Below are 57671 nucleotides of genomic sequence, written 5' to 3' on the forward strand. Positions count from 1 at the left end.
GGCCATCCACGACGGCGCCGCGATCTCCGCGCTGCCGCTCGAGGGCCTGGAGCACTTCTCGCTCGACGGCGTCGAGTACGAGGCCTTCAACACCTCCGGCGGCCTGGGCACGCTGTGCGAGACCTGGGAGAACAAGGTCCGCAACCTGGACTACAAGACCGTCCGCTATCCGGGTCACCGCGACCTGATGATGTTCCTGCTCGACGACCTGGCGCTGAAGAACGACCAGGAGAAGCTCAAGGACATCATGCGCAAGAGCATGCCCGCCACGATGCAGGACGTGGTCCTGGTGTTCGTGACGGTCTCGGGCATGAAGAACGGCGTGCTGATGCAGGAGGTCTTCGCCCGCAAGATCTTCGCCGAGCGCGATGGCGAGCAGCCGCTGTCGGCCATCCAGATCACCACCGCCGCCGGCATCTGCGCCGCGGTCGACCTGTTCCGCGAAGGCAAGCTGCCGCAGTCCGGATTCATCCGCCAGGAAGAGGTCGCGCTGCCGGACTTCCTCGCCAACCGCTTCGGCAAGGCCTATCAGCAGTCGCGCCAGGTCGAATCGATCGGCTGAAGGAGAATCCCGCGATGACTACCACCACCGACCTGCTGGCCGCCCTGGGCGTGCCGAGCGCCGCCTTCACCGGCGGCTCCATGACCGTCCGCAGCCCGATCGACGGCGCGGTGATCGGCGCGGTCCACGAGGCCAAGGCCGCCGACATGACCGCCGCGATCGCCAAGGCGCAGCAGGCCTTCCTGGCCTGGCGCACCGTGCCGGCGCCCAAGCGCGGCGAGCTGGTCCGCCTGTTCGGCGAGGAACTGCGCGCCAACAAGGCCGCGCTGGCGCGCCTGGTGTCGCTGGAAGCCGGCAAGGTGACCAGCGAGGGCGAAGGCGAAGTGCAGGAGATGATCGACATCTGCGACTTCGCCGTCGGCCTGTCGCGCCAGCTGCATGGCCTGACCATCGCCAGCGAGCGCCCCGGCCACCGCATGATGGAGCAGTACCTGCCGCTGGGCGTGGTGGGCATCATCTCGGCCTTCAACTTCCCGGTCGCGGTGTGGGCGTGGAACTCGGCGCTGGCGCTGGTCTGCGGCGACACCTGCGTGTGGAAGCCCAGCGAGAAGACCCCGCTGACGGCGCTCGCGACGCAGGCCCTGTTCGAGCAGGCCGTCGCCCGCTATCAGGGCGCGCCGGCGCATCTGTCGCAGGTCCTCATCGGCGGCGCGGCGGTCGGCGAGGCGCTGGTCGACGACACGCGCGTCGCGCTGGTCTCGGCCACCGGCTCGACCCGCATGGGCCGCGCGGTCGGTCCGCGTGTCGCGGCGCGCTTCGGCCGCTGCCTGCTCGAGCTGGGCGGCAACAACGCGATCATCGTGACCCCGAGCGCCGACCTGGACCTGGCCGTGCGCGGCATCCTGTTCGGCGCCTACGGCACCGCCGGCCAGCGCTGCACGACGACGCGCCGCGTCATCGCGCACGAGTCCATCCATGACGAGCTCGTCACCCGCCTGGACCGCGCCCGCGCGCAGCTCAAGATCGGCAGCCCGGTCGAGCCCGGCAACCTGATCGGCCCGCTGATCGACCAGGGCGCCTTCGACGCGATGCAGGCGGCGCTGAAGGCCGCGCGCGAGCAGGGCGGCGAAGTCAGCGGTGGCGAGCGCGCGCTGGCGTCGCAGTATCCGGAGGCGTTCTATGCGGTGCCGGCGCTGGTCCGCATGCCGGCGCAGACGGACATCGTCAAGCACGAGACCTTCGCGCCCATCCTGTACACGCTGAAGTACAAGACGCTGGACGAAGCGATCGCGCTGCAGAACGACGTGCCGCAGGGCCTGTCCTCGGCGATCTTCACCAACGACATCCGCGAGGCCGAGACCTTCGTCAGCGCCAGCGGCTCCGATTGCGGCATCGCCAACGTGAACATCGGCACCTCGGGCGCGGAGATCGGCGGCGCCTTCGGCGGCGAGAAGGAGACCGGCGGCGGGCGCGAGTCCGGCTCGGACGCGTGGAAGGCCTACATGCGCCGCACCACCAACACCGTCAACTACTCGCGCGAGCTGCCGCTGGCGCAGGGCGTGAAGTTCGATGTCTGAGCGCGCGGGAGAACTGAAGGCGCAGAACGCGCTGAGCCTGCGCGTGGCCGAGGCCGCCGGCAGCGGCGTCTTCGCGCTGCTGCGCGGTGCGCTGGGCCTGGACGCGGCGCAGGCCGCGTTCGAGCGGCTGCATGTCGTGCCCGGTCTGTTGAAGGCGGCAGGGGAGCGCGTCTCCCGCGCGGAGCTGGCGCAGGCGCTGAACATGGCGCTGTTCCTCGACGTCACGCAGCGCGTGCCGATGGCGGCGGCCTATGTCGCCGACCTGCAGCGCGAAGGCCTGCAACTGGTGTTCGACCATGGCGCGCTGCGCACGGTGGCGTGGCCGAGCGGCGCGCTGCCGCCCGGCGAGGCCGCCATCACGCGCGTGCTGCGTCCGCTGGGCTTCACGATGGCGGCGACCTATCCGCTGCCGCGGCTGAAGATGACCGGTCGCGCCTGGCGCCATGCCGACTTCCCCGAGGACATCGCGCAGTTCTTCGTGTCCGAGCTGCATCCGGAGCGCTTCTCCGGCAGCTTCCAGGGCGCGGTGACGCGCGTGCTGTCGACCTCCCGGGATCCCTTGACGCCGGCCGACCTGGCGGTGCTGGAGCAACTGGCGCGTGACGGCGACCTGCCGATGGCGGCGGCGGGCGCGCTGCTGCCCCGGCTGGTGGGCTGCTTCGCGCGCCAGCATGGGCTGTTCGAGGCGGACGACTATCAGGCGCTGCTGGCCGAGTCCGCCGAGATGGCCTGGATCGCGACCGAGGGCAACGCGTTCAACCACGCGACCGATCGCGTGGCCGACATCGACGCCGTCGTCGCGGCGCAGCGCGCGCTGGAGCGACCGGTGAAGGACACGATCGAGACCTCCGCGACCGGGCGCGTGCGCCAGACCGCGTTCAAGGCGGCGCGGGTGATGCGCGAGTTCCTCGACCGCGGCCAGCGCGTGATGCTGGAGGTGCCGGGCAGCTTCCATGAATTCATCCAGCGCGCGCCGCTGGACGAGTCCGGTGCGCTGGACCTGGCCTTCGACGCGGGCAACGCGACCGGCATCTTCAAGATGACGGCCAGCGCGGCAACCGACGCGGACACCGCGGGCGAGGCGGCTTCGTGCTGAGCGGAACGTCGGACTTGCCGCAAGCCGCCGGTGCCTGCGGCCAACTGACGGGCTTCCTCGCGGAAGCCCGCGCCGTTTGCGGCGAGGCCTTCGTGCAGGACGGCGCGGCGATCGAGCCGCGCTACCTGCAGCCAGCGCGTTATGCGGCGGGGCAGGCGGCGGCGCTGGTGCGCCCGGGCCGCCGGGACGAGGCGGCGCGTGTGCTCGCGCTGGCGGCGGCCTGCGGGCTGCGGGTGGTGGTGCAGGGCGCGCATACCGGCCTGGTCCGCGCGGGCACGCCGGATGACGCGCAGGGCGAGGTGCTGCTCAGCACCGAGCGGCTGCGCGAGGTCTTCGAGCTCGACCTGCTGGACCGCACGCTGCGGGTGTCGTCGGGGTATCGGCTGTCGGAGATCAACGAGCGCCTGGAGCCGCACGGGTTGTGGTTCCCGGTGGACCTCAGCGCCGATCCCTCGATCGGCGGCATGGTCGCGCACAACACCGGCGGCACGCGCATGCTGCGCTACGGCGACGTGCGCGCGAACACGCTCGCGCTGGAGGTGGTGCTGGCGGAGCCGGCGGGGCAGGTCGTGCGCTTCGGACAGGGCCTGCAGAAGGACAACTCGGCGCTCGCGATGGGGCAGCTGTTCATCGGGTCCTCGGGCAGCCTGGGGCTGGTGAGCGAGGTCACGATCAAGCTGTCGCCGCTGCCGCGTCAGCGTGCGGTGGCGCTGGTGGCCCCGTCATCGCTCGACGAGGTGTTCCCGCTGTACGCCGAGGTCATGCAGCGCTGGGGCGGGCTGGTATCGGCCTTCGAAGGCATCAGCCGCGCGGCGCTCGAGGCCGGCCTGCACGACCAGGACGTGGCACGCTGGTTCGACGGGCAGTTGCCGGACTACGCGATGCTGATCGAGCTCAGCAGCGAATTGCCGGCCGAGCAACTCGCGCTGGGCGGGTTGCTGCAGGGCTGGCTCGAGCAGGAGTTCGAGACCGGGCGGGTGCGCGATGCCGTGCTCGACGCCGACGAGGCGATCTGGGGCCTGCGTCATCGCATCAGCGAAGGGCTGCGCGCGCAGGGCAAGGTGATCGGCCTGGATCTCTCGCTGCCGCGGCGGCACTTCATGCGCTTTCGCGCGCGCGGGGCGGAGTGGCTGGCGCAGCGCTTCCCGCAGCTGCGCCTGGCGGACTTCGGCCACCTGGGCGACGGCGGCATGCACTTCAACATGGTGTGGCCGGTGGACGCTGGCGAGTGGACCGCTGAACAGGAACTGGCCCTGCGCGATGGGCTGTACGCGCTGGTGGCGGAGTTGGGGGGCTCGATCAGCGCGGAGCACGGGGTGGGGCCGCAGCTGCAGGCGGCGTACCGGGCGCATTGGATGCGGGTGGAACCCGGCGTGCTGGATTGGGCGCGGCGCGTACAGATGTTGTGGGATCCGCACGCTCGAATGGGAAAAGTGGATTGGGGCGGCTGAACTGCTTGTCAGTTTCCAAAACCGTGCTACAGTCCAATTCTTCGCTACAACGCAGTTGACGCGAAGACAAATCCTGAAAGCCCAGGTGGCGGAATTGGTAGACGCACTAGTTTCAGGTACTAGCGGGTAACTCCGTGGAGGTTCGAGTCCTCTCCTGGGCACCAAATCTAAAAAGCCGGCCATGAGCCGGCTTTTCTCATTCTTCCGCCCAGGAAGTGATGTCCAGTGGACATCACGGGAGGACTCGAATGGTTTGGACCGTTGGTCCAAACCGGGGTCGCGCGAAGCGTGACCGAGTCCTCTCCGCGATCAGCGCTGCTCGCGCCTGAATGCGGCCCCCCAGAATCGCGGGCAGTCCCTTCCCGCTGCGCCCCCTCCGATATGGCACAGTCAGGCGAGTTTTCCCCACCGCCATGCCGCCACCGAAACCCGCCACCATCATCGACGTCGCTCGCGAAGCTGGCGTTTCCATCAAGACGGTTTCCCGGGTGCTGAACCAGGAGCCGGGTGTCCACTCCGAAACCCGCGAGGCGGTGCTCAAGGTCGTGGCCGACCTCAAGTACCGTCCCAAGCAATCCGCCCGCAGCCTGGCGGGCGGGCGCTCCTTCCTGATCGGCCTGCTGTACTACGACCCCTCGGCGGCCTTCGTTGGCGGTGTTCAGCAGGGCGCGACGCTGCGCTGCCGCGAGGCTGGCTACCACCTCGTGGTCGAATCCCTCCACAACGACGCGCCCGACCTGGCGATGCAGGTCGACCGCATGGTGTCGGCGCTGCGGCCGGACGGGATGATCCTGACCCCGCCGCTGTGCGACAACCCGCAGGTGCTGTCCGCGCTGCGCGAGAGCCACACGCCATGCGTGCTGATCTCGCCCGCGGCTGACGAGCCCGACCATCCCAGCGTCCGCATGGACGACGTGCATGCGGCCGAGGAGATCACCAACCTGCTGATCAGCCTCGGCCACACGCGGATCGCGATCATCAAGGGTGCGAAGGACCAGGTCGCGTCCAAGCGCCGCTACCAGGGCTACCTGGCGGCGCTGAAGGCGCACCGGATCGCGCTGGACAAGGACCTGGTGGTGCAGGGCGACTTCACCTTCGACGCGGGCGTTGAAGCCGCCTACCAGCTGCTGAGCCGGCGCCAACGCCCGACGGCCGTGTTCGCGAGCAACGACGACATGGCGCTGGGCGTGCTGGCCGCGGCGCAGCGGCTGGGCCTGTCGGTGCCGGGCGACCTCTCGATCGCGGGCTTCGACGACACGCCGGCGGCGGCGCGCGTCTGGCCGCCGCTGACCACGGTGCGCCAGCCGATGGACGACATGGCGCGCGCCGCGGTCGACCTGCTGATCGGCGCGCCGCGCGACGCCGATGCCGCGACGCCCGCCAAGCTCAAGCACCACGTGCTGCCGCACGAGTTGGTCGTGCGCGATTCCACCGCCGTGCTGGGCGCCAAGGCGGCGCCGCGCGCGAAGAAGTCCGGCTGAGCGCCCGGAGGACCCGCCGCCCGATCAGGCGGCTCGCTGATCCGCGCGCGCGAGGATCTGCTCGATCAAGGTCCGATGCGGCGGCAGGTCCCGGAGCGCATGCGCCCCCAGCTGCGCGATCGCCGCGAATTCCCGCCGCGCTTCCTCGCCGCGATGGAGCGGCGCCATCCACGCGCCGGGCTCGGTCTTGAATTCCATGCCGTAGAGCACGTACTGCCAGCTCGCGGGCAGGTACATCTCGACGTCGGTGATGAAGTCCAGCCGCTGCGGCGGCCGGCAGCGCCACATCGCCAGCTTTTCCTTCAGCGAATCGGTGAATGACGCCGGATCCGCGTTGTCGCGCCAGAACGCGGTATCGGTGCGCTGCGTCAGGCCGTAATGCAGCTTGATGAAGTCGACGATGCGCTCATAACGCGCCTTCATGAACGCGTTGAAGTGGCGCGCGACCGGCGCGGTGTCGCCGTTGAACGGGAACAGCTGGCCGATCAGGTAGGCGGCGGTCTCGATCAGCCCGATGCCGGACGATTCCAGCGGCTCCAGGAAGCCGCCCGCCAGGCCCACCGCGACGCAGTTCTTCACCCAGTGCGTCTCGCGATAACCGATGTCCAGCGTGAGCCGCCGCGGCGTCAGTCCGTCGGACGCCGGGCCGATGTAGCGGCGCAGCACCCGCTCGGCATCGGCGTCGTCGCAATGGCGGCTGCTGTAGACATGCCCGATGCCGCGGCGCTCCTGCAGGCCGATGTCCCAGATCCAGCCGCTCTCCTGCGCGCTCGCGATCGTGTACGAGGCGATCGGCGCCTCGGGCCGCGCGTACGGCACCTGCATCGCCAGCGCACGGTCGACGAAGAGCACGTCGCGCATCGAGCGGAACGGCGAGCCCAGCGCCTCGCCGATGAGCCGGGCGCGGAAGCCGCTGCAATCGATGTAGAGCCCGGCCGTCAGCGTGCCGGCCTCGCGGGTGTGCACCGCGGCGATCGCCCCCTGTTCATCGAGGTCGACGCGATCCACCGTCGCGATCACGCGTCGCACGCCCAGGGCCTGGCCGTGCGTGGCGAGCAAGGTCGCGAAGCGGCCCGCGTCGAAGTGATACGCATGGTTCAGCGGCCCGAGGTAGTCGCCGTCGGCGGCCCGCTTCGGTCCATGCCGCGCGTCGGCGACGGCCTTCTGCAGCGTGACCGCCTCGGCGAACGCGCGCGTCGACCCGGCCTCGCCGGCGAGCCAGTACGGCAGCAGCTCCGGCGCGCCGGGACGCTGGCTGGGCTGGCTGAACGGATGGAAGTAGTGATCGGCGCCGGGCGTGCCGGGCGGCCGCACCCAGTGGTCGAAGCGGATGCCCTGCTTGTAGGTGGCCGAGCAGGCCTGGAGGAACTCCGCCTCGCCGATGCCGATCGCCGACAGCGTCCCGCGGATCGACGGGAAGGTCCCCTCGCCGACGCCGATGATGCCGATGTCGCTGGACTCGACCAGCGTGATGCGCACCCCGCCTTGCGAGGTGCCCAACTGCCGCGCGAGGAAGGCGGCGGTCAGCCAGCCGGCCGTGCCGCCGCCGACGATGAGGATGTCCTGGATCGGGGTCATGAAGGTCTCCGGGTCGTTGTGGTGTGTGGACGACAACCCCGTATCCATGGGGGTCCTGGGCGTCACGGGTCTTCGTAGGCGGACTACGGGTAAATGATAGGGTCCAAGATGACAACGATGTCAATCCACCCGTTGACAGCGTTGTCATCGCCCTCCTACGATGTATCGAAACTACAAGAACAACCCCGGATCAGAGCTTCACCTCGAGAGTCCACAGGAGACAACAACATGACCGACCGCCTCATCCGCCGGCCGCGCCTTGGCCTGGCTTCGCCCATTCAGATCGCCGTGCTGGCCCTGCTCGCCAGCGCCGCGCACGCCCAGTCCGCCGAGGCGCCCGCGCCGCAGGCCGAGACCTCTTCCACCGCTTCCACCGCCGCGACCGCTTCCGCCGACGGCAAGGACAGCAAGGCGCTGCCGCAGGTCGTGGTGACCGCGACCAAGCGCTCGACCTCGCTGCAGAAGACCCCGATTGCAGTGACAGCGATCAGCGCCTCGACGATCGAGGACAACCACGTCAAGAGCATGCTCGACGTGTTCAACCTCGTGCCCAGCATGCAGGGCACCGGGCAGGGCGACCACGGCATCGTCAGCATCACGCTGCGCGGCATCGGCAACGACTCGGCCAAGACCGAGTACGCCGACCCCGAAGTGGCGCTGTTCGTCGACGGCGTCTTCGCGCCGCGCCCCGAAGGCGCCGCCACGATGCTGTTCGACCTCGACGGCATCGAGGTCCTGCGCGGTCCGCAGGGCACGCTGTGGGGCCGCAACTCCACCGTCGGCACCATCAACATGAAGACGGCCAAGCCGGTGCTGAAGGACAGCTCCGGCTACCTGGAGGTCGGCACCGGCAGCTACAACCGCCTGGGCGCGAAGGGCGCCGTCAACATCCCGCTGAGCGACACGCTCGCGGCGCGCGTGGCCTTCATCCACGAGCAGCACGACGGCTACGTCGACTACCAGAAGCCCACGCAGTACACGCTGGCGCAGCAGCAGGCGGCCTACAACGCGGGCAACACGGCCGGCAACTTCCCGGCCTTCCAGCCGATCAACTACAACCTGTTCGTCACCGGCGGCCCGAAGTACAACGCCCAGGACCAGACCGCCGCGCGCCTGAGCTTCCTCTGGCAGCCGGTCAAGACCTTCCGCTGGGACCTGTCGCTGGAGCAGTTCGCCGACCGCGGCACGCCGGCGATGAGCCTGATGCAGACGCCGCGCGCCGGCGAGAAGCTGTGGTCCGCGCTGATCGACACCGCGCCCTCGCTCAAGCGGGACTCCACCTCGATCCGCAGCCGCATGGAATACGACATGGGCGGCATGGCGCTGGCCTACGTCGCGGGCTACACCAGCTTCAAGGGCTCGGGCACCTACGACCAGGACTTCGGCGTGAACATGCCGACCAGCTTCACCACCGGCGCGACGCACCAGGAAGACAACACTGTCTGGACGCGCTACCGCAGCCAGAGCCATGAACTGACGCTGCAGAGCACGCAGAAGCAGACCATCGACTGGGTGCTGGGCCTGTACTACGCGGCCGAGGACAACGGCATCCGCTTCGACATCCCGATCATGAACGGCACCCAGCAGGGCACCGTCAGCTGGCAGGGCTCGTTCATCCAGCCCAAGGAGACCGTCGATTCCAAGGCCGCCTTCGGCCAGGCGACCTGGAACCTGACCGATGCGCTGCACCTCACCGGCGGCCTGCGCTACACCCATGACGACCGCAAGAACATCGGCGGCCGCGGCTGGTTCTGGGCCGGCAACGCCGCCGCGCCGCAGATCCCGCTGAACCCGACGATCGACCCGACCGATCCGGCCAACGGCTACAGCGCCGGCAACATCAACGATGCCCACTACAAGGGCAGCAAGACCACCTGGCTGGCGCGCGCGACCTACGACCTGAGCAAGGACGCGATGGCCTACGCCAGCGTGTCGACCGGCTACAAGTCCGGCGGCACCGGCGACGGCGGCCTGCCCTACGGGCCGGAGACGCTGACCAACTACGAGGTCGGCTACAAGACCTCGCTGCTGGACGGTCGCATGACCTTCAACATCAGCGCGTACCACATGAAGTTCAAGGACTTCCAGTTCAGCGCGCCGGTGATCGTCAACGGCAACCGCCAGTTCGCCTACTCCAACGCCGAGGGCGCCAAGGTCTCCGGCCTGGAGATCGAGACCGCCTGGATGATCACCAACGACGACAAGCTGCAGCTGTCCGCGTCGTACACCAAGACCAAGCTGGGCCAGCTGGTGGCGGCGTCCAACGACTACCAGCTGCCGGTCTGCACCGAGCCGAACCTGACCGGCAACTGCCTGAACGTCACCGGCAACGAGCTGCCGCATGCGCCCAAGGTGGCGATCCAGCTGATGTACGAGCATGTGTTCCCGCTCGCCAATGGCGATCAGGTCGCGCCGCGCATCAGCTACCACTACCAATCGGCGAACTGGCTGTCGGTCTTCAACCTCGGCGACGGCGATCGCCAGAAGGCCTACTCGACCGCCGACATCGCGGTGCGCTACTCGTCGAAGAAGAACTGGTACGTCGACGCCTTCGTGCGCAACGTCTCGGACGAGAAGATCAAGACCAGCGCCGGCAGCTCGGGCAGCTTCGCCAATCCGATCTGGACCGCGCAGTACGCCGCGCCGCGCACCTTCGGCCTGAACGCGGGCTACAACTTCTGAGCCCTCGGGCCCAGTCGTTTCCGTCCGCCGCGCCGTCCGCCGCACCGAGTCTCCCGCGCAGGTCCCGTCGATGGTCACTCCCGATGCCACCGACGATCGCGCGAGGGCCGAGGGACCGGCGGGCGCGCTGACCCGGCGCTCGGCGGCCGGTGCGCTGCTGGCCGCCGGGCTGTCCGCCGCCATGCCGGCGGCGGCGCAGACCCCCGNTGCTGCGCGTCGCCACCTTTCCCGACCTCGACCGGGCCGCGATCGCCGCGGCGCCGCGTTGGCGCGCGCGCCATCCGGAGGTCGAGCTCAAGCTGCTGTCGATGCAGTACGCCGACCACCACCTGTCGATGACGACGGCGCTGGCAACCGGCTCCGGCCTGCCCGACGTGATGGCGATCGACTTGCGCTACATCGGCAAGTTCGCCGGCTCGGGTGGCTTCGTCGATCTCAACCAGGCGCCTTACCTGGCGGCGTCGCATGCCGATGACTACGTCCGCTTCGCGATGGCCCAGGGCGCCGGCCCTGGCGGCACGCAGGTGGCCATCCCGGCCGACATCGGCCCCGGTACGCTGATCTACCGCAAGGACCTGCTCGACCGCGCCGGCGTCAGCGAGGCCGAGATCACCCGCGACTGGTCCGCCTACCTGTCCGCTGGCGAGCGCCTGCGCAAGGCCACCGGCGCCTACCTGATGGCCGATGCCGCGGACCTGCGCGACATCGCGCTGCGCCAGGGCCTGCGCGATGGCGAGGGCCTGTACTTCGACGCCGACGGCCGCGTGCTGGTCGAGTCGGCGCGCTTCCGCCAGGCCTTCGAGCTCGGCCGCGCCGCGCGCCGCGCCGGCCTGGATGCCCGCGCGATCGCCTGGACCAACGACTGGGCGGCGGGCTTCAAGCAGGGCCGCATCGCCACCCAGATGATCGGCGCCTGGCTCGTCGGCCAGTTGCGCAACTGGATCGCGCCCGCGACCTCGGGCCTGTGGCGCTCGGCGCCGCTGCCCGGCGGCGTGCGCGCGGCCTACGGCGGCTCTTTCTATGCGATCCCGAAGAAGGCGGCCAACAAGGCCGCCGCCTGGGACTTCATCCGGCTGATGACGGCCGATGCCGAGGTGCAGCGCGAGAGCCTGAAGGCGCTCGACAGCTTCCCGGCGATGCGGGCGGTGCTGGACGACCCGGTGATGGACGAGCCGATCGCGTTCCTTGGCGGGCAGCGTGCGCGCCAGCTGTGGCGCGAGACCGCGGTGCGCATTCCCGCGATCCCGGTCAACCGCTTCGACGCGCTCGCGACGACGGTGATCCGCGACGAGTTCGAACGCGTCATCGCCCGCGGCAAGGCCATTCCCGAGGCGCTGGCCGACGCGCGCCGCCTGATCGAGCGCCGCGCGCGCCGCCGCTGAGGAGCCGCACCATGTCCGCGCCACCACGCGATTCCCGCCCGCGCCGCCTGCCGGCGCTGCGCTCGCGCCGGATCGCGCCCTACCTGTTCATCGCGCCGTTCTTCGCGCTGTTCCTGGTGTTCGGCCTGTTCCCGCTGCTGTTCTCGATCTACCTGTCGCTGCAGCAGTGGAACCCCGCGGAGGGCCTGCACACGATGCACTGGGTCGGACTCGAGAACTACGGCTATGCGCTCACCGACCCGTGGTTCTGGGATGCGCTCTACAACACCGCCTGGTTCGCGCTGGTGTCGGGGCTGCCGCAGCACCTGGTGGCGGTGCCGCTGGCCTTCTTCATCCACCGCCGCTTCAAGCGCGGCCGCGACCTGGTCGTCGGCGCCTATTTCGTCCCGTACATCACCTCCAGCGTCGCGATCGCGCTGATCTTCACGACGCTGTATTCGAAGGACTACGGCCTGATCAACGCGGCGCTGGCGGAGCTGACGCGCATCCCGTTCATCGGCAGCCCGCTGGCCTCGTTGACCGCGCTGCGGGAGGGCGGCATCGACTGGCTCGGCGACGCCGACGTCACCCGCCCCGCCGTCGCCTTCGTCGTGTTCTGGCGCTACCTGGGCTGGAACCTGGTGCTCTACCTGTCGGCGCTGCAGGTCATCGACAAGGACCTCTACGAGGCCGCGACGCTGGATGGCGCGAGCGAGTGGCAGCAGTTCCGCCATGTCACGCTGCCGCTGCTCAAGCCGATGATGTTCTTCGCGGTGACGCTGACGATCATCGGCAACCTGCAGCTGTTCGAGGAGCCCTTCATCCTCGTGGACGGCGAGAAGGGCGTGGCCTCGTCGGTGATGACGACGGCGATCTTCATGTACCGCACCGCCTTCTCCGACGGCGACTTCGGCACCGCCTCGGCGATGTCCTGGCTGATGTTCGTGCTGATCGCCGCGCTGACCTGGCTCAACGCGAAGCTGTTCGGCCGCGACCCGGGAGGCCGCCATGGCGCGCGCTGACGGCCTGCCGATGCGGCCCGCCCCGAGCCGCGACGGCCGCGCGACGCGCGCGCGCCGCCCCGCGGGCCGGCCCTGGCTCGCCTGGGGCCTGGTGATCGTGGGCGCGCTGGTGCTGGTCTCGCCGCTGTACTTCACCTTCGTCGTCGCGACGCAGGACCGCGCGGCCATCTTCGACACGCCGCCGCCGCTGTGGTTCGGCGACGCGGCAGGGTCCAACCTGCGGCTGCTGCAGGAGCGGCTGCCGTTCTGGCGCAACCTGGGCATGAGCCTGTACGTCGCGTCGATGACGACGGCGCTGAACCTGCTGCTGTGCTCGCTGGCCGGCTACGCCTTCGCGATCTACGAGTTCCGCTTCAAGCGCGCGCTCTTCGCGATCGTGCTGGGCTCGATGATGCTGCCGGCCTTCCTGCACATGATCCCGAGCTTCATGGTCATGGACGCGCTGGGCTGGATCGATGAGCCGCGCGCGCTCTACGTGCCGGCGGCCGCCAGCGCGCTGGGCATCTTCCTGATGCGGCAGTACATCGGCTCGGCCATCCCGCCGGACCTGATCGACGCCGCGCGCATCGACGGCTGCGGCGAGTTCCGCATCTTCTGGTCCATCGTGCTGCCGCTGCTCAAGCCCGCGCTGGGCACGCTGGGCCTGATCACCTTCATCGCGAGCTGGAACAACTTCGTCGCGCCGCTGGTCGTGATGCGCTCGGCCGAGCACTACACGCTGCCGCTGGCGCTGCGCTCGATGCAGGCCCCCAACAACACCGAATGGGGTGCGCTCATGATGGGCAGCGCCATCGCGATGCTGCCGCTGCTGGTGGCCTACCTCTTCAGCGCCCGGCGGCTGGTCGCCGGGCTGACCTCCGGCGCCGTGCGCGGCTGACCGGCCTCGCCGCCAGTGACCCCCTCGCCATGACCACCGCCCCGACACCCACCGGACCCGCGACGCCCCCGGCGCTCCCGCCGTCCAGGGACCCTCGCGGCGACCCTCCCTCCACGATTCCCACGACCACGACGCTGAACACCATGAACGCGAACGACGCCACCCCCGCCGCCGACACCGCCACCTTCCGCTCCCTGATCCAGTCGCTGCCCGCGGACTTCCAGTGGGGTTCCGCGACCAGCGCCGCGCAGATCGAGGGCGCCGGCCGCGAGGACGGCAAGGGCGAGTCCATCTGGGACCGCTTCTGCGCCCAGCCGGGCCGCATCAAGGACGGCTCCAACATCGACGTCGCCTGCGACCATTACCGCCGCTATCCGGAGGACGTGAAGCTGATGCGATGGCTAGGCCTGGACGCCTACCGCTTCTCGTTCTCCTGGCCGCGGGTGCAGCCGCTGGGCCGCGGCGGCTGGAACGAGGCCGGCTTCGATTTCTACGACCGCCTGATCGACGAACTGCTCCAGGCCGGCATCAAGCCCAACGCGACCCTTTACCACTGGGACCTGCCGCAGGCGCTGGACGACTCGATCGGCGGGTTGCTGTCGCGCGAGGTGGTGCCGCTGTTCGCCGACTACGCCGGCGAGATCGCGCGCCGCTTCGGCGACCGGCTGGCGACGATCGCCACGCTGAACGAGCCGTGGTGCTCGGCGACGCTGGGCTACGAGACCGCGCAGTTCGCGCCCGGCCACACGAACCGCGCCGAGGCCTACCAGGTCTCGCACCACCTGCTGATGATGCATGGCGCCGCGATGCAGGCCATGCGCGCGGTGGGCTCGAAGGCGCAGCTGGGCATCGTGCTCAACCACACGCCGTCCTTCCCGGCCGACCCGCTCAGCGAGGCGGACCGCCGCGCCGCGCGCATCGACGACGGCACCAACGTGCGCTGGTACATGGACCCGGTGTTCCGCGGCCAGTACCCGGCCGACATCGTCGAGTACCTCGGCGCCGACGCGCCCCGCGTGCAGGACGGCGACCTGGCGCTGATCCAGCAGCCGCTGGACTTCCTGGGCATCAACTTCTACACCCGCAGCGTGCTCAACGGCCGCCAGCAGTTCGTGACGCCGCCCGGGGAACTGGGCTTCACCGACATGGGCTGGGAGATCTATCCGCAGGCGCTGACCCAGCACCTGCTGCGCATCACCCGCGAGTACACGCCGCCGCCGCTGGTCATCACCGAGAACGGCATGGCCAATGCCGACAGCATCGTCGACGGCCGCGTGCCCGACGCGGCGCGCATCGCCTACCTGCGTGGCCACCTCGAGGCGCTGGCCCAGGCGGTGGCGCTGGGCGCGGACGTGCGGGGCTACTTCTACTGGAGCCTGCTCGACAACTTCGAATGGAACTCGGGCTACCAGAAGCGCTTCGGCCTGTTCCACGTCGACTACGCGACCCAGCAGCGCCTGGCCAAGGACAGCGCCCACTGGTACCGCGACGCGATCGCCGCCTTCAAGGCCGGGCGTTGAGCGCCAGGGACTGAACATCGGACGCGGCGTCACCGCCCGGCCCGAGGCCGGGACGGACTGTGGCAGCATCCGAGGCTTTCGCGCACGGGGCGGGCACGGCTCCTGCCGCGTCGCGGAACGGAGGCATCGGTGAAGGAGCAGAAGGCATGAGTCAGGGCGGAACGGCGCCAATGCGGTTGCTGGCGGACGTGGGCGCGACGCATGTGCGCTTTGCCAGCCAGGGCGGTGCGGCGGAGCCGCTGCAACACGTCGCGCGCTACGTGTGCCGCGACTTCGACACGCTCGCGGACGCGATCTTCTATCACCTGCATCGCGAGGGCCTGCCCCGTCCGCGCAGCTGCGCGATCGGCATCGCCACCGCGGTCACCGGCGACCATGTCCGCATGACCAACCACCACTGGAGCTTCTCCACGCGGGCGCTGCAATCGGCGCTGGGCGCGGAGCGGGTCCTGGTGATCAACGACTTCACCGCGCTGGCGCTGGCGCTGCCGGTGCTGGGACCGCAGTCGATGCGCAAGGTCGGCGGCGGCGAGCCGGTGGCCGGCGCGGCCAAGGGACTGGTCGGGCCCGGGACGGGGCTGGGGGTGTCGGGGCTGCTGCGGTCCGACGACGGCAACACGCAGGTCGCGGTCGGCGGGGAGGGCGGGCACGCCACGCTGTCGTCCTACGAGCCCGAGGAGCGGGCCGTGCTCGACCTGCTGCACCGGCGTTTCGGGCACGTGTCGGCGGAGCGGGCGGTGTCGGGGCCCGGCCTGGAAAACCTCTACATGGCGCTGGCCGAGTTGCGCGGGCTCAAGCTCGCTCCCGGCGAAGGCCGCGCCGCGCCGGCGATCACGGCGGCGGCGCTGGCGGGCGAGCCCTTCAGCAGCGAGGTCGTCACCATGTTCTGCGCGCTGCTGGGCGACATCGCGGGGCATGTCGCGCTCACGCTGGGCGCGCGCGGCGGGCTCTACATCGGCGGCGGCATCGTGCCGCGACTGGGCGAGTGGTTCGACCGCAGCCCGTTCAGGGCGCGCTTCGAGTCCTGCGGCAGGCTGACGTCCTATTTGCGGGCGATCCCGACCTACGTCGTGCAGGAGGCGGATCAGGCGCCGTTGCTCGGGGCCAGTCGGGCGTTGGATCGGGATGTGCTGACGCACTGAGGTCAGCTGGCGCAGAGACCGCCTACCTGCGCCGACCAGCGCGTTGGCCGCCAGGGCGCAGGATTCCCGCGGCAAGCGCCGGAACCCCGCGCCCTGCCGTCCCCGATCACCGGCTCACTGCGCTGGGGCGGTGGCGGGCGGGGGGCTGGGCTCTGAAATGAAAAAAGCGGCCGGGATGGCCGCTCTGTGGGGAGGTCCGGATTACCAGATCCGGATGCGGTCCTCGCTGGGCTTGAACATCTTGTCGCCCGGCTTGGTCTTGAAGGCCTCGTGGAAGCCGTCGTGGTTGACGGCGGCGCCGTTGGCCCGGAACTCCGGCGGCGAGTGCGGGTCGATGGTCAGCAGCTGCAGCTTGCGCTCTTCGCGCGCCTTCTCTCGCCAGGCCTGCGACCAGCCCATGAAGAAGCGCTGCTCGCCGGTGTAGCCGTCGATGACCGGCGCCGGCTTGCCGCCCAGTGAGCGCAGGTAGGCCTTGTAGGCGATCTGCAGGCCCGAGAGGTCGGCGATGTTCTCGCCCAGCGTCAGCTTGCCGTTCAGGTGCTTGCCCGGGATCGGCTCGTAACCCTCGTACTGCGCGACCAGCTTGGCGCCGATGGCGTCGAAGGCCTTGCGGTCGTCGTCGGTCCACCAGTTGCGCAGCTTGCCGTCGCCATCGAACTGGCTGCCCTGGTCGTCGAAGCCGTGGCTGATCTCATGCCCGATGACCGCGCCGATCGCGCCATAGTTCACCGCGTCGTCGGCCTTCGTGTTGTAGAAGGGCGGCTGCAGGATGGCGGCGGGGAAGACGATCTCGTTGAGCGTCGGGTTGTAGTAGGCGTTGACCGTCTGCGGCGTCATCAGCCACTCGCGGCGATCGACCGGCTTGCTGGCCTTGGCGGCCTGGCGCTTCCACTCGAAGGTGGCCGCGCGCAGGTTGTTGCCCACCGGGTCGCCAGCCTTGACCTCCAGCGCGCCGTAGTCGCGCCAGACATCGGGGTAGCCGATCTTGACCATGTACTTGGACAGCTTGTCCTGGGCTTGCGCCTTGGTGGCGGGCGTCATCCAGCTGAGCTTGTCGATGGACTCCTTGTAGGAGGCCAGCAGGTTGTTGACCAGCTGCAGCATCCGGGCCTTGTCGGCGGCCGGGAAGTAGCGCTTGACGTAGACCTCGCCGACCGCCTCGCCGAGCGCGCCGTTGACGTTGCCCACCGCTTGCTGCCAGCGCGGCAGCGGGCTCTTCGCGCCGGTCAGTGCCGCGCCGTGGAACTGGAAGTGGGCGTCGCGGTAGACCTTGGGCAGCGTGGACGCATTGGCGTCGATGGCGCGGAAGCTGAGGTAGAGCTTGAGGTCCTCCAGCGGCGCCTCGCCCAGGAGCTTGGCCGCGCCGGTGAGGTAGCTCGGCTGCGACGCGGACAGCTTGTCCAGGCCCGGCAGGGAGGCCGCGGTGAAGAAGGCGTTCCAGTCGAAGCCCGGCGCCTTCTGCGCCAGCTCGGCCGGCGTCATCGGGTTGTAGGTCTTCTGCGGATCGCGCAGCGAGACCTTGTCCCACTGCACCTCGGCCAGCCGCTCCTCGAGCGCCAGCACCCGCTGCGCGCTGCCGGCCGGATCGGCGATGCCGGCGGCCTTGGCCAGCGTCTGCAGGTAGTCGACGTAGGCGGCGCGGGCCTTGGCCAGGCGCTCGTCGTCCTTCTTGAGGTAGTAGTCGCGGTCGGGCAGGCCCAGGCCGCCCTGCCAGGTCTGCAGGCGGTTGATGGTGGGGTCCTGGTAGTCGGCCTCGATGCCCAGCGGCACCGGGGTGTCGAGGACACCGGTCTGCGCGCCCAGCCAGGTCGCGAGCTGCGTGCGCGTCTGGATCGCGGCGATGCTGTCCAGCAGCGGCTTGATCGGGGCCAGGCCAGCCTTGTCGATCGCCGCGGTGTTCATGTAGGCGGCGTAGTAGTCGCCGATCTTCTGCTCGACGCTGCCGCCCTGGGCCTTCTTCTTCGACAGGTCCTCGATGATGGCGCGGGCACGCTTGTCGGAGAGGTCCGCCAGCAGGTGGAAGGCGCCGTAGGAGGCCTTGTCCGCGGGGATCTCGGTGGTCGACAGCCAATGGCCGTTGGCGGCGCGGAACAGGTCGTCCTGGGGACGCACGGTCTTGTCGTAGCCCTTCAGGTCGAGGCCCGATTGCGGCTGCGCCGCCATCGCGAGGCCGCCCAGCTGCATCAGCAGGGCGAGGGTGGTGAGGCGGAGGACGTTCTTCATCGCAAGCAGATCTGGAGTGCGGGCCGGGCCCGTCGGAGCCGGAAGCCTATGCCACAAGGCAGACCCGTGACAAAAGCCATGAGGCCGCTTGTGGCGGCCGTCGCACCGGGGCTTTCCAGCTTGCCGGCAGGCCCTTCAAGTGGCTGGACAACGCCTGTCGGCACCGGTCGCCGCCCGCGTCTTCACGCCCTCTTGAGGCGAGGGGCGCGCGGCCGGCGCGGGAGCGCGCGTGCTCAGGGTCAGCGCCGTGATCACCAGCGCCGCGCCGATCCACTCCTGCGCCGCCGGATGCTGGCCGAGCGCGACGCTCATCAGCAGCGCCGACACCGGCACGCCATTGAGGAACAGCGTGCCGCGCGACGCGCCGAGTTGCCGCACGCCGAAGTTGAAGGCCACGACCGCGGCGACAGTGGGCACCGCGGCGATGTAGAGCAGGTGCGGCGCGACCGGCGTCAGGTCCTGCCAGGTGGGCGCGTTGACCCAGCCACCGGCCGTCATGGCGACGGCGAAGAGCAGTTGCCACGGCAGCGCCGCGATCGCGGTCAGGCCGGTGTATTCGAGCGGGCTCAGCGTGGGGAGCCGGGCCGCGCCGCGGGTGTAGAGCACCCAGCCGATCGTGCCCAGCAGCGTCAGCGCGTCGCCCAGCAGCATGTGGGGCGGACCATCGCCGCGGCCGAGCACGCCCGACACCATCACCACGCCGCCCAGCGCCAGCACCGCCGCGCCGGCCACGCCCAGTCCGGGCCGGTGGCCGTCCAGCAGCCAGCGCAGCAGGATCGTCGTCATCGGCATCGTGGCCATCAGCACCGCGCCGTGCGAGGGCAGGGACAGCTTCAGGCCCTCCAGCACCAGCACGCCGAAGAAGCCGTAGCCCAGCACGCCGTGGCCGGTGAGCGTGACCCAGTGCGTCCTCAGCTTGTCCCAGGGGCGCTGGCCGAAGCGCATCATCAGCAGCGTCATGCCGACGCCGGCCAGCAGGTAGCGGACCGCGGTGAACCAGACCGGGTCCAACCGTCCCAGCACCGGCTTGCCGACGAGGAACAGGCTGCCCCAGGAAATCGCCGCGAACAGCATCGCGACGGTGGCGGCAATGGGAGGGGAAGTGGGCGTCATGGCGACCGGCCTTCTTGGCAACTGCGATGGGAGGGCAGTCTGGGCGCCGCCCCGCGCGCGGTCCATGCGCTTGTTTGGAACAGGCGTTTGAAGAATCCGAACGCCGCCGGCCCGGCGGCTGGTCACAATCCCGCCCCATGGAGCTGTACCAGCTGAAGAGCTTTCTGGCCGTCGTGGCCGAACGGAACCTGACCCGCGCCGCGGAGAAGGTGTTCACCAGCGTGCCCGCCGTCAGCGCGCAGATCAAGGCGCTGGAGGAGGAGCTGGGCGTGCAGCTGTTCGAGCGCAGCTCGCGCGGCATGACGCTCACGGCCGCGGGCGAGAAGCTGGCCGAGGAAGCGCGCCGCACGCTCGACGCGGCGCAGCGCCTGCGCCAGGCCGCCGCGCAGATCCGCGGCGAGGTGCAGGGGCGGCTGCGCATGGGCACGGTCACCGACCCGCTGGCGCTGCGCCTGGGCGAGGTGCTGGTGAAGCTGGCGGAGCGCCATCCTGGCATTGGGCTGCAGCTGATGCAGCGCCTGTCGCTGCACAGCGTGCAGGCGCTGCGCCGCGGCGAGGTCGACTGCGCTTACGTGCTCTACGACGGCGAGGCGGCCGATGGGCTGGTGGTCGAGCGCCTGCGCCGGATGGAGCTGGCCGTGGCGGTGCCGCGCCGCTTCGCCGACCGGGAGTGGCCGGTGTCGCGGGAGGCGCTGCTGTCGCTGCCCTGGATCGGCACGCCGCCCGACTGCGGCCTGCGTCCGGCCGCCGAGCGGCTGTTCCAGAGCGCCGGCCGCGAGCCGCCGCACAGCCTGATGGCGGAGACCGAGGCGGCCGTGCGCGGCATGGTCGCCAGCGGCCTGGGCGCCGCAGTGCTACGCAAGGACCAGGCGCAGGCGGCGGTCGACGCCGGGGAGCTGCGCATCTGGCCGCATTGGCAGGACGAGACCTGGCTGTGCTGGCTCCAGCAGGAACAGGCCGAGGACCACGCGCTGCAGGCGCTGCGCGAGCTGGTGCACGAGGTCTGGCAGGACTGATACCGCCGTGGCGCTCGACGCGTCGCCATCCTTCTGAGGCCCACCGGGGCGCTCCCGCCCATGCCAAGCCACGGCTCGGCTCGGCTCGGCTCGGCTCGGCTCGGCTCGGCTCGGCTCGGCTCGGCTGGTCCGGGTCCGGGTCCGGGTGGACGTAAGGGATTTTTCGACCGACCGGTCGGGCTGCGATACTCCGCCGATCACAAGGAGACTCGCACGTGGAAACCCTGCAGATGGCGACCGATGCGCGCGGCGTGACGCGCGTGACGATGAACCGGCCCGAGGTGTTCAACGCCTTCGACGAGGCCATGATCGCGGACCTCGATGCCGCTTTCGACCGCCTGGGCCGGGACCCCGCCGTGCGGATCGTCGTGCTCGAAGGCACCGGCAAGGCCTTCAGCGCCGGCGCCGACCTCCAGTGGATGAAGCGCGCGTCGGAGGCGACGCAGGACTGGAATGTCGAGGACGCGCGCCGCTTCGCCGCCATGCTGGACCGCATCGCGCGCTGCCCCAAGCCGACGATCGCCAAGGTCCACGGCGTGGCGCTGGGCGGCGGCGTGGGCCTGACCCTCGCCTGCGACATCGCCGTCGCCGCGGCGGGCGCGCAGTTCGCGGTCAGCGAGGCGCGCTTCGGGATCTTGCCGTCGGTCATCGGCCCCTACGTGGTCAATGCCGTGGGCCCGCGGGAGGCGCGCCGGCTCGCGCTCACCGCCAGCCGCATTCCCGCCGCCGAGGCGCTGCGCATCGGCCTGCTGCACGAGGTCGTGGAGAGCGATGCCGCCGGCGGGCTCGACGCGGCCGTCGAGCGCTGGGTCGCGGAGCTGTTGATGAACGGCCCGCAGGCGCAGGCCGAGATCAAGGCGCTGTTCGCGCAACTCGACGTGGGGCCGGTGGACGGCGAGGTGCGTGAACTCACCGCGCAGACCATCGCCCGCGTGCGCATGGGGGCCGAAGCCAAGGAAGGTTTCGCGGCTTTCCTGGGCAAGCGCCCCGCGGCCTGGGTGCCCAAGACCGACGCGGCGTCCTGAAGGCGAGGCCGCGCCGCGCACAAGATTCGAAGCAGATGATGGAGACAGCAATGACGGCATCGACGGGAACCTGGCGCATCGCGAGCGCCGACGCGGCGCAGGCACCGGTGGCGGTGATCGGCGCCGGCGTGATGGGCGCGGGCATCGCGCAGGTGGCGGCGCAGGCCGGCCATCCGGTCCGGCTCATGGACCTGCGCGAAGGCGCCGCCGCGGCGGCGATCGCGCAGATCGGCAAGGCGCTCGACGGCCTGGTGACGAAGGGCCGCCTGGAACGGGACGCGCGCGACGCGGTGCTGGCACGCCTGTCGCCGGCGGCCTCGACCGCGGATCTGGCGGGCGCCGCGCTCGTCATCGAGGTGATCGTCGAGAAGCTCGAACCGAAGCAGGCGCTGCTGCGCGAGCTCGACGCGCTGCTCCCGCCCGATGCGCTGATCGCGTCCAACACCTCGTCGATCAGCATCACCGCGCTGGCCAACGGCATGGCGAATCCGCGCCGGCTCGTCGGCATGCACTTCTTCAACCCGGTGCCGCTGATGAAGCTGGTCGAGGTGGTCTGGGGCGCGGAGACGGACGCCTCCGCCGCGCAGGCGATCGAGGCGCTGTCACGCCGCTGGGGCAAGACGCCGGTGCATGCGAAGTCGACGCCCGGCTTCATCGTCAACCGCATCGCGCGCCCGTATTACGCCGAGACGCTGCAGCTGCTGCAGGAACAGGCCGGCAGTCCGGCCCAGCTCGACCGCGCGCTGCGCGGCGCCGGCTTCCGCATGGGGCCTTGCGAGCTGATGGACTTGATCGGCCACGACACCAACTACCTGGTCACGCAGTCGGTCTTCGAGGCCAACTTCGGCGACAAGCGCTATCAGCCCTCGCTGGTGCAGAAGGCGCTGGTCGACGGCGGCCGCCTCGGACGCAAGGCGGGGAAGGGCTTCTACGAGGGCACGCCCGAGAGCGCCGCGCCCGTCGCGGTGATCGATGGCGACGTCGGCGCGGTGACCTTGTCGGGCCGCGGTCCGCTGGTGGAGCTGCTGGGCGGCTGGATGGGCACTCGAGGCCTTACGTTCGAGCGCGACGAGACGGCTGACTGGCAGGGCGTCGCGGTCGAAGGCGTTCAACTGCATTTCACACGCGGACGCTGCGCCGCACAGCTCGCGCGGGAGCGCAGCAAACCCGGCCTCGCGGTGATCGATTGGCCGCTCGCGCCCGATCGGATCGAGGGACTCGCGATCGCCTTCGGACCGCGTGTCGACAACCTCCAGCAGACCCATGCCGAGACGCTGCTGCGGCGCCTCGGCTGGGAGCCGCTGGTGCTGCGCGACGTGCCGGGCCTGGCCGTCGCCCGCACGATCGCGATGCTGATCAACGAGGGCGCCGATGCCGTCTGGCAGGGCGTCTGCGACGAGGCTGGCGCCGACACCGCGATGAAGCTGGGCGTGAACTATCCCGCCGGGCCCTTCGAGTGGCTCGCGCAACTGGGCGCGCCGCTCGTCGTCGATGCGCTCGAGGGCCTCTTCGAGGCCTATCGCAGCGAGCGCTACCGGATCAGCCCGCTGCTGCGCCAGCGTCTCTGGGCCTGAACGCGGCCCCGTCGGTCCGGAAATGAAAAAGCGCCCCGAGGGGCGCTTCTTCGTTGAGCCGCAACGGCCTCAGAGCAGCATGCGCAGATGCGCTTGCGCCTGCAGCAGCGGGGGCAGGCAGTGCTCGACCATCTGCTCCATGCTCATGCGGGTGGCGTGGACGCTGATGGCCATCGCGGCGACGGTGTCGCCCTTGTAGTTCTTCAGCGGCACGGCCACCGAGCGCAGGCCTTGCTCCAGCTCCTGGTCGATCAGCGCGTAGCCCTGGGCGCGGGCGCGGGCGATCTCGATGCGCAGGCGCTCCGGGTGCGTGATCGTGTGCGGGGTCAGCGCGGTCAACTCCTGGCGGGCGATGAAGGCGTCGACTTCCGCCTGCGGCTGCGCCGCCAGCAGCACGCGGCCGTTGCCGGTGCAGTAGGCCGGCACGCGGGTGCCCGGCTGCAGCGTCGGCGAGACCACGCGGCCCGCGCTCGTCGCGGAGATGCAGATCACGTCGTTGCCGTCGAGCACGCCGGCCGACGAGGCTTCCTTCATCGCATAGGCCAGCTTGTGCAGCTCGGGCTCGATGATGCGGGGCAGGCGGGCGGAGTGCATGTAGCTCTGGCCCAGGCGCAGCACCTTGGGGGTCAGCGCGAACATCTTGCGGTCCTGCGAGACGAAACCCAGGTGGGTCAGCGTCAGCAGGTAGCGGCGGGCGGCCGCGCGGGTCAGGCCGGTGCGGCCGGCGACTTCGCTGATGGTCAGACGGGGACGTTCCTGATCGAAGGCTTCGATCACGGCCAGGCCTTTTTCCAGGCCGGCGACCAAGTCGCGTTTCAGCGGGCCGGTGCGGACTTCAGCTTCGGGGGAGGGGGCGACCACCGGAATGGCGGTCAGGTCTTCATCGTGGGCTCGAGCAGCGGACATGGTGGGGAGGTGGTCGTGCGTTTGACGCCCAAATCTGCTGGGCGTAAGCAGGTGATGTCCAAAACTATAGGGACAACCCTGTGAAGAATGTTTGCCAGGGCAATTGTTTTGTTCCGCTATTCGCACCTGAATGCATCAACTTGGTGCATTTGCTGCGCACAACGCCCCACCGCCTGCGGAAAGCGGTGTGGTCGGGCGGTCAGCGGGGAAAAGGTGCGCGGAATCGCGATCGGAGCGTCGCTAAGCAAGCCGTCAATAGTCAGACATCATGCCTGTGGCACCGCCGCCTACATATATGAGCGGTATGCGCCATCAAACTCGGTCAGTATCCCACGCGATGTGCGATTGGCGCCTACGTGGTCCTACGGGCGCCCATGACTATTTCTTTAGCGCCCCCAACTTTTGGATATGGGCGAAACGCCGCACACGGCCGCTCTTGGCGGGCCTGGATGCACCAAAAAGAGGTCAGACAACCGAGGGCGGCGAAGTCAATTGTCTGACTATTGAAAACGGCCACCCCGGATCGATCCGGGGTGGCCGTTGATCGGCGCCTGGGCCCGCGCTCAAGCGCCGGGCCGAAGCGAAGAGGCTCAGACGCGTTCGACGACGACCGCGATGCCCTGCCCGACGCCGATGCACATCGTGCACAGCGCATAACGGCCATTCGAGCGATGCAACTGGTTGATCGCCGTCATGACCAGCCGGGCGCCGCTGGCGCCGAGCGGGTGGCCCAGCGCGATCGCGCCGCCGTTGGGGTTGACGCGCGGATCGTCGTCGCGAAGGCCCAGGTCGCGCAGCACCGCCAGGCCCTGCGCCGCGAAGGCCTCATTCAGCTCGATGACGTCCATCTGCGCGAGCGTCAGGCCGACCTGCGCCAGCACCTTGCGCGCCGCCGGCGCCGGGCCGATGCCCATGACGCGCGGCGCCACGCCGGCGGTGGCCATGCCGAGCACCCGCGCGCGTGGGGTCAGGCCGTGCCGGGCGATCGCCGCCTCGCTGGCCATCAACAGCGCGCAGCTGCCGTCATTGACGCCCGACGCGTTACCAGCGGTCACGCTACCGTCCGGTCGGACGACGCCTTTCAGCTTGGCCAGCGCCTCCAGGCTGGTCTCGCGCGGATGCTCGTCCTGGCGCACGACCACCGCCTCGCCCTTCTTCTGGGGGATCGTCACCGGGCAGATCTCGGCGTCGAAGAATCCGCTGCGCTGCGCGGCCAGCGCCTTGGTCTGGCTCGCCAGCGCCATGCGGTCCTGCGCCTCGCGCTCGATGCCGAAATCGACGGCGACGTTCTCCGCCGTCTCCGGCATCGCGTCGACGCCGTACTGGGCCTTCATCTTGGGGTTGATGAAGCGCCAGCCGATGGTGGTGTCGTAGATCGCATTCGCCCGCGAGAAGGCGCTTTCCGCCTTGGGCATCACGAACGGCGCGCGGCTCATGCTCTCGACGCCGCCGGCGATCAGCAGCTGCGCCTCGCCCGCGCGGATCGCCCGGGCCGCGGTGCCGACGGCATCCATGCCGGAGCCGCACAGGCGATTCAGCGTCACGCCCGGCACCGCGATCGGCAGGCCGGCGAGCAGCGCCGACATCCGCGCCACGTTGCGGTTGTCCTCTCCGGCTTGGTTGGCGCAGCCGTAGAACACGTCGTCGAGCGCCTCCCAGTCCAGCCCCGCATGGCGGGCCATCAAGGCCTGGATGGGCACCGCGCCCAGGTCATCCGCCCGGACCGCCGACAGGGCGCCGCCGTAGCGCCCGAAAGGGGTGCGCTGCGCATCGCAAACAAAGGCATGCATGAAAGTCTCCTGAATATTTATGAGAATGCGGGCTGCGCGGGATCATAGGGGTCCTCAGGAAAAACCCGTGACAAGTTGCACGCACAGTCCGGGATCATGCGCGGCGCCGCGCGATGGACGCGCTTTTCATTTAAGTTGCGGCCCTGGGCAGCCGAAGCTGCTGACGAAGGCGTCTGAACCGGACGCGGAACTACAAGAATGAAGGACAGATCGGCCGATCCGCTCATCGATGTGAACCAGCTGAAAGTGGGGATGTTCATTCATCTCGACCTCGGCTGGATGTCGCATCCCTTCCCGCTCAGCAGCTTCAAGCTGAGCTCGGAAGAGCAGTTGCTGATCCTGCGCCGGCTAGGCCTGAAGCAGGTGCGCTGGAGCCCGGGCAAGAGCGAGCTCCCGCTGGAAGCCACGCCGATGCCGCCGCCGACGGCCGCCGCCCCGGCCGCGACCGCCGAGGCTCCCCACGACGCCGAGGACGACGCCCGCGAGCGTCATCGCCGGCTGCTGGCCGAGCAGCGCGAGGCGTTGCTGCTGTGCGAGCGCCAGTACGCCGAGGCGGCCACCGCCCTGCGCGACCTGATCGACCTCGTGCCGCGCGAGCCGACCGACGCCCGCGACCGGTCCGCCGCGCTGTCCCGCGCGCTGCTGGACAAGATGCTGGTCGAGGGCGACATCAACATCCGCCTGCTCAACGAGGGTGCCGGCGACCGCGGCACCGCGCATGCGCTGAACGTCGCGGTGATCGCGATGCTGCTGGGCCGGGCCTTCGGCCTGGGGCGCGACGAGATGCTGGACCTCGGCCAGGGCGCGCTGCTGCACGACATCGGCAAGATGGAGCTGACGCCCCGCTTCCGCCATCGCGACGACAGCTTCACCGCCGCCGAGGTCGCCGCGTACCAGCAGCACGTCGCCAAGGGCGTGATGGTGGGCCAGAAGATGGGGGTGGGCGCCGGCCCGCTGCTGATCATCGCCCAGCACCATGAACACGCCGACGGCAGCGGCTTCCCGCAGCGCCTGAACGCCGACCGCATGAGCATCGGCGCCCGCATCGTGGCACTGGTCAACCGCTTCGACGGGCTGTGCAATCCGCTGCTCAGCTCCAAGGCGATGACGCCGCACGAGGCGCTCTCGCTGATGTTCGCGCAGGGGCGCAGCCGTTTCGACGCCACGATGCTCAATGCCTTCATCCGCATGATGGGGGTGTACCCGCCGGGCTCCGTCGTGCAGCTGACCGACGACCGCTATGCGCTGGTCGTGGCGGTGAACTCCTCGCGGCCGCTCAAGCCCCGGGTCATGGTCCATGACGCCAAGGTGCCGCGCGAAGAGGCCCTGGTCCTGAACCTGGAAGAGTTGCCCGACCTCGGCATCCGCCGCAGCGTCAAGCCGCAGCAGCTGCCGCGGGCGTCGCTGGACTACCTCAGCCCTCGCAGCCGCATCGCCTATTTCTTCGAGTCGGCCGGCGCGCAGCCCATGCCGCCCGGGGAGATGGCCGCGTGAACTTCCCCGCCCGATCGCCGGTCGCAGCGCCCGCCGCGTTCAACACCGCTTTCCTGCCGTTGATCGACGGCCTGCAGGAAGCGGTGTGGCTCGTCGATGCGCGCACCCATTGCGTGGTCGCGGTGAATGCGGCGTCGCAGCAGTTGCTGGGCATGGCATCGAAGGATCTGGTCGGCGCGAGCGTCGACTCGCTGGCCTCGACGCCGGAGGACGCGCTGTTCTGGATGGACGCCGCCATCGGTCGCCGCGAGAGCCTGCACACCGACACGATGATGCGCCACGCCGATGGACGCATGCTCTGGGTTTCGCGTCGCATCAGCCACGTGGCGCAGCCGCAGGGCGACGGGCTGTGGCTGGTCGCCATGCGCGACCAGACGCAGCAGCGCCAGCATGACGAGGAGCGGGAGACGCTGCTCGCCGAACTGCGCGCGACGCTCGAATCGACCGCCGACGGCATCCTGGTGACCGACCTGGCGGGCCGCATCCGCAGCTTCAACCAGCGGCTGGCGTCGCTGTGGGGCATTCCCGAGGACCTGCTCAACGAGCGCAACGACGAGGCCGTGCAGGCCTGGATGCGCCGCAGCGTCGTCGACGGCGCCGCCTACGCGATGCGCCTGGGCGCGATCCAGGAATCGCCGCTGCTGCACACCAGCGACAACCTCAAGCTGATCGACGGCCGCGTGCTGGAGCGCGTGTCGCTGCCGCAGTGGAGCCGCGGCCGGCCGATCGGCCGCGTCTACTCGTTCCGCGACCTGAGCGAAAAACTCGCGGCGCACCAGCGCATCGAGGAGCTGTCCCACAACGACATGCTCACCGGCCTGCCCAACCGGCGCGCGCTGATGGAGCGCGTCGACTACGCGCAGGCCATGGCGCGGCGCGAGACGAGCCCGTTCGCGCTGCTCAACGTCGACCTGGACCGCTTCAAGCAGATCAACGACACGCTGGGCCATGCCTATGGCGACCGCGTGCTCAAGGAAGTCGCGCTGCGTCTGAAGGAGTCGCTGCGCGAGGTCGACACGGTCGCCCGCCTGGACGGCGACGAGTTCGCGCTGCTGATCCATCAGGCCGATGCCCGCGGCGCGGAGCACGCGGCCCGTCGCGTTCAGGAGGCGATGTCGCGCCCCTTCTGCTTCGACACCCTGAGCTTCACCGTCACCTGCAGCACCGGCATCGCGCTGTTCCCGGGCGACGGCGCCAGCGCCGAGGAATTGCTCGCCAGCGCCGAACGCGCGATGCACTGGGTCAAGGAAAGCGGCCGCAGCGCGTTCCGCTTCCACCAGCCGCGCAAGGACGTGGACCTGCTGTCGCGCATGCGGCTGGACCATGCGATGCGCCAGGCGCTGCAGGAACACGAATTCCGGCTGCACTTCCAGCCGCAGGTGTCGCTCGAGACCGGCGAGCTGATCGGCGCCGAGGCGCTGATCCGCTGGCGCGACCCGCTGCGCGGCGACGTGCCGCCGTCCGAGTTCATCCCGGTCGCCGAGGAGAGCGGCTTCATCGTCGCGATCGGCCAATGGGTGCTGCAGCAGGCGGTGGCGCAGGCGGCGGCATGGCTGGAGAAAGGCCTGCGCGTGCCGGTGGCGGTCAACGTGTCGGCGCTACAGTTCCAGCAGACGCACTTCGTCGAGCAGGTCGCCCAGGCGCTGCGCGCCTATGACCTGCCGCCGTCGCTGCTGGAACTGGAACTGACCGAATCCGTGCTGCTGCGCGACGCGGACGAGGCGCTGCATCGCATGCAGGCGCTGTCGGAGCTCGGCGTGCTGATGGCGATCGACGACTTCGGCACCGGTTATTCCAGCCTCGGCTACCTGAAGCGCTTCCCGATCCAGCGGCTCAAGATCGACCGCAGCTTCGTCAAGGGCCTGCCGGGCGACGCCAGCGACGCCGGCATCGTCAACGCCATCGTGCAGATGGGCCGCGCGCTGAACCTGCAGGTCATCGCCGAGGGCGTGGAGACCGAGGCGCAGCGCGACTTCCTCGCCCGCTGCGGATGCCACGAGTACCAGGGCTTCCTGTGCGCGCCGGCGCTGGAGACGCGGGCCTTCGAAGAGCGCCACGCCCAGATCGCCGCGCAGGCTCAGGCCGGGCAGGCGGCTCGCGCGCAGACCGCGGTGCTGCGTCCGGCGCGCGCGTCGGTGCACCTGCTGCGCGGCGCCTGACGCGGACGGCCGCGCACGGCGCGGATCGGGAGACCTCTCCACTGGCGTTCCAACGACGACGGCACAATGCGCCGGTGGCCGCGGTCGACGGCCGGGAGACAAGCGTGCTGTACAAGTTCAAGTCGAAGGCGGGCGCCGACGTCATCATGCTGGCGGCCCATGGCGATCAGGCGCTGAAGGCGCTGGGACGCGAGCCCGCGGCGCAGGGCATCTTCCAGGCTGCGGACCTGCCGGCGCTGATCGCGCGCGGCGAGGCGGCCATCGCCGAGGAACAGCAGGCGCTGGACCGCGCCGCGCAGGAGGCGCAGGCGGAGGGCCGCAAGGCGCCGCCCAAGCCGGAGGTGATGCTGCGTCAGCGGCTGTGGCCGCTGCTGGAGCTGCTGCGCGCCGCGCAATCCGCCAATGCTGATGTGGTCTGGGGCGTCTGAGTGGAATCGACCCAGATCCTGGCGATCCGGCACGGAGAAACCGCGTGGAACCGCGAAGGCCGGCTGCAAGGCCACCTCGACCTGCCGTTGAACGCGATGGGGATGCGCCAGGCCGAGCGGCTCGGCGCCGCGCTGGCCGAGCACGCGATCGACGCGGTCTACGCCAGCGACCTCGCCCGGGCCGCGGTGACCGCCCGGCATGTCGCGGCGCCGCATGGGCTGGAGGTCCGCCACGACACGCGCCTGCGCGAGCGGGCGTTCGGTGTCCATGAAGGCAAGCTCTGGGCCGAGGTCGAGGCCGCGTTTCCCGAGGACGCGCTGCGTTGGCGCCGCCGCGATCCGGACTTCGAGCCGTCCGGCGGCGAGAGCCTGACTGCGCTGTATGCGCGCTGCATCGCGGTGGTGTCCGAGCTGGCCGCGGCGCACGCCGGGCAGACGATCGCCATCGTCGCGCACGGCGGCGTCCTGGACTGCCTCTATCGCGCCGCGACCCGCATCGACCTGCAGGCGCCGCGCAGTTGGGTCCTGGGCAATGCCAGCATCAACCGGCTGCTGCATTCGCCGCAAGGCTTCAGCCTGGTGGGCTGGAACGACGACCATCACCTGCACGGCCTGGCGCTGGACGATCCCGGCGTGCCCGGATTCATGCCCACCGCGCCGCAGACGGCCAAGGCCTGACCGCGCGGACCGCGGCGACCGGACGCCCCAGGCGCCGGACCGCGGCCGCCGACATCGACAGAAGCGCCGCATCGAGCGCTCATCGAGGAGACACATGACCGACGCACAGATCATCGTGCTGGCCACGCCGGTGTTCTTCGCCCTGATCGGGCTGGAGTACTGGATCGGCCTGCGCCGCGGGCGCAACACCTACCGGCTCAACGACGCGATCAGCAGCATCGCGCTGGGCATGCTCAGCCAGGTCGTGGGCGTGCTGACCAAGCTCTTCACGCTGGGCATCTACACCTGGGTCTTCGAGCATGCGGCGCTGGCGCGGCTGGACGCGGGGGCCTGGTGGGTCTGGCTGCTGGGGCTGCTGTTCTACGACTTCCTCTATTACTGGCATCACCGGCTCGGCCACACCACGGCGCTGCTGTGGGCGGCCCATGCGGTGCACCACCAGAGCGAGGACTACAACCTGTCCACCGCGCTGCGCCAGACCGGCAGCGGCTGGCTGGTCGGATGGATCTTCTACATGCCGATGGCGATCCTGGGTTTCCCGCCGCTGGTCTACGCCGTGGTCGCCCTGGTCGACCTGCTGTACCAGTTCTGGGTGCACACCCAGCAGATCGGCAAGCTGGGCTGGTTCGACCGCTGGTTCTGCTCCCCGTCGAACCATCGCGTGCATCACGCCGTCAACGACCCCTATCTCGATCGCAACTACAGCGGAATCCTGGTGATCTGGGACCGCCTGTTCGGCAGCTTCCAGGAGGAACTGGACCACGAGCCCTGCGTCTACGGCACCCGTGACGCGCTGCGGAGCTGGAATCCCTGGACGGCGAACGTCCAGGTCTACGCCAGGCTGATCGGCAAGATGCGACGCACGCCGCGCTGGCGGGACAAGTTGCGGCTCTGGTGGGAGCCGGCGCATTGGGAGCCCGGCCTCGGCGCTCGCATAGCGCCCGGCTACGACCCCCGGGCGCGGGCGCTCTTCGACCCGGCGGTCGCGCCCGCGCACGCCGGGGCGGCCGCGGCGATGTTCCTGTTGATGCTCGGCGCGGTGGCGCTGTTCCTCTGGAACGCCCACCGGCTCGGTACTGCGGGGCAGCTTGCCGCGCTGGCCGGACTGCTCGCCGGACAGGTGCTGACGGCCCGTCTGCTTACACCTTTGCCGCCTGGATCCCACCCCTAACGGGGAACTGTTGCAATTTCGCGTCGAGTGTTATGGGTGCGTGCAACGCACTTCTATACTCCGCACACCTTGCAGTACCGCCATTGAGCCAGACCGGCTGAAACCTCCAACTGATGAAGGTGGATATGAAGAAGATTGCAATCGCTGCGGCCATCGCGGCTCTCTCCGCACCGGTGTTCGCGCAAAGCTCCGTCACGCTCTGGGGCCGCATCAACACCTCGGTGGAAAGCATCAAGACCGGCAACCGCGACCGCGTTGCCTCGGTGATCAACAACAACTCCCGTCTGGGCTTCAAGGGTACGGAAGACCTGGGTGGCGGCCTGAAGGCCAGCTTCGCCCTGGAGCACGGCCTGAACTCGGACGACGGCCGCCAGACCAGCTCGGCGTTCTGGAACCGTGAAGCCAGCGTGCAGCTGTCCGGTGACTTCGGCGCCGTCCGTCTGGGCCGCTGGACCCCGGGCTCCTATTACGCCACCGCCGACTACGTGTCGATGCACAACCACGACACCGGCACGTCGGAAGACAAGCTGTACTCGGGCGCTGGCTTCACGCAGACCAACAAGGTCGGCTACTTCACCCCGAACGTCAGCGGCTTCAACGCCGAGTTCGCGCTGCACGCCGGTGAAGGCGTCGATCCGCGCGGCTACGACGTGGCGCTGAACTACGACCAGGGCCCGCTGCACCTGGGCGCTGGCTACAGCAAGCAGGGCGACGCCAACCAGTGGGCCATCCGCGGCCTGTACGAACTGGGCGCCTTCACCTTCGGCGGCTACGCGCAGCGTGAAGACGACTCGCGCTCGCTGGGCAAGGACACGCGCTGGATCGGCCGCGCCGCCGTGATGTACACGATGGGCCAGTCGGAATTCCACCTGAACGTCGGTGGCACCAAGGCCGGTGGCTCCTCGTTCAACGGCGGCCGCAACGGCGGCAAGCAGTACACGCTGGCCTACAACTACAACCTGAGCAAGCGCACCAAGCTCTACGCCTTCTACACCGCCGTGGACGCCACCACCGCGAACAAGGCCGACGACCTGAACTCGTTCGCTCTGGGCATTCGCCACAACTTCTGATCCCCGGATCAGGCACGACAAAGGCGCTCTTCGGAGCGCCTTTTTCATTGGTGCCGTCGTTCGGTGGCGCGGCGCTCGCCGCCGCGTCCCGTGACCGATCCCCTGATTCGATTACTCGAGGTCGAACAGCTGCCCCGCCTGCTTGGGCGGCGCCACGCCGAGGTGGCGATAGGCCGCGAGCGTCGCGATCCGTCCCCGCGGCGTGCGCTGCAGGAAACCTTGCTGGATCAGATAGGGCTCGATGACGTCCTCGATGGTGCCCGGCTCCTCGCCGATGGCGGCGGCGACGTTGTCCAGCCCCACCGGGCCGCCGTCGAAGCGGTGCACCACCGCCTCCAGCAGCTTGCGGTCCATCAGGTCGAAGCCCAGCGGATCGACGTCCAGCATCGCCAGCGCCTTCTCCGCGATGGTGCGGGTGATGGTGCCGTCGCTCTTGACCTCGGCGTAGTCGCGCACGCGGCGCAGCAGCCGGTTGGCGATCCGCGGCGTGCCCCGCGAGCGCCGCGCCACTTCGAGCGCCCCGGCCGGCTCGATCGCCGCGCCGAGCAGCGAGGCTGAGCGCGTCACGATGCGCTGCAGCTCGTCGGCGGTGTAGAACTCCAGCCGCGCCACGATGCCGAAGCGATCGCGCAGCGGGTTGGTCAGCATGCCGGCGCGCGTCGTGGCCCCGACCAGGGTGAAGGGCTGCAGGTCCAGCTTGATCGAGCGGGCCGCCGGGCCCTCGCCGATCATGATGTCGATCTGGTAGTCCTCCAGCGCCGGGTACAGGATTTCCTCGACGACCGGCGACAGCCGGTGGATCTCGTCGATGAAGAGCACGTCGTTGCGCTCGAGGTTGGTCAGGATGGCCGCCAGGTCCTTGGGTTTCTCCAGCACCGGCCCGCTGGTCTGGCGCAGGTTCACGCCCAGCTCCGCGGCGACGATGTGGCTCAGCGTGGTCTTGCCCAGGCCGGGGGGCCCGAACAGCAGCACATGGTCGAGCGCCTCGCGCCGCTTCTTGGCGGCGCCGATGAAGATCTCCAGTTGCTCCCGCGCCTTGGCCTGGCCGACGTATTCATCGAGCAGCTTGGGCCGCAGCGCACGCTCGATCGCGTCCTCGTTGGGCGAGGCGGGATGGGCGCTGATCAGGCGGGCCTGCTGCGGCGCGGGGGTGAAGTCGTCGGTCTGGATGCTCATGGCGAGGGGCGGGGCGGCTGGGGGCCGATCATGACAGGTGCTTCATCGCCAGCTTGATGCCGTCGCTGACGCCGACGTCCGCCGGCAGCGTCTTGAGCGCGGCGCCGGCTTCCTTTTCGCTGTAGCCCAGGGCCACCAGCGCCTGCAGGATGTCCGCCTGCGCGTCGTTCGCGATCGCCACCGGCTGCGACAGGTCGGGGCTGAGCTTGCCCTTGAGTTCCAGCAGCAGCCGCTCGGCGGTCTTCTTGCCGATGCCCGGCACCTTGACCAGCCGTCCGGCCTCCTGACGCGACACCGCCTGCGCCAGGTCGCCGACCGACATGCCCGACAGCAGCGACAGCGCCATCTTCGGTCCCACGCCGCTGATCTTGATCAGCAGGCGGAAGGTGGCGCGTTCCTCGGCGGTGAGGAAGCCGAACAGCACATGGGCGTCCTCGCGGATGCTGAGGTGGGTCAACAGCGTGGCGCGCTCGCCCAGGTTCGGCAGGTTGAAGAAGGTGCTCATCGGCACGTCGACTTCGTAGCCGACGCCTTGCACGTCGATGAGAACCTGCGGGGGCGACTTTTCCGCGATGACGCCGGTGAGCTTGCCGATCATGGGCGCGGATTATCCGCGTTCGGCGGCGCCCGGCGGGCGTTTCGCTGGATGTTTGTCCAGTATTTTCCCGAGGCCTGAGAACCCCGCCCGGCGCGCGGCCGGCGCGGCGCTCAGTTGCGGCCGAACAGGCCCAGGCGCTGCGCTTCCAACGCGGCCTCGGCGCGCGAGCTCACATTGAGCTTGCGATAGATCTGCTTGACGTAGTCCGCGATCGTGTGGCGCGACAGGCCCAGCTGCACGCCGATCTCCGGCAGCGTGAAGCCCTTGGCCACGCGCAGCAGCACCTCGGTTTCGCGGTCGGTCAGCGAGACCTCGTGCAACACCTGCGCCGCCTGCGGCCGGCGCTGCGAGGTGAAGTAGGCGATAACCTTGCGCGCGATCGACGGCGACAGCGGCGGCTCGCCCTGGCTGATGCGCTGCAGCTGCTCGACCAGCAGCTCGCGCGACTGCTCCTTGAGCAGGTAGCCGAAGGCGCCGGCCTGCAGCGCGGGGAAGAGGTGCTCGTCGTCGTCGTGGATGGTGACGATGACCGACTGGACCTCCGGCTGCTTCTCGCGCAGCGCCGAGATCACGTCCACGCCGGAGCCGTCGGGCAGGCCCAGGTCCAGCAGCGCCAGCGTGAAGCGCTGCGTGCTGACCTGCTGCAGCGCGTCCTGCACCCGCGAGCATTCGGTGACCACCGCGTTGGCGAAGACCTGTTTGACCAGGACCTTGAGCCAGGCGCGGATTTCGGGAATGTCTTCGAGCAGCAGGATGTGGTTCATGGCGCGGGATTCTTGCTCAGGAATGAGGCGCCGGCAGGCTGCCTGGCGGGTGTTTGCAACGGTACGGCTTTCTCGGCGGGCTGACCATCCGGATCGGCGCCGGAGTGTGGCGTCGTCGGCAATGGATCACGCCGCAGGCGGCTTTGCAGCCGGCGCGCCTCAAAGCGGGATGGTCAGCCGGATCACCGTGCCCCAGCCGGGGCCGGATTCGACCAGGCACTGGCCATGCATCTGCTTGGCGCGCGCCTTCATGCTGGCCATGCCGTGTCCCTTGTCCAGGCGACCTTCCAGCTCGAGCGGGATGCCCTGGCCGTTGTCCTGGATCACCACCGAGAAGTAGCCGTCCTGGGCCGAGCAGCTGATCACGCAATGCGTCGCGCCGCTGTGCTTGATGATGTTGCTGACCGATTCGCGCAGGATGCGCGTGGTCTGCACGTAGGCGCGCGCGGGGAAGGTGTGCTCGATGTCCTCGGCCGGCGATTTCCATTCCGCCAGGATGTTGGCCTGGGCCAGCCGGGAGACGACCTCCGCGCGCCAGTCGCCGAGCGCGTCCAGCAACTGGACCGGCTTGCCGGTCAGGCCGCGCACCGACAGCCGCATTTCCTCGAGCGCCTCGCGCGCCAGCGTCGAGATGCGGTCCGACTCGCTGGTGTGGACGATGGTCAGCAGCTTGGCGCCGAGGTCGTCGTGCAGGTCGGCGGCGATGCGCTTGCGCTCGCGCTCGGTGACCTGCTCCAGCTTGGCCTCGGCGACCTGGTCGAAATGGCGCTCCAGTTCCGCGATGCGTTCCTGCAGGCGCAGCTCCCCCTGCAGCACGGCGAGCTCGGCCTGCGTCAGCGCCCGGGCGAACTCGCGCACGCGATGCAGGCCCAGGCCCAGCAGCGACAGCGGGCCGAGGATGCCGGCCAGCCCGCTGCCCGGCAGGAACCATGCCGACAGCACCGCCAGCGCGCCGAAGCCGATCAGCACGCAGCTCAGGACGAAGTCGAAGCGCGGGTAGCGCTCCTCGAGCGTCGGCAGGAACATGTCCTGCCACAGCTGCCAGAGATGCCATCCCATGGTCACCAGCAACTGGGCACCCAGCCACCACAGCGCGAAGCCGGCCACGCGCGAAGCCGGCACCGGCAGCAGCAGGGCGGCAGGGAAGAGCAGGGCCTGCGCCAGCAGCAGGCGATGCAGGCGCCGGTCGCGGCGCCGCGTGCGACGCATCAGGTAATGGACCGCGCACCAGAGCAGCCACGGCGCCAGGACCACCGCGATCGCCGTCTGCCAGGAGGACAGCGGCGACAGGCCGACCATGACCACCCAGCCCGGCATCAGCGCCAGCAGCCAGGCGATGTGGCGCTGGGCGCGGCGCTGCCAGATCAGCAGGCCCAGCGCGAAGGCCATCAACACCAGCGCGGATTGCAGGCCGTAAGCCAGCTGCGGCGCGAGCTTGCTCCAGAGCGTCGCGAAGGACCAGGTGGAGATGCCCTCGCCACTGGCGGCCGCGGCGCCCGCCACCTGGGCGAGGCAGACCGGCACCGCCAGGGTCAGGGCGGCCGCGGTGCCGGCGGCGAACTGCCTCGCGGCGCCCGGTGCCGCCGCGGCCGAGTTGCGGCCGGCGGCCTCCCCGTGTTGTTCTGTGGTCCGGTGCATGGGGCGCGATTGTGCAGGCGCGGCACGCGCGTGGCACATCGACGCGCGACAATACCGCCCTCAACCCCCCTGAATACGGAGCTTCCTCCGCCTTGAACCTGCGCCACGCCTTCACCCCCGCCGACAACCGGCGCCTGTCACACCTGTGCGGCCCGCTGGACGAGCACCTCCGCCAGATCGAGGCGGCCCTGTCCGTGCGGATCACCCATCGCGCCGAGCACTTCAACATCGAGGGCGAACGCGCCGCGGCGCAGCGCACGCTGGCCTTGATGGAGGCGCTCTACGCGCGGGCCGACCGGGCCATTCCCGGCGAGACGTTGCGGCTGGCGATCGTCGAGGCGGCCAACGACGTGGGCGCGCCGGCCCGGTCCGGCCCGGCCACGCCGGACGACGAGGACAACGTGGTGCTGCGCACGCGCCGCGCCGACCTGGCCGGGCGCACGGCCAACCAGCATCACTACCTGCGCCGGATCCTGTCGCATGACATCAGCTTCGGCATCGGCCCGGCGGGCACCGGCAAGACCTTCCTCGCGGTGGCTTGCGCGGTGGACGCGCTCGAGCGTTCGACGGTGCAGCGCATCATCCTGACGCGTCCGGCCGTGGAGGCCGGCGAGCGGCTGGGTTTCCTGCCCGGCGACCTGACCCAGAAGGTCGATCCCTACCTGCGCCCGCTGTACGACGCGCTCTATGACCTGATGGGTTTCGACCGCGTCACCAAGGCCTTCGAGAAGGGCCAGCTCGAGATCGCGCCGCTGGCCTTCATGCGGGGCCGCACGCTGAACCATGCGTTCGTCATCCTCGACGAGGCCCAGAACACCACGCCCGAGCAGATGAAGATGTTCCTGACCCGCATCGGCTTTGGCAGCAAGTGCGTGGTGACCGGCGACACCAGCCAGATCGACCTGCCGCGCGGCATGCACAGCGGGCTGGTCGATGCCGAGCAGGTGCTGGACGGCGTGGACGGCATCGCGATCACGCGCTTCAACCGGACCGATGTGGTGCGCCATCCGCTGGTGGCGCGCATCGTCCAGGCCTATGAGGACCGGGACGAAGTGGCGGCCCGCGAGGAGGCCCGCGAGCAGCAGGAGCGCGAAGCCCGCTTCGCCGAGGAGCGCGAGGAGCGCCGCCTGCGCGCCATCCAGCTGCGCGAAGCATCGGCGGCCCGCTTTGACGATGCAGCCGCGCCTGCGCCTGCGAAGCCTGCTGCGAAGAAGGCGGCGGCAAGGCCGGCGGTCGCAAAGCCGGCGGCCGCCACGAAGGCCGTCGCCAAGGCGCCTGTCGTGAAGACGCCCGCCATCAAGAAGCCTGCGCTGAAGAAATCGGCGGCGAAGAAGCCGGCGGCGAAGACATCCGCCGCGAAGCCGGCTCGCAAGGGAGTCGCGCGATGAGCCGTCCGGAACTGAGCCTGTCGCTGCAATTCGCCGATCCGCGCCACAGGGCGCAGTTGCCGCGGCACAAGGTCATCCGCTGGATGCGCGCGGCGCTCGAGCTGCCGGGCGAGATCACGGTGCGCATCGTCGATGCGGAGGAAGGCCAGGCGCTCAACCGCGAGTACCGCTCGAAGGACTACGCGACCAACGTGCTGACCTTCGACTACACGCACGAGCCGGTGGTCGCCGCGGACCTGGTGATCTGCGCCGAGGTCGTCGAGCGCGAGGCCAGGGAAATGGGCCTGGACCTCGCCGCGCATTACGCGCACATGCTGGTCCACGGCACGCTGCACGCGCAGGGCTACGACCACGAGGAAGACGACGAGGCCGAGTGCATGGAAGCGCGCGAGACCGAGATCATGCTCGGCCTGGGTTTCGCCGACCCCTACGCGAAGCGCTGAGGCGGGGCGCCGCGGCCGGCGCCCGAGCGCTACTGCTCGCTACTGCTGGGAGCCGAGATAGCGCTTGCGCCAGAAGAAGGCGCCGAGCGCCAGCGCGGTGACCACCATCACGCCGACGGCGATCCAGAAGCCGGTGGCGGCGTGGATCAGCGGCAGGTTGTCGAAGTTCATGCCGAAGACGCCGGTGATCAGGTTCAGCGGCAGGAAGATGGCCGTGAGCACGGTCAGCGTCCGCATGATGTTGTTGGTGCGCTCGCCGGTGAGCGAGAAGTGCATCTGCACCGAGGTCTCCGCGGAGGTCTCCAGCCGCCGGACATGGGTCAGCACCCGCTCGATGTGTTCGAGCACGTCCCGCGAGCGCACACGCAGCAGTTCGCGCTCGCGCTCCGCGCGGGCATCGCCGGCCGGCCATTCGCCCAGCGCGTCGATCCACTCCTGCACCGCGCTGCGCTGGTCCTCGCAGAGGTCCTCCAGCCGCGAGAGCGTGTCGCGCGCATGCAGCACGACGGACCAGTCCCGGAAGTGGCCGCGGCGGTCCAGCAGCAGGCCCTGCAGCGTCGTCAGCTGGCGGGTCAGCAGCCGGCGCAGGTCCAGGTAGCTGTCCACCATGTGGTTGACCATGCGCAGCATCAGCTCTGCCGGGCTGGTCGGGAGCCGCGTGCTGCCGCGCAGGTCGCGGCCCTCCTGCTGCGCGCCGAGCTTGCCGGCGAAGTAGTCGCGCAGCGAGCACTCGCCCGGATGCACCGTGATCAGGACGCGGTCGAAGACGGCGAAACCGACGGGACTGGTGTCGATCGCTTTCAGCGCGTCGTTGACGCCCGCGGCGTTGCGGGGTTCGTCGTCGGCCAGGAGTTGCTGGCTGCCCGGTATCGTCGCCAGCCGGCGGAAGACCATGAGGTCGTACCAGCTGGTGTAGTCGAAGTGCGAGGGCAGCTGCGGATTCATCAGGTCCGAGACATGCAGGTCGAGCAGCTGCGCGCCCGACCAGCGTGTCAGCCGCTGCTGCAGCGCGCCGAGTTGCAGTTCGAACTCGCGTCGCGGCAGGCCGATCCACAGGAAGCCCTCCGGGGGGAGGTCCTCGGGCAGCGCGGCCAGTTCCTCGTAGAGCGCGTCGCTGAGATGGAAGATGCGCATGCGTCGGTCGGGCAGGCCGCGTGCCGCGGCCTCAGGCACCGGCGCGCAGCAGACGCGCCGCGTCCATCGCGAAGTAGGTCAGGATGCCGTCGGCGCCGGCGCGCTTGAAGGCCAGCAGCGCCTCGAGCATCACCGCGTCGTGGTCCAGCCAGCCATTGGCGGCGGCGGCCTTGATCATGGCGTACTCGCCGCTGACCTGGTACGCGAAGGTCGGGACGCGGAATTCCTCCTTCACCAGGCGCACGATGTCCAGGTAAGGCATGCCGGGCTTGACCATCACCATGTCGGCGCCCTCGGCCAGATCCAGGCCGACCTCGCGCAGCGCCTCGGCGCTGTTGCCCGGGTCCATCTGGTAGGTTTTCTTGTCGGCCTTGCCCAGGTTGGCGCGCGAGCCCACCGCGTCGCGGAACGGGCCGTAGAAGGCGCTGGCGTACTTGGCGCTGTAGGCCATGATCCGCGTGTGGATGTGCTCGTCGGCCTCCAGCGCGGCGCGGATGGCGCCGATGCGGCCGTCCATCATGTCGCTGGGGGCGACGATGTCCACGCCGGCGCGGGCCTGGACCAGCGCCTGCGCCTTGAGCAGTTCCACCGTGCGGTCGTTCAGGATGTAGCCCTGCTCGTCCAGCACGCCGTCCTGGCCGTGGCTGGTGTAGGGGTCGAGCGCGACGTCGGTCAGCACGCCCAGGCCCGGGACCCGCTCCTTGAGCGCTCGCACGACGCGCGGGATCAGGCCGTCCGGATTGGTCGCCTCGATGCCGTCGGGCGTCTTCAGCGCCGGGTCGATCGCCGGGAACAGCGCCATCACCGGGATGCCGAGCTCCACGCATTCCTCGGCGACGGGGAGCAGCCGGTCCAGGCTCAGCCGGGACACCCCGGGCATGGACGCGATCGGCTCGACGCGGTTGTCCCCCTCATGGACGAAGACCGGAAAGATCAGGTCGCTGGCGTGCAGGCGGTGTTCGCGGACCAGCGCCCGGGTGTAGGCATCGCGACGCAGGCGACGCGGGCGGCTGGCGGGATAAGGTGCGGGAAGTTGCATGGTTTCCGAGAAATACCACCGGGTTGGGGGGCGCTAGGGGAAAGCCGAGATTCCGAAATTCGGCAGATCTGTTAAAGTCGCTCCTGAATGATAGCCGTTCGGCTGTCGTTCCCTGCTTTTCCTCCCTGAGCAGGAGCCTTAGCGTGATGACAGCGATAAGGCTTTCCGACCCCGGCTGTGAAGCCGGGGTTTTTTTTCGCGCCATCCATAATGCCGCGATGCTCTGGATCAAAGCGCTTCATATCATTTTCGTCGCCGCGTGGTTCGCCGGCCTGTTCTACCTGCCGCGGATCTTCGTGAACCTGGCCATGGTGCCGGCCGACAGCCATGCCGAACGCGAGCGGCTGCTGCTGATGGCCCTGAAGCTCTACCGCTTCAGCAGCGGGCTGATGCTGCTGGCGCTGCTCTTCGGCGGCATTCTCTGGCTTTACTACGGCATCGGTCGCGGTCCGGGCAATGGCTGGATGCATGCCAAGCTGGCGCTGGTGGTGGCGGTGATCGGCTACCACCACATGTGCCGCGCCTTCCTGCGCAAGTTCGAGCTGATCGCCAACCGCCGCAGCCACAAGTGGTTCCGCGTCTTCAACGAGGTCTCGGTGCTGCTGTTCGCGGCGATCGTGATCCTGGTCGTCGTCAAGCCTTTCTGATCCCGTGATGCAGCGGCGCAGCTCCGCCACCTGGCTGGCCCTGTGCTACGCCGTGCTGGTGGTCTACGCCAGCCTCTATCCCTTCTGGCCCTGGCGGATGCCCCCGAGCCTGCCCTGGCCCGGCGTCATCGGCCTGCCCTGGCCGCGCTACTGGGGGAAGTTCGATCTCTGGATCAACGTCGCCGGCTACTGGCCGCTGGGCCTGCTGTGCTTCTCCGCGGTGATCCGCAGCGGCGGCGGCCTGTGGCGCGCGCTGCTGCTGACGCTGGTCGGCCTGCCGCTGCTGTCGTTCGCGATGGAGACGCTGCAGTACTTCCTTCCTGGTCGCGTTCCCTCTCTGGCGGACTTCCTGCTCAACAGCGCCGGCGCCTGGCTGGGCGCGTTCTGCGCCTGGGGCGTGCTGCGCCTGGACGGCCTGGCGCGCTGGAACGGCTGGCGCGAGCGCTGGTTCGTGCCGCACAGCGCCGGCGCGCTGGCGCTGCTGGCGCTGTGGCCGGTGGGCCTGCTGTATCCGGCGCCGTTGCCGCTGGGCCTGGGCCAGCTGTTTCCCCGCCTGCGCGAATGGGCGGAGCTGCTGCTCCAGAACACGCCGTGGGAGCTGGTGCCCAAGGAACTCGCCGACGATCCGCCGCTGCCACCCGGCCTGGAAGCGATCGCCATCGCGATGGGGCTGCTGGCGCCTTGCCTGCTGGCCTTGTCGGTGGCCCGGCCGGGCCGGCGGCGGGCGCTGCTGGTGCTGGGCGCGGTGGCGCTCGGCGTGACCACCACGGCCTGGTCGACGCTGCTGAACTTCGGACCCGACCACGCCTGGGCCTGGCTGACGCCGACGACCGAGCCCGGCCTGATCGCCGGCGGCGTGCTGGCGCTGCTGGCGGCGTTCATGTCCCGGCGCGCCAACGCGGCCTGGGGCCTGGTGGTGCTGACCGCGCTGATCGCGCTGATGGCCGAGGCCCCGTCCGACCCCTACCTGCTGGAGAGCCTGCAGTTCTGGGAGCAGGGGCGCTTCGTCAACCTGTACGGCCTGGCGCAATGGGTGGGCTGGTTGTGGCCCTTCGCGGCGCTGGCCTGGCTGCTGTACGGGGTCACGCAGAGCGACCGGCCCCTGCCGCCGCGGCCGCCGGAACCACCGCCGGGCGGGCGCTCTGAAGGACAAGCAGGTCGTGACGAAACGCACGAACGGCCGGTCGGTGGAAACCCTGAAACTACAATCCCGCGATGAGCTCCACCAGCTACTACCAACGCCACATCTTCTTCTGCCTGAACCAGCGCGAGGGCGAGAACGCCTGCCTGCAGCACGATGCGCAGGCCGCCTTCGACCACTGCAAGCAGCGGGTGAAAGCGGAGAAGCTCGCCGGCAAGGGCGGCGTGCGCGTGAACAAGGCCGGCTGCCTGGACCGCTGCGCCGGCGGGCCGGTGGCGGTGGTGTACCCGGACGCGGTCTGGTACTCCTTCGTCGACAACAGCGACATCGACGAGATCGTGGAGCGCCATCTCAAGCACGGCGAAGTCGTCGAGCGCCTGGTGCTCGACGATTCGGTCGGCCGCTGAGCGGGAGCCCGCCGCGATGAATGCACAGACCCAGCGCCGGCAGATCGCCGGCCCGGCCGGCGAGATCGAATGCGCCGTCGACGAACCCGCGGTCGACGCCGGTCCGCTGCGCGGCGTGGTGGTGATCTGCCATCCCAATCCGACGCAGGGCGGCACGATGGACAACAAGGTGGTGCAGACGATCGCGCGCGCCTTCGTGCACCTGGGCTATCGCACCGTGCGCTTCAACTTCCGCGGCATCGGCAAGTCGCAGGGCGGCTGGGACGAGGGCCGCGGCGAGGTCGACGACGCGCTGGCCGTGATCGCCGCCTTCCGCGACGCGTCGCTGCCGCTGGCGCTGGCCGGCTTCTCGTTCGGCGGCTTCGTCGCGTCGCAGGCGGCGCTCCAGCTCGAGCAGCCGGCCGAGCGCCTGCTGCTGGTCGGTCCGGCCGCCAGCCGCTTCGGCGTCGCGACGGTGCCGGCCGATACCGTCGTGATCCACGGCGAACAGGACGATGTGGTGCCGCTGAGCGCGGTGCTGGACTGGGCGCGCCCGCAGGCGCTGCCGGTCATCGTGGTGCCCGGCGTCGGGCATTTCTTCCATGGGCAGTTGCCGCTGCTCAAGAACCTCGTGCTGCGCAGCTGGCATGCCGTCGGCGAAGCGCGCGCCTAAGGATTTCCCTCGAATGAAACGCTTCCTCGCTTCCCTGGCCCTCGGCGTGGGCCTGTCCAGCTTCCTGATGGTGACCGGCGCGTCCGCGCAGGCGCCGACGCCGCCCGAGATCGCGGCCCGCAACTTCGTCCTGCTGGACCTGACCACGAACCAGACGCTCGCCGAGCGCGACGCCGACACCCCGCAGGATCCCGCCTCGCTGACCAAGCTGATGACGGCCTACATCGTCTTCGACGCGCTCAAGGCCAAGCGCCTGACGCTGGAGCAGACGCTGACCGTCTCCAAGCGCGCCTGGGACGAGCGCAAGGGCGATCCCTCGCTGATGTTCATCGACACCACGATGACGCCCAAGGTCGACGAGCTGATCCGCGGGATGATCATCCAGTCGGGCAACGACGCCTCGGTCGCGCTGGCCGAGGGCGTGGGCGGCACCGTCGAGCAGTTCGTCGCGATGATGAACAAGCAGGCGCAGGCCTGGGGCCTGAAGAACACCTCGTTCAAGAACGTCACCGGCATCACCGAGCCCGGCCACAAGACGAGCGCGCGCGACATCGCGGTCATCTTCTCGCACGTGATCCAGGACTTCCCGCAGTACTACGCCGAGTACTACTCCAAGCGCGAGTACACCTTCAACAAGATCAAGCAGTCCAACCGCAACATGCTGCTGGGCCGCGATCCGTCGGTGGACGGCGGCAAGACCGGCTACACCGATGCCGCCGGCTACTGCCTGGCGGCCAGCGCCCAGCGCGACGTGCCCAACGGCAAGCGCCGCCTGCTGAGCGTGGTGATGGGCACCGCCTCCAAGGAAGCCCGCGCGACCGAGAGCCAGAAGCTGCTGAACTGGGGCTACGCCGCCTTCGACGCGGTGCGCCTGTTCGAGAAGAACCAGCCCATCACCACCGTGAAGGTGTGGAAGGGCGCGGTGCCGGAAGCCAAGCTCGGCGCGGCGGACGCGGTGTTCGTGGCGGTGCCGCGCGGCGAGGGCGGCAAGCTCAAGACCGACATCCAGCGCACCGATCCGCTGGTCGCGCCGCTGGGCCTGAACCAGCGCGTGGGCACGCTGAAGGTGACGACCTCGGGCGGCGCGCCGGTGGCCGAAGTGCCGCTGGTCGTGCAGCACGAGGTGCCGCTGGCCGGCATCTTCGGCCGCGCCTGGGACGCGATCCGTCTCTGGATCAAGTAAGCCGCGCCTGGTCGTGGCCGGCCAAGGCCCCTCGCTTGCCGGGGTTGGCGGGCCGGGCCGGCGGCGTACAGTCGACGGCTTGGGCCTGACCACTTGCGGGAGCCACCGATGACGATGCCCTGGGCCGACCTGCCCTGCTACCTCAACGGCCATCTCGGTCGGCTCGGCGATGCCCGGGTGCCGGTGATGGATCGCGGCTTTCTGTTCGGCGATGGCGTCTACGAGGCCATCCCGGTCTACGGCCGGCGCCTGTTCCGGGTCGACGACCACCTCGACCGCCTCGGACGCAGCCTGAAGGCGCTGCGGATCGAGGATCCGTATGAACGCGAGGCCTGGCTCGACCTGCTTCGCAGCCTGGTGGCGCACCTGCCGGAGGTCGAGGACCAGTCGATCTACCTGCAGGTCACGCGCGGCGTCGCGGCGCGCGGCCATGCGATGCCCAAGGACCTGGAGCCGACGGTGCTCGCGTACACGCAGCCGATGCATGCGCTGACGCCGGAGCAGCGCCACCAGGGATTGAGCTGCGTGACGGCGCGCGACTTCCGCTGGCAGCGCGGTGACATCAAGAGCATCTCGCTGCTGGGCAATGTGCTGGCGCGGCAGGTGGCGGCGGACCAGGGCGCCGACGAGACGCTGCTGATCCGCGACGGCTGCCTGACCGAAGGTTCCAGCAGCAACGTCTGGATCGTGCGCGACGGCGCGCTGCTGACGCCGCCGCCGGGCGAGGCCCTGCTGGAGGGCGTGCGCGTGCGGCTGCTGCAGGAGCTGTGCGAGGAACTCGGCATCGCCTGCAACCTGCGGCCGATCGCGGAAACCGAGCTGCCCACCGCGGACGAGATCCTGCTGACCTCGGCCAGCAAGGAGGTGGCCCCGGTCACGCGGCTGGACCGCGAGCCGGTCGGCCACGGCGCGCTGCGCGGCAAGCCGGGGCCGGTCTACGCGAAGCTCTACGAGGCGTACCAGCGGGCCAAGCGCTTGCAAAGCCTCTGAGCATCCCCATTTGGATTCCCCATCATGACCTCGTTCACCAACGCCCCGATCCCGCCCGAGCGGTCGCTCATCGAATACCCGTCGCGCTTCCCCATCAAGGTGATGGGCGCGCATGTGGACGGCTTCGTCGAGGCGATCGTGAGCGTCGCCCGGCAGTTCGACCCGGGCTTCGACGCGTCCACCGTCGAGCAGCGCCCGAGCAAGGGCGGCAACTACCTGGGCCTCACCATCACCGTCACCGCGACCAGCCGCGAGCAGCTCGACGAGCTCTATCGCACGCTGACCACGCACCCGATGGTGAAGGTCGTCCTCTGACGCCTTGAGCCGCGATCAGACCGTGCCGGCGTCGGCGGCCAGCGCGTCGTCGACGGCCTTGAGCTTGTAGGGCGCGGCTTCGTCGCCGTTGCGGGCGGCGATGTCGTACCAGTAGCGCGCCAGGCGCAGGTCGCGCTCGACGCCCAGGCCCGATTCATACATCGACGCGATCAGGTACTGCGCGCCCACATCGCCGCCCTTGGCGGCCTCGCGATACCACTGCGCGGCCTGCGCGAAATCCTTCGCCGCGCCGCGGCCCAGGTAGAACGCCGTGGCCACCGCGACCTGCGCATCGACGCTCCCGTGTTCCGCCGCCTTCAGGTACCAGGACTGGGCCTGGACCAGATCGGGACGCCCATCCTCCCCCTGCTCGTGGAACTGGCCCAGCGCCAGCTCGGCGCGAACCAGGCCCCGGCCGGCGGCGCGCACGAGCAGCGAGCGCGCGAAGCGAGGATCCGGTTTCGGCACTTCGGACCTCAGATGCATCATCGCGAGGTTGTAGTCCCCGAGGGCGAGGCCTTGCTGCGAGAGCAGCCGGAACTGGCGCTCGGCGGCGGGCAGGTCGCCGCGCTCGTAGGTGGCGAGCGCCTGTTCGAGCGTCACGCGCGCGGCCGGCGCGGTGGCCGCCACCGCGGGCAGCGCGAGTCCGAGGGCGATCGCCGCGGCGGCGAAGCGCATGAGGTGGCGCGACATGGCGCACTCCTGAATGTCCCGATGCGGCCGATGCTAGGTCCATCGCGGCTAGCATGCCGGCATGCTGATCAAGACCCTGGGCCGCGTCGACTATGCGGCCACGCTGGATGCGATGCGCGCCTTCACCGACGCGCGCGGCCCAGAGACGCCGGACGAGCTCTGGCTCTGTGAATTCGACCCCGTCTACACCCAGGGCCTGGCCGGCCAGGCCGACCACGTGCTCGACGCCCAGGGCATCCCCGTCGTGCAGACCAACCGCGGCGGCCAGGTCACGTACCACGGCCCGGGACAGGTGGTCGCTTATCCGCTGGTCGACCTCAAGCGGTTGGGCATCTTCGTCAAGGAATACGTCTTCCGCCTCGAAACCGCCGTCATCCAGACGCTGGACGGCTTCGGCGTGACCGGCCACCGCGTGGCCGGCGCGCCCGGTATCTACGTGCGGCTGGACGACCCCGGGGCGCATGCCGCCCTGACCGGGCCGGCCGATCCGGCCGACCCGTTCCGGGGGCTGGGCAAGGTCGCGGCGCTGGGCATCAAGATCAGCCGGCACTGCACGTACCACGGCGTCGCGCTCAACGTGGCGATGGACCTGAAGCCCTTCCTGGGCATCAATCCGTGCGGGTACGCAGGGCTCCAGACGGTGGACCTCGGTACACTCGGGGTTTTCACGGACTGGGCCACGGTGGCCCAGCGGTTCGCTGAACGGCTCGCCGCGCAGCTGGAACCCTGAGGCTCGAACCCGGAACCGAAAGAGCGCCTGATGGCAACCGAGAACGTCACCCACGAAGCCAAGAGCGCGTCCGACTACGACGCGACCGCCAAGCAGAAGGCGCAAGCCAAGACGGCGCGGATCCCGATCAAGATCATCCCGGCCGAGCAGCTGAAGAAGCCGGACTGGATCCGGGTGAAGGCCGGCAGCCCGTCGACCCGCTTCTACGAGATCAAGCAGATCCTGCGCGAGCACAAGCTGCACACGGTCTGCGAGGAAGCCTCCTGCCCCAACATCGGCGAGTGCTTCGGCAAGGGCACGGCGACCTTCATGATCATGGGCGACAAGTGCACGCGGCGCTGCCCGTTCTGCGACGTCGGCCATGGCCGGCCGGATCCGCTGGACGTCGACGAGCCGCTGAACCTGGCCAAGACGATCGCGGCGCTGAAGCTGAATTACGTGGTGATCACCAGCGTGGACCGCGACGACTTGCGCGACGGCGGTGCCGGCCATTTCGCCGAATGCATCCGCAAGGTGCGCGAGCTCAGCCCGACGACGCAGATCGAGGTGCTGGTGCCCGACTTCCGCGGCCGCATGGACCGCGCGCTGGACATCCTGAAGGCGGCGCCGCCGGACGTGATGAACCACAACCTGGAAACCGCGCCGCGCCTGTACAAGGAAGCGCGTCCGGGCTCGGACTACCAGTTCAGCCTGAACCTGCTCAAGCGCTTCAAGGAAGCGGTGCCGGGCGTGCCGACCAAGAGCGGCATCATGGTCGGCCTGGGCGAGACCGACGAGGAGATCCTCCAGGTCATGCGCGACATGCGCGCCCACGACATCGACATGATCACGATCGGCCAGTACCTGGCGCCGTCGGGCCACCACCTGCCGGTGCGTCGCTACGTGCATCCGGACACGTTCAAGATGTTCGAGGAAGAGGCCTACAAGATGGGCTTCACGCACGCCGCCGTCGGCGCGATGGTGCGCTCCAGCTACCACGCCGACCAGCAGGCCCACGCCGCGCTGGAGAAGGCCGAAGCGGAGAAGGCCTCGGCGGCTTGAGTCGCTGAGGCCGGGCGCGGCTGACGCGCTGAACGAATGACGGCTCCTTCGGGAGCCGTCGTCCGTTGCGAGGTCGAATCGGGAATTCAGGTGGCGGGAATCTGCAGCCTTTCGAAGAAGGCGCGGTTGCGCTTCTTCGCATCGTTGAGCACCTTGTCGTAGGACACGATCTCGATGTAGCAGCCCTGGCTCTGGTGGTACTTGAAGTAGCCCTCGTTGTCAGGCGTCCGCACGAAGTCGTGGTCTTCCGCGATGGCGCGCATGCGGGGCGTGAGGCTGCACAGGATGTAGGCGTAGAAGGGGATCGCGCCGACGTTGATGGTTTTCAGGTCGCGGTCCTTGGCCTGGCCTTCCTTGATTTTGCGGACATAGCGCAGGACCTGCTCGACCGGGTTTTCCTCCCGGGCGGGGTACTCGTTCCTTTCGGGGCGCTTGAACTCGACGATGACGACCGACTGGTACGGGCTCTTGGTGTCGGCGAAGGCCCGCGGGGTGTTGAACACCACGAGATCCGGTTCATCGCGGTCCGCCACGGCGATGGGCGTGAGCCGGCTCATCGGCAGGTCCGACGCCAGGTGCGTGTGATACGCGAGCCGTTCATCGACGACCCACAGGTTCTGCCTCGTGAAGTCGACTTCATCCGACGTCGTCCGCATTGGAAAGATCAGGCCGTGGATGAGGTCCTCGCGCGCGTAGGCGCCGGAGTCCTGGATCTTCAACGCGCCCTCGAGCATCTCCAGGATCGTGCGGCGGTGCACGACGTAGCGCGCCAGCGCCGCCTTCCCGAGCTCGTTCTCCTCGTCCAGGTATTGCCGGTAGAGCGCTGCGTACTCACTCGACCCGGTTGCGGAGTCCAAGGGCATCGACTGGATGCTGGCCGCTCGTTGGCGATGCTCGAGTTCAATGTCCTTCTGGATCTTGAACAGCTCGATGTCCAACTGCTCCTTGCCCAGGTCGGCGGGAATGGTGGACAGGCGCTCGCGGTACTGCGGGCGCAACTGGATCCGGTATTGCGGCGCGTGTTGGGTGATGTAGGTCTCGACGGCGTGATACCGCTCGAGATCCTCGGCCCTCGTCGGTGGGGGCAGGGCGCCGCGCACGGCCGCCCTCGCTGCGGGATCGATCTGCATGCCTGTTCCTTTCGCGGACGTCCGCCGCGGTCAGTCTCACGGGCGTCAAGGCGCCCAATGAGAGGCATGCTAGGAGCGCTCAATTCCGACTGATTTCAAGGGTCAGTCGCCTTGTTGCGCAGCGAAGACAACCGGACCACCCGCCCACTTGGGGGACGCCGCAGGCCGCCTTACGCAGCCTCGGGTCGCCTCACGCCGGCGTCCACCGCCCCGCCACGTTCTTCAGCAGCAGGCTGATCGCCGCCAGCTGCCGGTTGCGTACCGACAGCAGCGAGGCCTCCGCATTGAACGCGCTGTTCTGCGCGGTCGTGACGTCCAGGAAGGACACCGTGCCCGCGCGATACTGGTCCGTCACCAGTTCCAGGTTGCGCTGCGCTGATTCCAGCGCCTCCTGCTGCAGCCGCGCCTCTTCACGCAGGTGGTCGGCCAGGATCAGGTTGTCCTCGACCTCCTGCAGCGCCGTCAGCACCGTCTGCCGATAGGTCGAGGTCGCCACCTCCGCGCTGGTGCGGGCCTGAGCGCTGGCCAGCTTGCGCTGGCCGCCGTCGAAGATCGCCTGCGCCAGCGACGGGCCGAGCGACCAGAACAGGTTGGGCGCCGACAGCAGCTTGCTGAGCGTGCTGCTTCGGTAGCCCCCGCTGCCCGACAAGGTCAGCGACGGGAAGTAGGCCGCGTCCGCCACGCCGATCTGCGCATACGCCGAGGCCACCCGCCGCTGCGCCGCGGCGATGTCGGGCCGGCGCTCGAGCAGCTGCGACGGCAGCATCATCGGGACCTCCGGTGGCGTGGGCAGCGCGGCGTTCTTCGAGAGCTCCAGCGCCGACGGCGGCAGGCCGAGCAGCACCGCGATCGCATGCGCCAGCTGGGCGCGCGTGGACCGCGTCTCCAGCAGCTGCGCCTGCGCCGAGCGCAGCTGCGTCTGCGCCTGCAGCACGTCGCTGCGCGCGGCCACGCCGCTCTGGTAGCGCGCCTGCGTCAGGTCCAGGAAGCGCTGGTAGGCCTGCACGCTGCGGTCGTACAGCGCCTCCTGCGCCTCCGCCGTGCGCAGCGAGAAATAGCTCTGCGCCAGCGTCGCCTGCGCGCTCAGCCGCGCCGCCGCCAAGTCGTCCGCCGTGGCCTGCAGCGTCGCGCCCGCGCCCTCGCTGGCCAGCCGCAGCCGGCCCCACAGGTCCGGCTCCCAGCTCGCGTTGAGCGAGGCCTGCACGCTGTTGGTCGGGCCGCGGTTGATCGTCCCGTTGGTGACGTTGCCATCCGGGCTCGCGCTGCGCGTGCCAGACACGCCGACCGACAGCGTCGGCAGCAGCGCCGAGCGGCTCGCCTCCAGCGCCGCGCGCGCGCCGGCCAGCTGCGCCACGGCGGCCTTCAGGTTCTCGTTGCCGATCACCAGGCGGCGCTGCAGGTCGTTCAGCACGGGGTCGTCGAACAGCGTCCACCACTGCTCCGGGACCGGCTCGGCGGTGGCGGGCCGGGCCTGCTTCCAGAGCCCCTCCTCCTTGTACTGCGCCGGCGCCGTCACCGGCGCGGGCGGATCGACGCGCGTCACCGCGCAGCCGCTCAGCAGTGCGCCAAGCACCGCCGCCGCCACGGCCGGCAGCGAGGGACGAAGGAACGAAGTCGAGGTCGTCGAGGTCATCGAGGTCGGCATGTCTCAGCCCTGCAGGGTCGGAGCCGCGGGCGGCTCGGGAGTCGTCGGGGGCGCCTCGTGCGGCGGCTGCGCGGCGCTGGCGGCGCGTTTCGCCGCGCGGCGCCGCATCACGCGCTGGCGCAGCCTTTCCATCATCACGAACACGACCGGCGTCGTGTACAGCGTCAGCAGCTGGCTCAGGATCAGGCCGCCGACGATCGCGATGCCCAGCGGCTGGCGCAGCTCGGCGCCATCGCCGCTGCCGATGGCCAGCGGCACCGCGCCGAAGATCGCCGCGAAGGTCGTCATCAGGATGGGCCGCAGCCGCAGCTTGGCCGCGCGGAAGATCGCCGCGCCCGCCGTCAGGTGCGCGGTGGTGCGCTGCCGCGCGATGGCGAAGTCGATCATCATGATCGCGTTCTTCTTCACGATGCCGATCAGCAGGATCACGCCGATCAGGGCAATGATCGAGAACTCGGTGTGGAACATCATCAGCGCCAGCAGCGCGCCCACGCCCGCCGACGGCAGCGTCGACAGGATGGTCACCGGATGCACCAGGCTCTCGTAGAGCATGCCCAGCACCAGGTAGATCGCGATGATGGCCGCGCCGATCAGGATGGGCTGCGACTTCAGCGCATCCTGGAATGCGTTGGCCGTGCCCGCGAAGGTGCCCCGCACCGACACCGGGATGCCCAGCTCCGCCATCGCGTTGTTGATCGCGTCGGTCGCCTGGGACAGCGACACGCCCTCGGGCAGGTTGAAGCTGATGGTCGAGGCCGGCGTGCCGCTCTGGTGGTTCACCGACAGCGGCGTGTTGGTGGTCTCGAAGCGGCTGAACGCCGACAGCGGCACCTGCGCGCCCGAGCTGCTGGTCACGTAGAGCTTGCGCAGCGTCTCAGGTCCCTGCAGGTACTCCGGCGCGAGCTCCATCACCACGCGGTACTGGTTCAGCGGGTTGTAGATCACGCCGACCTGGCGCTGGCCGAAGGCATTGTTGAGCGTCGTGTCGATGGTGCTGACGCTGATGCCCAGCCGCGCCGCCGCATCGCGGTCGATCACCAGCGAGGTCTGCATGCCCTTGTCCTGCTGGTCGGTGTTGACGTCGGTCAGCTCGGGCAGGTTGGACAGGGCGTTGCGCACCCGCGGTTCCCATTCGCGCAGCACCGCCAGGTCGTCGGCCTGCAGCGTGTACTGGTACTGCGCGTTGGCCTGCCGGCCGCCGATGCGGATGTCCTGCACCGGCACCATGAAGAGGTTGGCGCCCGGCTCGTGCGCCATCTTGTCGCGCAGCCGGTTCACCACCTGGTCGGCCGAGACCTTGCGTTCCTTCAGCGGCTTGAGGGTGATGTAGAAGTTGGCCGAGTTGCGCTGCCCGCCGCCGGTGCTGCCGTTGACGTTCTGCACCGCCGGGTCGGACAGGATGATCTCCATGAAGCGGTCGACGCGCTTGCGCATCATCTCGAAGGAGCTGCCCTGGTCCGCCTGCACGCCGCCGATGAGCACGCCGGTGTCCTGCTGCGGGAAGAAGGTCTTGGGGATCACGCCGTACAAGTGCACGTTCAGGGCGATCACCGCCACCAGCGAGAGCAGCGCCACTGGCTGGTGGCGCAGCGTCCACATCAGCGAGCGCCGGTAGCCCCGCGCCAGCGCGCGGTTGAAGCGGCCGGCCGCGCGCGCGAGCCGGCCCTGGCGCCGCGCCGCCGCGCCGTGCGCGGGTTCCGGGCGGGCCCGGAGCACCCGCGAGGCCATCATCGGCGTCGTCGTCAGCGAGACCACCATCGACACCAGGATGGACGCCGACAGCACCACCGCGAACTCGCGGAACAGCCGCCCCACGACGCCGCCCATCAGCAGGATGGGGATGAAGACCGCCACCAGCGACAGGCTGATCGAGATCACGGTGAAGCCGATCTCGCGCGCGCCGCGCAGCGCGGCCTCGACCGGCGTCAGGCCCTGCTCGATGTAGCGGGTGATGTTCTCCAGCACCACGATCGCGTCGTCGACGACGAAGCCGGTGGCCACCGTCAGCGCCATCGCCGACAGGTTGTCCAGGCTGTAGCCGCACAGGTACATCACGCCGAAGGTGCCGGCCAGCGAGACCGGCACCGCCACCGCCGGCAGCAGCGTCGCGCGCCAGCTGCGCAGGAACAGCAGCACCACCAGGATCACCAGCCCGACGGCGATGGCCATCGCGCGCTGCACCTCGTCCAGCGAGGCGCGGATCGTCGGCGTGCGGTCGCTGATGACCTTGAGCTCGATGGCGGGCGGGATCGAGGCCTGCAGGCGCGGCAGCAGCTCGCGCACATGGGCGACGGTCTCGATGATGTTGGCGCCCGGCTCCTTCTGGATGAACAGCAGGATCGCCGGCTGGCCGTTGGACGCGCCGTAGTTGCGCACGTCCTGGACCGAGTCGCTGACCTCGGCCACGTCGCGCAGCCGCAGCGCCGCACCGTCGCGGTAGGACAGCACCACCGGCGCGTACTCCGCGGCGGTGCGGGCCTGGTCGTTGGCGCCGACCTGCCAGTAGCGGCCGCCTTGTTCGACCGCGCCCTTGGGCCGGTTCGCGTTGGTGTTGGTGATGGCCTGGCGCACCTGGTCCAGCGCGATGCCGTTGGCCGCCAGCTTGTCCGGGTTGAGCTCCACCCGCACCGCCGGCAGCGCGCCGCCGCCGACGTTGACCTGCCCCACGCCGTCCACCTGGGCCAGCCGCTGCGCGAGCACCGTCGAGGCGGTGTCGTACATCTGGCCGCGCGTCAGCGTCTTCGAGGTCAGCGCCAGGATCATGATCGGCGCGTCGGCCGGGTTGACCTTGCGGTAGGTCGGATTGCTGGGCAGGCCCGAGGGCAGCAGCGTGCGCGCGGCGTTGATCGCCGCCTGCACGTCGCGCGCGGCGCCGTTGATGTCGCGGCTCAGGTCGAACTGCAGGGTCACGCTGCTCGATCCCAGCGAGGAGCGCGAGGTGATCTCGGTCACGCCGGCGATGCTGCCCAGCGCGCGCTCCAGCGGTGTGGCCACCGTCGCGGCCATTGTGTCGGGGCTGGCACCGGGCAGCGAGGCGGACACAGAGATCGTCGGGAAGTCCACCTGCGGCAGCGGCGCGATCGGCAGGAAGTGGTAACCCAGCATCCCCGCCAGCGCGATGCCGATGGTGATCAGCGTCGTCGCGACCGGACGCGCGATGAAGGGCGCTGAAATATTCATCGCGGCGCTCCGCCGTCGTCGCCCGGTTGCCGGGGCAGGCTCGGACCGGCGGGCGCGAGCGGCGCGGCCGGATCGGCGATTTCCGGCGCGTCGGGACCGCGGCGCTGCTCGGCCGCGCGCGTTTCGCGCTTCACGCCGCGGCGTTCGCGCCAGCGCTGCGCCATGCGCGCGAAGCCGAGGTAGATCACCGGCGTCGTGAACAGCGTCAGCAGCTGGCTCACGATCAGGCCGCCGACCATGGTCACGCCCAGCGGATGCCGCAGTTCATGGCCGACGCCCGTGCCCAGCATCAGCGGCAGCGCGCCGAGCAGCGCGGCCATCGTCGTCATCAGGATCGGACGGAAGCGCAGCAGCGAAGCTTGATGGATCGCGGCGCGCGGATCGAGGCCTTGCTCGCGCTCGGCCTCGAGCGCGAAGTCGATCATCATGATCGCGTTCTTCTTCACGATGCCGATCAGCAGCACGATGCCGATGATCGCGATGATCCCCAGGTCCAGCCCGCCGATCAGCAGCGCCAGCAGCGCACCGACGCCGGCCGACGGCAGCGTCGACAGGATGGTGACCGGATGGATGTAGCTCTCGTAGAGCACGCCCAGCACGATGTACATCGTGACCACCGCGGCCAGGATCAGGAACAGCGTGCTGGACAGCGAATTGCTGAAGGCCTCGGCCGCGCCCTGGAAGCTGGTCTCGACGCTGATGGGCAGGTCCAGCTTCGCCTGCTCGGCCTTGATCGCCTGCACCGCGTCGCCCAGCGCGACGCCGGGCGGCAGGTTGAACGAGATCGTCGCGGCCGGGAACTGCGCCACATGGTTGATCGCCAGCGCCGCCGGCCGCTCGACGATCTGCGCCACCGAGCTCAGCGGCACCTGCACCGTCGTGGTGGTGGCCGTGCCGGTCGCATTGGTCGTCGTTGTGCTGCCCGGCACGTACAGCCCTTCGAGCGCGCGCGGGCCGCTGCGGAATTCCGACGCCGCCTCCAGCACCACGCGGTACTGGCTGGCCTGCGTGTAGATCGTCGAGATCAGCCGCTGGCCGAAGGCGTTGTAGAGCGCGGTGTCGATCGATGCGACCGTGACGCCGAGCCGGCCGGCCGCCTCGCGGTCGATCTGCACCCAGGCCTGCAGGCCCTGGTTCTGCAGATCGCTGGCGACGTCGGCCAGCTGCGGCAGCTGCTTGAGCCGCGCCAGCAGCGCGTCATTGGCCTTCTGCAGGTCGGTCGAGTCCGGCGAGCTCAGCAGGAACTGGTACTGCGTCTTGGAGACGCGATCCTCGATGGTCAGGTCCTGCACCGGCTGCATGTAGGCGGTGATGCCGGGCACCTGGCGGTTCAGGTCGCCCAGCCGCGCGATGACCTCGGTGGCCGACGCGTGGCGCTGCGCGAAGGGCTTGAGCGTGATCTGCATCCGGCCGGTGTTCAGCGAGGCGTTCGCGCCGTCCACGCCGATGAAGGACGCGATGTGGTCGACGTCGGGATCCTTCAGGAAGACCTCGGCGAGCCGCTGCTGGCGCTCGCTCATCGCATCGAAGGAAGTGCTCTGCGTCGCCTCGGTGATCACCTGCACCAGGCCGGTGTCCTGCACCGGGAAGAAGCCCTTGGGCACGACCACGTACAGCAGCGCGGTCAGCGCCAGCGTGGCGGCGAAGCCCAGCAGCGTCAGCACCGGGCGGTCCAGCACCCAGTCCAGCGCGCGGCCGTAGCCCTGGATCATGGCCTCGAACTTCTCGCCGAACCAGGTGCCGAGCCGCGAGTGCTTCTGCTCGGTCTCCGGCTTCAGCAGCCGCGCGCTCATCATCGGCGTCAGCGTCAGCGACACGAAGGCCGAGATCAGGATGGCCACCGCCAGCGTGATCGCGAATTCATGGAACAGCCGGCCCACCACGTCGCCCATGAACAGCAGCGGGATCAGCACAGCGATCAGCGAGACGGTCAGCGAGATGATGGTGAAGCCGATCTGGCGCGAGCCCTTGAAGGCGGCCTCCATCGGTGAGTCGCCTTCCTCGACGTAGCGGGCGATGTTCTCGATCATCACGATCGCGTCGTCGACGACGAAGCCCGTGGAGATCGTCAGCGCCATCAGCGTCAGGTTGTTGATCGAGAAGCCGGCCAGGTACATCACGCCGAAGGTGCCCACCAGCGACAGCGGCACCGCGACGCTGGGGATCAGCGTGGCGCTGCCGCTGCGCAGGAACAGGAAGATCACCGCCACCACCAGCGCGATGGCGAGCAGCAGCTCGATCTCGGTGTCGTCGACCGAGGCGCGGATCGTGGTGGTGCGGTCGGCCAGGATCTGCACGTCGACGGACGCCGGCAGCGTGCCCTGCAGCTTGGGCAGCAGCGCCTTCACCCGATCGACGGTCTGGATCACGTTGGCGCCGGGCTGGCGCTGCACGTTCAGGATCACGCCCGGCGTCGTGTCGGCCCAGGCCGCCAGGCGCAGGTTCTCGGCGTCGTCGACGATCTGGGCGACATCGCTGAGCCGCAGCGGGTTGCCGTTCTTCCAGGCAATGATCAGGTTCTGGTACTCGGCGGCGGAGCGCAGCTGGTCGTTGGCGTCGATGGTGGAGGCGCGCTGCGCGCCGTCGAAGCTGCCCTTGGCCTGGTTGACGTTGGCCGAGGCGATGGCGCTGCGCACGTCGTCCAGCGACAGGCCCAGCGCGGCCAGCGTGCTCGGGTTGGCCTGGATGCGCACGGCGGGCCGGCGGCCGCCGGCGATGCTCACCAGGCCCACGCCGTCGACCTGCGACAGCTTGGGCGCGAGGCGGTTCTCCACCAGGTCATGCACCTTGATGACCGGCAG

46 protein-coding genes, 1 tRNA gene and 1 pseudogene (2 of these 48 running past the window's edge) are annotated in these 57671 nt (G+C 69.6%); 32 read left to right on the top strand and 16 right to left on the bottom strand.

Annotated elements, in window-relative coordinates:
- The 6 genes from ACTJKJ_RS21175 to ACTJKJ_RS21200 form a co-directional block, all read left to right on the top strand.
- Nucleotides 1-562 carry the 3' portion of a saccharopine dehydrogenase NADP-binding domain-containing protein gene (locus tag ACTJKJ_RS21175; RefSeq protein WP_440821851.1) on the top strand. Its footprint begins 533 nt before the window's first position, so 562 of the gene's 1095 nt are visible here — the last part of the coding sequence; the start codon falls outside the window, past its left edge; its stop codon occupies nt 560-562.
- 14 nt (nt 563-576) lie between these two features.
- Nucleotides 577-2079: an L-piperidine-6-carboxylate dehydrogenase gene (gene amaB, locus ACTJKJ_RS21180; RefSeq protein WP_440821853.1), complete on the top strand. Its 1503-nt coding sequence runs from the start codon at nt 577-579 to the stop codon at nt 2077-2079.
- A 127-nt stretch (nt 2080-2206) separates the two neighbouring features.
- Nucleotides 2207-3175 (top strand): 2-oxoadipate dioxygenase/decarboxylase family protein, encoded by a 969-nt coding sequence (locus ACTJKJ_RS21185; RefSeq protein ID WP_440821910.1) that lies wholly within the window; start codon nt 2207-2209, stop codon nt 3173-3175.
- 14 nt (nt 3176-3189) lie between these two features.
- Nucleotides 3190-4626, top strand: a complete 1437-nt coding sequence (locus ACTJKJ_RS21190) for an FAD-binding oxidoreductase (protein ID WP_440821855.1) — start codon at nt 3190-3192, stop codon at nt 4624-4626.
- A 79-nt stretch (nt 4627-4705) separates the two neighbouring features.
- Nucleotides 4706-4790: transfer RNA gene (locus ACTJKJ_RS21195), tRNA-Leu, on the top strand.
- 249 nt (nt 4791-5039) lie between these two features.
- Nucleotides 5040-6107, top strand: coding sequence for a LacI family DNA-binding transcriptional regulator (locus ACTJKJ_RS21200; protein ID WP_183493534.1), 1068 nt, complete (start codon nt 5040-5042; stop codon nt 6105-6107).
- Nucleotides 6108-6131: 24 nt separating this feature from the next.
- Here ACTJKJ_RS21200 and ACTJKJ_RS21205 read toward each other — a convergent pair whose 3' ends face one another.
- Nucleotides 6132-7685, bottom strand: a complete 1554-nt coding sequence (locus ACTJKJ_RS21205) for a tryptophan halogenase family protein (protein WP_440821858.1) — start codon at nt 7683-7685, stop codon at nt 6132-6134.
- 228 nt (nt 7686-7913) lie between these two features.
- On the opposite strand from ACTJKJ_RS21205, the gene ACTJKJ_RS21210 reads away from it, so the two are divergent.
- The 6 genes from ACTJKJ_RS21210 to glk all read left to right on the top strand — a co-directional run bounded on the left by ACTJKJ_RS21210 (nt 7914) and on the right by glk (nt 16289).
- Nucleotides 7914-10367 (top strand): TonB-dependent receptor, encoded by a 2454-nt coding sequence (locus ACTJKJ_RS21210; protein WP_440821860.1) that lies wholly within the window; start codon nt 7914-7916, stop codon nt 10365-10367.
- 149 nt (nt 10368-10516) lie between these two features.
- Entirely contained in the window at nt 10517-11749 is a 1233-nt protein-coding gene (locus ACTJKJ_RS21215; protein ID WP_440821862.1) for an ABC transporter substrate-binding protein, read from the top strand.
- A gap of 11 nt (nt 11750-11760) precedes the next feature.
- Entirely contained in the window at nt 11761-12750 is a 990-nt protein-coding gene (locus ACTJKJ_RS21220) for a carbohydrate ABC transporter permease (RefSeq protein ID WP_183485877.1), read from the top strand.
- Nucleotides 12737-13627 (top strand): carbohydrate ABC transporter permease, encoded by an 891-nt coding sequence (locus ACTJKJ_RS21225; RefSeq protein ID WP_440821863.1) that lies wholly within the window; start codon nt 12737-12739, stop codon nt 13625-13627. Before ACTJKJ_RS21220 ends, ACTJKJ_RS21225 begins: the two co-directional genes overlap by 14 nt.
- A gap of 143 nt (nt 13628-13770) precedes the next feature.
- Entirely contained in the window at nt 13771-15147 is a 1377-nt protein-coding gene (locus ACTJKJ_RS21230) for a GH1 family beta-glucosidase (RefSeq protein ID WP_440821865.1), read from the top strand.
- A 146-nt stretch (nt 15148-15293) separates the two neighbouring features.
- Complete coding sequence (gene glk, locus ACTJKJ_RS21235) at nt 15294-16289, top strand: glucokinase (RefSeq protein ID WP_183485871.1); 996 nt, start codon at nt 15294-15296, stop codon at nt 16287-16289.
- Between the two features lie 201 nt (nt 16290-16490).
- Here the strand turns inward: glk and ACTJKJ_RS21240 are convergent, their stop codons facing one another.
- Both ACTJKJ_RS21240 and ACTJKJ_RS21245 read right to left on the bottom strand, forming a co-directional pair.
- Nucleotides 16491-18512 carry a M13 family metallopeptidase gene (locus tag ACTJKJ_RS21240; RefSeq protein WP_343604455.1) on the bottom strand — a complete coding sequence of 674 codons (2022 nt, stop codon included), beginning with the start codon at nt 18510-18512 and terminating at the stop codon, nt 16491-16493.
- A 135-nt stretch (nt 18513-18647) separates the two neighbouring features.
- On the bottom strand, nt 18648-19625 hold the full coding sequence (locus ACTJKJ_RS21245; RefSeq protein ID WP_297386802.1) for a DMT family transporter: 978 nt from the start codon (nt 19623-19625) through the stop codon (nt 18648-18650).
- Between the two features lie 137 nt (nt 19626-19762).
- On the opposite strand from ACTJKJ_RS21245, the gene ACTJKJ_RS21250 reads away from it, so the two are divergent.
- The 3 genes from ACTJKJ_RS21250 (at nt 19763) to ACTJKJ_RS21260 (ending at nt 23240) form a co-directional block, all read left to right on the top strand.
- On the top strand, nt 19763-20641 hold the full coding sequence (locus ACTJKJ_RS21250; protein ID WP_297386799.1) for a LysR family transcriptional regulator: 879 nt from the start codon (nt 19763-19765) through the stop codon (nt 20639-20641).
- Between the two features lie 230 nt (nt 20642-20871).
- Nucleotides 20872-21666, top strand: coding sequence for an enoyl-CoA hydratase-related protein (locus ACTJKJ_RS21255; RefSeq protein ID WP_297386876.1), 795 nt, complete (start codon nt 20872-20874; stop codon nt 21664-21666).
- 50 nt (nt 21667-21716) lie between these two features.
- Nucleotides 21717-23240 (top strand): 3-hydroxyacyl-CoA dehydrogenase, encoded by a 1524-nt coding sequence (locus ACTJKJ_RS21260; protein ID WP_440821868.1) that lies wholly within the window; start codon nt 21717-21719, stop codon nt 23238-23240.
- A gap of 69 nt (nt 23241-23309) precedes the next feature.
- Here ACTJKJ_RS21260 and ACTJKJ_RS21265 read toward each other — a convergent pair whose 3' ends face one another.
- Both ACTJKJ_RS21265 and pcaF read right to left on the bottom strand, forming a co-directional pair.
- Nucleotides 23310-24146 carry an IclR family transcriptional regulator domain-containing protein gene (locus tag ACTJKJ_RS21265; RefSeq protein WP_091731190.1) on the bottom strand — a complete coding sequence of 279 codons (837 nt, stop codon included), beginning with the start codon at nt 24144-24146 and terminating at the stop codon, nt 23310-23312.
- 590 nt (nt 24147-24736) lie between these two features.
- Nucleotides 24737-25936: a 3-oxoadipyl-CoA thiolase gene (pcaF, locus tag ACTJKJ_RS21270; protein WP_297386790.1), complete on the bottom strand. Its 1200-nt coding sequence runs from the start codon at nt 25934-25936 to the stop codon at nt 24737-24739.
- Between the two features lie 198 nt (nt 25937-26134).
- Between pcaF and ACTJKJ_RS21275 the strand changes: the two genes are divergently transcribed.
- The 6 genes from ACTJKJ_RS21275 (at nt 26135) to ACTJKJ_RS21300 (ending at nt 32936) form a co-directional block, all read left to right on the top strand.
- Nucleotides 26135-27430 (top strand): HD-GYP domain-containing protein, encoded by a 1296-nt coding sequence (locus ACTJKJ_RS21275; protein ID WP_440821871.1) that lies wholly within the window; start codon nt 26135-26137, stop codon nt 27428-27430.
- Nucleotides 27427-29589: a putative bifunctional diguanylate cyclase/phosphodiesterase gene (locus ACTJKJ_RS21280; protein ID WP_440821873.1), complete on the top strand. Its 2163-nt coding sequence runs from the start codon at nt 27427-27429 to the stop codon at nt 29587-29589. The genes ACTJKJ_RS21275 and ACTJKJ_RS21280 overlap by 4 nt, the downstream gene beginning before the upstream one ends.
- A 104-nt stretch (nt 29590-29693) precedes the next feature.
- A complete protein-coding gene (locus ACTJKJ_RS21285; RefSeq protein WP_440821875.1) occupies nt 29694-30017 on the top strand; it encodes a DUF1840 domain-containing protein in 324 nt (107 codons plus the stop codon).
- A complete protein-coding gene (locus ACTJKJ_RS21290) occupies nt 30018-30695 on the top strand; it encodes a histidine phosphatase family protein (protein WP_440821877.1) in 678 nt (225 codons plus the stop codon).
- 94 nt (nt 30696-30789) lie between these two features.
- Complete coding sequence (locus ACTJKJ_RS21295) at nt 30790-31866, top strand: sterol desaturase family protein (RefSeq protein WP_440821879.1); 1077 nt, start codon at nt 30790-30792, stop codon at nt 31864-31866.
- 125 nt (nt 31867-31991) lie between these two features.
- Nucleotides 31992-32936: a porin gene (locus ACTJKJ_RS21300; RefSeq protein ID WP_440821881.1), complete on the top strand. Its 945-nt coding sequence runs from the start codon at nt 31992-31994 to the stop codon at nt 32934-32936.
- 111 nt (nt 32937-33047) lie between these two features.
- Here the strand turns inward: ACTJKJ_RS21300 and ruvB are convergent, their stop codons facing one another.
- The 4 genes from ruvB to ACTJKJ_RS21320 form a co-directional block, all read right to left on the bottom strand.
- Nucleotides 33048-34112, bottom strand: a complete 1065-nt coding sequence (gene ruvB / locus ACTJKJ_RS21305) for a Holliday junction branch migration DNA helicase RuvB (protein ID WP_091731215.1) — start codon at nt 34110-34112, stop codon at nt 33048-33050.
- Between the two features lie 28 nt (nt 34113-34140).
- On the bottom strand, nt 34141-34710 hold the full coding sequence (ruvA, locus tag ACTJKJ_RS21310) for a Holliday junction branch migration protein RuvA (protein ID WP_091731218.1): 570 nt from the start codon (nt 34708-34710) through the stop codon (nt 34141-34143).
- A gap of 110 nt (nt 34711-34820) precedes the next feature.
- Nucleotides 34821-35474 carry a response regulator gene (locus ACTJKJ_RS21315; RefSeq protein ID WP_091731221.1) on the bottom strand — a complete coding sequence of 218 codons (654 nt, stop codon included), beginning with the start codon at nt 35472-35474 and terminating at the stop codon, nt 34821-34823.
- Nucleotides 35475-35633: 159 nt separating this feature from the next.
- A complete protein-coding gene (locus tag ACTJKJ_RS21320) occupies nt 35634-37112 on the bottom strand; it encodes a sensor histidine kinase (RefSeq protein WP_147240332.1) in 1479 nt (492 codons plus the stop codon).
- A gap of 92 nt (nt 37113-37204) precedes the next feature.
- Between ACTJKJ_RS21320 and ACTJKJ_RS21325 the strand changes: the two are divergent.
- A pseudogene (locus tag ACTJKJ_RS21325) lies at nt 37205-38152 on the top strand (PhoH family protein); the annotation flags it as partial.
- Nucleotides 38153-38496: 344 nt separating this feature from the next.
- Nucleotides 38497-38943, top strand: coding sequence for an rRNA maturation RNase YbeY (gene ybeY / locus ACTJKJ_RS21330; protein WP_297386765.1), 447 nt, complete (start codon nt 38497-38499; stop codon nt 38941-38943).
- A gap of 39 nt (nt 38944-38982) precedes the next feature.
- On the opposite strand, the gene ACTJKJ_RS21335 is transcribed toward ybeY, so the two are convergent.
- Together ACTJKJ_RS21335 and hemB are read right to left on the bottom strand one after the other, a co-directional pair.
- Nucleotides 38983-40077 carry a magnesium transporter CorA family protein gene (locus ACTJKJ_RS21335; protein ID WP_091731227.1) on the bottom strand — a complete coding sequence of 365 codons (1095 nt, stop codon included), beginning with the start codon at nt 40075-40077 and terminating at the stop codon, nt 38983-38985.
- A gap of 31 nt (nt 40078-40108) precedes the next feature.
- Nucleotides 40109-41116, bottom strand: coding sequence for a porphobilinogen synthase (gene hemB, locus ACTJKJ_RS21340; RefSeq protein ID WP_147240335.1), 1008 nt, complete (start codon nt 41114-41116; stop codon nt 40109-40111).
- A 218-nt stretch (nt 41117-41334) separates the two neighbouring features.
- Here hemB and ACTJKJ_RS21345 point away from each other — a divergent pair, with 218 nt between their 5' ends.
- From ACTJKJ_RS21345 to ACTJKJ_RS21375, 7 genes are all read left to right on the top strand, one after another.
- On the top strand, nt 41335-41763 hold the full coding sequence (locus tag ACTJKJ_RS21345) for a CopD family protein (RefSeq protein ID WP_183493551.1): 429 nt from the start codon (nt 41335-41337) through the stop codon (nt 41761-41763).
- A 7-nt stretch (nt 41764-41770) separates the two neighbouring features.
- Nucleotides 41771-42982, top strand: coding sequence for a VanZ family protein (locus tag ACTJKJ_RS21350; RefSeq protein ID WP_440821886.1), 1212 nt, complete (start codon nt 41771-41773; stop codon nt 42980-42982).
- Complete coding sequence (locus tag ACTJKJ_RS21355; protein WP_091731244.1) at nt 42979-43311, top strand: (2Fe-2S) ferredoxin domain-containing protein; 333 nt, start codon at nt 42979-42981, stop codon at nt 43309-43311. The genes ACTJKJ_RS21350 and ACTJKJ_RS21355 overlap by 4 nt, the downstream gene beginning before the upstream one ends.
- 16 nt (nt 43312-43327) lie before the next feature.
- The gene (locus ACTJKJ_RS21360; RefSeq protein ID WP_297386755.1) at nt 43328-43963 is read left to right on the top strand and encodes an alpha/beta hydrolase; all 636 of its coding nucleotides are present in this window, start codon (nt 43328-43330) and stop codon (nt 43961-43963) included.
- A 13-nt stretch (nt 43964-43976) separates the two neighbouring features.
- Nucleotides 43977-45146: a D-alanyl-D-alanine carboxypeptidase family protein gene (locus tag ACTJKJ_RS21365; RefSeq protein ID WP_091731251.1), complete on the top strand. Its 1170-nt coding sequence runs from the start codon at nt 43977-43979 to the stop codon at nt 45144-45146.
- Nucleotides 45147-45254: 108 nt separating this feature from the next.
- Nucleotides 45255-46136 (top strand): D-amino acid aminotransferase, encoded by an 882-nt coding sequence (locus tag ACTJKJ_RS21370; protein WP_091731254.1) that lies wholly within the window; start codon nt 45255-45257, stop codon nt 46134-46136.
- A 24-nt stretch (nt 46137-46160) separates the two neighbouring features.
- A complete protein-coding gene (locus ACTJKJ_RS21375) occupies nt 46161-46451 on the top strand; it encodes a DUF493 family protein (protein WP_297386748.1) in 291 nt (96 codons plus the stop codon).
- Between the two features lie 15 nt (nt 46452-46466).
- Here the strand turns inward: ACTJKJ_RS21375 and ACTJKJ_RS21380 are convergent, their stop codons facing one another.
- Nucleotides 46467-47144 (bottom strand): tetratricopeptide repeat protein, encoded by a 678-nt coding sequence (locus ACTJKJ_RS21380; RefSeq protein WP_297386745.1) that lies wholly within the window; start codon nt 47142-47144, stop codon nt 46467-46469.
- Between the two features lie 61 nt (nt 47145-47205).
- On the opposite strand from ACTJKJ_RS21380, the gene lipB reads away from it, so the two are divergent.
- Both lipB and lipA read left to right on the top strand, forming a co-directional pair.
- Nucleotides 47206-47874 (top strand): lipoyl(octanoyl) transferase LipB, encoded by a 669-nt coding sequence (gene lipB / locus ACTJKJ_RS21385; RefSeq protein WP_147241840.1) that lies wholly within the window; start codon nt 47206-47208, stop codon nt 47872-47874.
- 30 nt (nt 47875-47904) lie between these two features.
- Entirely contained in the window at nt 47905-48915 is a 1011-nt protein-coding gene (gene lipA, locus ACTJKJ_RS21390) for a lipoyl synthase (RefSeq protein WP_147241839.1), read from the top strand.
- Nucleotides 48916-49001: 86 nt separating this feature from the next.
- Here lipA and ACTJKJ_RS21395 read toward each other — a convergent pair whose 3' ends face one another.
- The 4 genes from ACTJKJ_RS21395 to ACTJKJ_RS21410 all read right to left on the bottom strand — a co-directional run.
- The gene (locus ACTJKJ_RS21395) at nt 49002-50045 is read right to left on the bottom strand and encodes a hypothetical protein (RefSeq protein WP_147241838.1); all 1044 of its coding nucleotides are present in this window, start codon (nt 50043-50045) and stop codon (nt 49002-49004) included.
- Between the two features lie 190 nt (nt 50046-50235).
- A complete protein-coding gene (locus ACTJKJ_RS21400; protein ID WP_440821891.1) occupies nt 50236-51690 on the bottom strand; it encodes an efflux transporter outer membrane subunit in 1455 nt (484 codons plus the stop codon).
- Between the two features lie 3 nt (nt 51691-51693).
- Entirely contained in the window at nt 51694-54870 is a 3177-nt protein-coding gene (locus ACTJKJ_RS21405; protein WP_440821893.1) for a multidrug efflux RND transporter permease subunit, read from the bottom strand.
- Nucleotides 54867-57671 carry the 3' portion of an MdtB/MuxB family multidrug efflux RND transporter permease subunit gene (locus ACTJKJ_RS21410; protein ID WP_440821895.1) on the bottom strand. It continues 444 nt past the right edge of the window, so 2805 of the gene's 3249 nt are visible here — the last part of the coding sequence; its start codon lies beyond the right edge, outside the window; it ends in the stop codon at nt 54867-54869. Before ACTJKJ_RS21410 ends, ACTJKJ_RS21405 begins: the two co-directional genes overlap by 4 nt.

Origin of the sequence: Roseateles sp. 22389 (assembly GCF_052044995.1) — a bacterium.
Lineage (GTDB): Bacteria > Pseudomonadota > Gammaproteobacteria > Burkholderiales > Burkholderiaceae_C > Roseateles.

Bases quoted from the DNA above. Each gene is read 5' to 3' on its own strand.
- ACTJKJ_RS21225 (WP_440821863.1), top strand. From the start codon at position 12,737: ATGGCGCGCGCTGACGGCCTGCCGATGCGGCCCGCCCCGAGCCGCGAC.
- ACTJKJ_RS21365 (WP_091731251.1), top strand. From the start codon at position 43,977: ATGAAACGCTTCCTCGCTTCCCTGGCCCTCGGCGTGGGCCTGTCCAGC.
- amaB (WP_440821853.1), top strand. From the start codon at position 577: ATGACTACCACCACCGACCTGCTGGCCGCCCTGGGCGTGCCGAGCGCC.
- ACTJKJ_RS21350 (WP_440821886.1), top strand. From the start codon at position 41,771: ATGCAGCGGCGCAGCTCCGCCACCTGGCTGGCCCTGTGCTACGCCGTG.
- ACTJKJ_RS21320 (WP_147240332.1), bottom strand. From the start codon at position 37,112: ATGCACCGGACCACAGAACAACACGGGGAGGCCGCCGGCCGCAACTCG.
- ACTJKJ_RS21220 (WP_183485877.1), top strand. From the start codon at position 11,761: ATGTCCGCGCCACCACGCGATTCCCGCCCGCGCCGCCTGCCGGCGCTG.
- ACTJKJ_RS21255 (WP_297386876.1), top strand. From the start codon at position 20,872: ATGGCGACCGATGCGCGCGGCGTGACGCGCGTGACGATGAACCGGCCC.
- ACTJKJ_RS21260 (WP_440821868.1), top strand. From the start codon at position 21,717: ATGACGGCATCGACGGGAACCTGGCGCATCGCGAGCGCCGACGCGGCG.
- ACTJKJ_RS21210 (WP_440821860.1), top strand. From the start codon at position 7,914: ATGACCGACCGCCTCATCCGCCGGCCGCGCCTTGGCCTGGCTTCGCCC.
- lipB (WP_147241840.1), top strand. From the start codon at position 47,206: ATGCTGATCAAGACCCTGGGCCGCGTCGACTATGCGGCCACGCTGGAT.
- ruvA (WP_091731218.1), bottom strand. From the start codon at position 34,710: ATGATCGGCAAGCTCACCGGCGTCATCGCGGAAAAGTCGCCCCCGCAG.
- glk (WP_183485871.1), top strand. From the start codon at position 15,294: ATGAGTCAGGGCGGAACGGCGCCAATGCGGTTGCTGGCGGACGTGGGC.
- ACTJKJ_RS21355 (WP_091731244.1), top strand. From the start codon at position 42,979: ATGAGCTCCACCAGCTACTACCAACGCCACATCTTCTTCTGCCTGAAC.
- ACTJKJ_RS21360 (WP_297386755.1), top strand. From the start codon at position 43,328: ATGAATGCACAGACCCAGCGCCGGCAGATCGCCGGCCCGGCCGGCGAG.
- lipA (WP_147241839.1), top strand. From the start codon at position 47,905: ATGGCAACCGAGAACGTCACCCACGAAGCCAAGAGCGCGTCCGACTAC.
- ACTJKJ_RS21205 (WP_440821858.1), bottom strand. From the start codon at position 7,685: ATGACCCCGATCCAGGACATCCTCATCGTCGGCGGCGGCACGGCCGGC.
- ACTJKJ_RS21200 (WP_183493534.1), top strand. From the start codon at position 5,040: ATGCCGCCACCGAAACCCGCCACCATCATCGACGTCGCTCGCGAAGCT.
- ACTJKJ_RS21250 (WP_297386799.1), top strand. From the start codon at position 19,763: ATGGAGCTGTACCAGCTGAAGAGCTTTCTGGCCGTCGTGGCCGAACGG.
- hemB (WP_147240335.1), bottom strand. From the start codon at position 41,116: ATGCAACTTCCCGCACCTTATCCCGCCAGCCGCCCGCGTCGCCTGCGT.
- ACTJKJ_RS21240 (WP_343604455.1), bottom strand. From the start codon at position 18,512: ATGAAGAACGTCCTCCGCCTCACCACCCTCGCCCTGCTGATGCAGCTG.
- ACTJKJ_RS21370 (WP_091731254.1), top strand. From the start codon at position 45,255: ATGACGATGCCCTGGGCCGACCTGCCCTGCTACCTCAACGGCCATCTC.
- ybeY (WP_297386765.1), top strand. From the start codon at position 38,497: ATGAGCCGTCCGGAACTGAGCCTGTCGCTGCAATTCGCCGATCCGCGC.
- ACTJKJ_RS21295 (WP_440821879.1), top strand. From the start codon at position 30,790: ATGACCGACGCACAGATCATCGTGCTGGCCACGCCGGTGTTCTTCGCC.
- ACTJKJ_RS21395 (WP_147241838.1), bottom strand. From the start codon at position 50,045: ATGCAGATCGATCCCGCAGCGAGGGCGGCCGTGCGCGGCGCCCTGCCC.
- ACTJKJ_RS21380 (WP_297386745.1), bottom strand. From the start codon at position 47,144: ATGTCGCGCCACCTCATGCGCTTCGCCGCCGCGGCGATCGCCCTCGGA.
- ACTJKJ_RS21245 (WP_297386802.1), bottom strand. From the start codon at position 19,625: ATGACGCCCACTTCCCCTCCCATTGCCGCCACCGTCGCGATGCTGTTC.
- ACTJKJ_RS21300 (WP_440821881.1), top strand. From the start codon at position 31,992: ATGAAGAAGATTGCAATCGCTGCGGCCATCGCGGCTCTCTCCGCACCG.
- ACTJKJ_RS21405 (WP_440821893.1), bottom strand. From the start codon at position 54,870: ATGAATATTTCAGCGCCCTTCATCGCGCGTCCGGTCGCGACGACGCTG.
- ACTJKJ_RS21275 (WP_440821871.1), top strand. From the start codon at position 26,135: ATGAAGGACAGATCGGCCGATCCGCTCATCGATGTGAACCAGCTGAAA.
- ruvB (WP_091731215.1), bottom strand. From the start codon at position 34,112: ATGAGCATCCAGACCGACGACTTCACCCCCGCGCCGCAGCAGGCCCGC.
- ACTJKJ_RS21375 (WP_297386748.1), top strand. From the start codon at position 46,161: ATGACCTCGTTCACCAACGCCCCGATCCCGCCCGAGCGGTCGCTCATC.
- pcaF (WP_297386790.1), bottom strand. From the start codon at position 25,936: ATGCATGCCTTTGTTTGCGATGCGCAGCGCACCCCTTTCGGGCGCTAC.
- ACTJKJ_RS21400 (WP_440821891.1), bottom strand. From the start codon at position 51,690: ATGCCGACCTCGATGACCTCGACGACCTCGACTTCGTTCCTTCGTCCC.
- ACTJKJ_RS21265 (WP_091731190.1), bottom strand. From the start codon at position 24,146: ATGTCCGCTGCTCGAGCCCACGATGAAGACCTGACCGCCATTCCGGTG.
- ACTJKJ_RS21315 (WP_091731221.1), bottom strand. From the start codon at position 35,474: ATGAACCACATCCTGCTGCTCGAAGACATTCCCGAAATCCGCGCCTGG.
- ACTJKJ_RS21230 (WP_440821865.1), top strand. From the start codon at position 13,771: ATGAACGCGAACGACGCCACCCCCGCCGCCGACACCGCCACCTTCCGC.
- ACTJKJ_RS21335 (WP_091731227.1), bottom strand. From the start codon at position 40,077: ATGCGCATCTTCCATCTCAGCGACGCGCTCTACGAGGAACTGGCCGCG.
- ACTJKJ_RS21345 (WP_183493551.1), top strand. From the start codon at position 41,335: ATGCTCTGGATCAAAGCGCTTCATATCATTTTCGTCGCCGCGTGGTTC.